The sequence below is a fragment of the Streptomyces sp. NPDC090077 genome, from assembly GCF_044747545.1.
GTDB lineage: Bacteria > Actinomycetota > Actinomycetes > Streptomycetales > Streptomycetaceae > Streptomyces.
The window spans coordinates 1-57,671 of the sequence record NZ_JBIVEG010000027.1 but is presented as its reverse complement, the minus strand read 5'-3'; the positions used below and the strand labels follow the sequence as shown (position 1 = coordinate 57,671).

Genomic DNA, 57,671 nt, shown 5'->3' with positions numbered 1-57,671 from the left:
GTGAAGCGGAAGCCCCCGCGCGGGCCGGGCGGCGCCTAGGAGGCGGGTGGTTCGTCGTGCAGGACGCGCTGGAAGAGGCGGTGGTCGCGCCAGGCTCCGTCGATGTGGAGGTAGCGGGGCGCGAGGCCGATCTCGGTGAAGCCGTTCTTGGCGAGGACGCGCATGGAGGCCCGGTTGTCGACGAGGGTCTGGGCCTCCACCCGGTGCAGCCCGTGGTCCTCGCGTGCGGCGCGGACGACTTCGGCCAGCCCGGCGGTGGCCAGTCCCCGGCCGTGCCAGGCCCGGTCGATCCAGTAGCCGACGCCGCCGCTGCACAGGGGGCCGTGCGCGATGCTCCCGAGGTTCATCGCCCCGACGACGGCACCGCTGCCCGCCTCCACGAACACGTACGGCACGAGCCGTCCCCCGTCGCGCTCCTCCAGCATCGCCTCGATGCGTGCGCGCTGCCCGGCCTCGGTGTAGAAGGCCTCGGTCCGCGAGGGCTCGTACGGTGCCATGGCGGCCCGGTTGCGCGTGAGCACGTCGGCCAGTGCGGCGGCGTGCCCGACCGCCAGGCCCTTCATCTCCACCCCGTCGATGATCATGCGGGCACGCTAGCGGACGCCCGTTCCCGTGCTCCAGCCCTCGCCCTCCCCCGGGTCCAGCGAGAGCCGGTACCCCCGCTTGACCACCGTCTGGATCAGCCGCGGGGCCCCCAGGGCCGCCCGCAGCCGGGCCATCGCGGTCTCGACGGCGTGTTCGTCGGTGCCCGACCCGGGCAGCGCCCGCAGCAGGTCGGCCCGGGACACCACCCAGCCGGGGCGCCGGGCGAGCGCGGCGAGCAGGGCCATCCCGGCGGGCGGGACCGGGCGCAGCGCGTCGTCGACGAGCACCGCGTGGCCCCGGATCTCCAGCCGGTGTCCGGCGACGGGCAGGACCCGGGCCCGGCCGGGGAGTTCGCGGCACAACACCTGGACCAGGGGCCCGAGCCGGAACCGCTCCGGCTGGACGGTGTCGACGCCTTCTGCCTGGAGCGGCAGGGCGGTGACGGGCCCGACGCAGGCGGCTGCCACGGGCCCGCGGAGCGCGTCGAGCACGGCTTCGCGCAGGCCGCGTTCGGCGGCGCGGGAGAGCAGGGAGGCGGCGGCGGGTGCCGAGGTGAAGCTGACGGCGTCGACGGCTCCGACGGCGACGGCGTCCAGCAGCCGGTCCAGCGGTGCGAGGTCCTCGGGCGGCATCCACCGGTAGACGGGTACGGGGACTACTTCGGCCCCGCCGTCGCGCAGGGCCTCCACGAATCCGGGGAGCGGCTCCCCGTGGAGCTGGAGCGCGATGCGCCGGCCGGCGACGCCGCCGGCCAGCAGCCGGTCCAGTACCTCGGCCAGCGATTCCGACTGCGGGGACCAGGCTTCGACCAGTCCGGCGGCGCGTACGGCGCCCTTGACCTTGGGGCCGCGCGCCAGCAGTTCGGTGGTGCGCAGCCGTTCGAGGAGGTGTTCGCCGGTGCCCCAGCCGTCGGCGGCTTCGATCCAGCCGCGGAATCCGATGGCGGTGGTGGCGACGACGGCGTCGGGCGGGTTGTCGACGAGGTCCTTGGTGGCGGCCATCAGCTCGCTGTCGTCGGCGAGGGGCACGATCCGCAGGGCGGGGGCGTGGACGACGGCGGCTCCGCGCCTGCGCAGCAGGGCGATGAGGTCGTCCGCCCGTCGGGCGGCGGTGACTCCGACGGTGAATCCGGCCAGGGGGCCGTGCGTAGCGTCGTCCATCGTGGTGACCTGCCTTGCGCTGGGGGGTCCTGCGTCGGGGGCCGCCGCCGGGTCCGTCCGGGGTGTTCCGGCGGGGTCGGGGACGTGCCTCGCGCCGGGGTGTTCCGAGCCTGCCAACGCGGCGTGTCAGGCTCGGTTCCACGGCATTTCGGGTGGGTTAACCAGCCCGCGAGCAGCCCGGTCTCCGCTCACACCGAGGTGAGCTGGGCTTTCCTCTCCCCCTGTCCGTCGTCGGCGACGGCGGCCGGGGCGGCGGCGGGCCGGCGAAGGTATACCGCCCAGGTGACCGCGCAGCACACCGCGTAGAAGCCGAGGAAGGTGGTGAAGGCGGCCGTTCCGGAGCCGGACTGCTGGAAGGCCGCGCGGAACACCAGGTTGATGCCGAGTCCGCCGAGCGCGCCGACGGCTCCGATGAGGCCCATGGCGGCACCGGACAGCCGCCGTCCGTGGGCGGCGGCGGCTTCGCCGTCGAGGCCGCGGGCGAGGGCCTTGGCCTGGAAGATGCCGGGGACCATCTTGTAGGTGGAGCCGTTGCCGAGGCCGCTGAGGGCGAAGAGCGCCGTGAATCCGACGAGGAACACCGGCAGGGAGGCGCGTACGGAGGCCAGCAGGACCACTCCGGTCGCGGCGGCCATGGCCACGAAGGTGGCGAGGGTGATCCGGGCGCCGCCGTAGCGGTCGGCGAGTGCCCCGCCGACGGGCCGGACGAGGGATCCGAGGAGCGGGCCGATGAAGGTGAGGGAGGCGGCCTGGAGGGGGGTCCGGCCGAACTGGGTCTGGAGGACGAGCCCGAAGGCGAAGCCGTAGCCGATGAAGGAGCCGAAGGTGCCGACGTAGAGGAAGGCCATGATCCAGGTGTGGGCGTCCCGGGCGGCCTCGCGGACGGCTCCGCCGTCGTTGCTGACCGGCGCCAGGTTGTCCATGCGTACGAGGGCCAGGGCGGCGGCGAGCACGATCAGCGGGAGGTAGGTCCACAGCAGCAGCCGGGGGTGTCCGGCTCCGGCGGTGCCGATGACGAGCAGGGCGGCGAGCTGGACGACGGGGACGCCGATGTTGCCGCCGCCGGCGTTGAGGCCGAGGGCCCAGCCCTTCTTGCGCAGCGGGAAGAAGGCGTTGATGTTCGTCATGGAGGAGGCGAAGTTGCCGCCGCCGACGCCGGTGAGGGCGGCCACGGCGAGGAAGGTGCCGTAGGAGGTTCCGGGTTCCATGACGACGAGGGCGGCGATGGTCGGCGCGAGCAGCAGGAGGGCGCTGACGACGGTCCAGTTGCGTCCGCCGAAGCGGGCGACGGCGAAGGTGTAGGGGATGCGGACGAGGGCGCCGACGAGGGTGGCGGTGGCGATGAGGAAGAACTTGCCGGCCGGGTCGATGCCGTACTGCGGGCCCATGAAGAGCACCATCACGGACCACAGCGACCAGATCGAGAAGCCGATGTGTTCGGAGACCACGGAGTAGAGGAGGTTGCGGCGGGCGATCCGCTCCCCGCCCTCCCGCCAGAACGTCTCGTCCTCGGGGTCCCACCGCTCGATCCAGCGGCCTCCCCTGCGCGGTGCGGTCGTCGTACCGGTCATCACACGCCTCCACCCTCCACAGCTGTCGTGCTCCGTGGTGAGGAGGCTAGGGAGGTCGCGTTTCGGCCCCGGTTCCCGCCGGATGACCGGGGGGAAACCTTGCACTCACCCGCCGCCCCGGCCGGGTGTGAGCGCTGCCGGGAGCCAGCTGTCCGGGGGGACTTCCAGCCAGCCGCCGGCGTTCTGGAGTTCGGTGGCGGCGCGGTGGAGGGCGTCGAGGCCGGGGTGGTCGAGGCCCTTGCGCCACACCATCGACAGCGGGGACAGCGGTACGGGGTCCACGAGGGGGCGTTTGACGCTGCCGGGCATGTCGAGGAAGCCGACGGCCGCCAGGACGGGGGTGCGGGTCTTGGCCATGACCCGGACGAACTCCTCCTTGCCCATCGCCACGGGGGCGGGCGGGGCGACGGCGATGCCGCGCCCGGCGAAGAGCTCGCGGGCCAGCCCGGTCCACTCCAGGGTCCGCGGGTTCCCGGCTCCGGCGTACACGCTCTCGCCGGCGAGGGCGGCGAGCGGTACGCGGTCCAGGGCGGCCAGCGGGTGGTCCTCGGGCAGCAGCACGGCGAGGGGTTCGTGGCGTACGGGGCGGTGGTCGAGCCGGGCGCGGAGGGCGGGTGCGAGGCCGTGGGCGTATCCGAAGGCGACGTCGAGGCGGCCGGCGGCGATCTCGCCGGCGGCGTGGGTGAGGCCGCTCTCGAAGCGGGCCATCAGTTCGCAGCCGGGGGCGAGTTCGCGGGCGCGTTCCAGGATGCGGCGGCCGGTGCTGGGGCCGTCGGTGTTCATGTCGACGAGGAGGGCGCGGGGCGATCCGGCGAAGGCGGCGGCGAGGGCTTCGTGGGCGTGGAGGACCTCGCGGGCGTGGGGCAGCAGCCGTTCGCCGTCGGCGGTGAGCTCGACGGCGCGGGTGGTGCGCAGGAACAGCGGGGTGCCGAGGGTCTGTTCGAGGCGGCGGACGTCGCGGCTGAGGGCCTGCTGGGCGACGTAGAGGCGGGCGGCGGCGCGGGAGAAGTGCAGTTCCTCGGCGACCGCGAGGAAGCCGCGCAGCAGGCGGGGGTCGACGTCACGGGCGGTCATCCCCGGAGATTAACAACGCGGGCGCGTGAATGGCCCCGGAACAGGTGTTGGACCGGCGCCGGGGGCGGGCCGCAGGCTCGGGGCATGCCGCAGGAATCCCCGCTCATGACCGTGACCGGCAGCACCCTCGTCCTGGCCGCGCCGCCCTCCGCACCCGCCCCGCCGTCTTCCCCTCAGCCTTCCCCGCCGTCGCGCCCGGCGGCCCGTGTCCGGGGCCCGTACGCCCGGCTGTTCACCCGCCCCGGCGCGCGCGGGTTCACCGCCGGGAACCTGCTGGCCCGGCTGCCCATGGGCATGTTCGGGGTCAGCGCCGTGATGATGATCGCCGGGCAGCGCGGCTCGTACGCCCTGGCGGGTGCGGTCACCGCCACCGGGCTGGCGGCCACCGCCCTCGTCGCCCCGTGGACGGCCCGGCTGGTCGACCGCCACGGGCAGGCCCGGGTCGCCGTACCGGCCACCGTGATCGCCGTGCTCGGCTCGCTCTCGCTGGTGCTGTGCGTCCGTACGCAGGCCCCGGCGTGGACCCTGTTCGCCTCGTACGCGGCCACGGCGACGACCCCCAACATCGGGGGCATGTCCCGGGCCCGCTGGACCCACCTGCTGCCCCCGTCCGAGCACCACACGGCGATGTCGTTCGAGCAGGCCGCGGACGAGCTGTGCTTCATGCTGGGCCCGGTCCTCGCGGCGTTCCTGTGCACCGCCGCCTTCCCGGAGGCGGGCACCCTCGCCGGGGCGGCCCTGCTGCTCAACGGGATGCTGGTGTTCACCGCGCACCGGGCCACCGAGCCCCCGGCGACCGGGGTGCCCGCCGCCGGGCCGGGCCCGTCGCCGCTGCGCGCCCTGCTCCCGCTGCTGGGCCCGCTCCTCGCCGCCGGGGCGGTGTTCGGCTCGATGGAGGTGGCCTCGATCGCCCACCTCGCCGCCCTGGGGCTCGGCGGCGCTTCGGGCCCGGTGCTGGCGCTCCAGGCGGCGGGCTCCTGCGCCGCCGGGCTGTTCTACGGCACCCGCCGCCCGCGGAGCCTGCGGACCTGCCTGGTCGCGCTGGCCGCGGCGATGGCCCTGCCCTGGGCGGCGGCGGCCACCGGCTCCCTCGCGCTGCTGGCGGGGGCCCTGCTGCTGGCCGGGGTGGCGACGGCGCCGGTGATGGTGGGCGCGATGGCCCTGGTGCAGCGGGCCACGCCGCGCGGCCGCCTCAACGAGGGGATGAGCCTCGCCGTCACCGCGATCATGGCGGGCATCTCCGTCGGCGCCGCCGGCGCGGGCCAGGCCGTCGACCGGCTGGGCTCCACGGCGGCCTACGCCCTCCCGGCCGCCGCGGCCCTGCTCGCCCTGGCCTTCTCGGTAGCAACATCCCGATTTATCCGTATTGTTCCGGCGGGCGAGTGACGCGCCCGCGTGGTACGCACCACTCCTCCGCGCGATCCCGCATAACTGGGGGTGCTTTCCCCCAGCGCCCTTCCCTTCGCGGAGGAACTCCCCTTGCCTGCTTCACGCTCCGTCTCCTCGGCCCTCGTCGTCGCAGCCGTCACCGCGTCCTGCCTGGTGCCGGCCGTACCGGCCCTGGCCGACACCTCCCAGATCCGGTTCTTCCAGCCGTACGTCCCCTCCATCGCCCCCGGCCAGACGGGCCGCGTGGTCATCGCGGCCGTGAACGGCCAGGAACCGGCGCGCAGCAGCACCTTCCGCATCACCGCCCCGGAGCGGACCACCTTCCCGGAGGCCCGCTTCTACTGGAACGGGCAGCGGGCGGCCGCCTCGTGCTCCCGCTCGGCGGACGCGCGCCAGCTGACCTGTGACGCGGGCACCCGCGCGGGCTTCGCCTTCCCGGCGGACACCCAGACGCGGCTGGCGGTGACCGTGAAGGTGGACCCGAAGGCCCCGCAGGGCACGACGCTGGACGGCGGCGAGTGGTCCAACGACACGGACGCCCCTGCCCTGTTCGCCGTGTCCACCCCGGTGACGGGCCCGAAGGGCGACGACGGCCGCCCGGGCCACGACGGCCACGACGGAAAGCCCGGCCACCACGGCAAGCCGGGCCGCCCGGGCCCGCAGGGCGAGAAGGGCGACAAGGGGGACAAGGGCGAGCCCGGCAAGGACGGCAAGCCCGGACAGCCCGGCAAGAACGGCAAGGACGGAAAGCCCGGCCCCCAGGGCCCCCAGGGCCCCGAGGGCAAGCCCGGCCCGGGCGGCGGCCCCAAGGGCGACAAGGGCGACAAGGGCGAACCCGGCAAGGACGGCAAGAACGGCAAGGACGGCAGGCCCGGACAGCCCGGCAAGGACGGAAAGCCCGGACGGGACGGCAAGCCCGGACAGCCCGGCAAGGACGGCAGGCCCGGACGGGACGGCCACGACGGCAAGGACGGCGCTCCCGGCCCCCAGGGCCCCAAGGGCGAGCCCGGCAAGGACGGAAAGCCCGGGAAGCCCGGCAAGGACGGCACCTGCAAGAAGTGCGGCGGCCACCACGGCAAGGACGACCACCACGGCAAGGGCGGGAAGGGCGACAAGGGCGACCACAAGGACGGCCCGAAGGCCCGCATCGTCACCTCCGGCCACGGCCTCGGCATCCGCTCCGGCCCCGGCACGGGCTACAAGCAGACCGGCAAGATCCCGGCCAACACCGTCGTGAAGCTCCAGTGCAAGGTCAACGGCCAGACCGTCGGCGACAACGCGATCTGGTACAAGCTCGCCGACGGCCGCGGCTGGATCGCCGCCCGCTACGCCCTGAACCTCAACAAGGTCCCGTACTGCTGAGCCCCCGGCCCGGCACCCCGGCATGACGAAGGCCCCGCAGCCGGTCGGCTGCGGGGCCTTCGCCGTCACCGCACTCGGGCCCGGATATGGACCCGTACCGGAATCGGGTACATAATCGGTACCGGGTTCCGGTACCAGTGCGAGGGAGTGTGGCCCATGCCCATCAGCGCCAGCGAGGCACGCAAGACGCTGTTCCCCCTGATCGAGCGCGTCAACAACGACCACACCCCGGTGCGCATCAGCTCGAAGAACGGTGACGCCGTCCTCATGTCGGCGGAGGACTACGACTCCTGGCAGGAGACCGTGTACCTGCTGCGCTCGCCGGCGAACGCCCGCCGCCTCATGGAGGCGGTCGCGCGCGACCGGCAGGGCACGGCCGCCGTCGCCAAGAGCATGGAGGAGCTACGCGCCCTGGCCGGTGAGGAGTGAGGAGCGTCCACTTCGACCCCGACGCCTGGGAGGACTTCCTCTACTGGCTCGCCGCGGACCGGAGGATGGCCAAGCGCATCACCCGCCTGATCGGCGAGATCCAGCGGACGCCCTTCGACGGCATCGGGAAGCCGGAACCGCTCAAGGGCGACCTCTCCGGCTACTGGTCCCGCCGGATCGACGACGAGCACCGCCTCGTCTACCGGGCCGATGACAAGGAAGTGAAGGTCCTCAAGGCCCGCTACCACTACGCGGACTGAAACCGGGCATGACGAAGGCCCCGCAGCCAAGCGGCTGCGGGGCCTTCGCCCACATGGGATGAGTGGAGATGGCGGGAATCGAACCCGCGTCCAACGGTGCAGAAGCAGGGCTTCTCCGAGCGCAGTCCGCTGCGATTTTCTCGGCCCCGGAGATCACACGGACAAGTCTCCGACGGGCTCAGTCACTGTTTGATTTCCCTCCAACCCCCGTGACCGGGGCTAGAGGTTTAGATCCCTAGTTGACGCCAGGATCCGGACCGGGACCACTTCCGGGCTGACGCTCCTCACAGAGGCTTCAGCTCACTGTTATTAGGCAGCGAGGGTGAAGCGGGAGTTATCGCTCTTGGAGTTGGCGATTATTTTTTGCGACATGTGGTTAGCGAGATCATTGCCGCTTCCTCGGCTCGCTTCCCCTGCATCGACAGCCGCTGTCGAAACCGATCATCCCCATGTTGTGTTATCAAACAGCGCCGACCCCGGAGGGGCGGTGCTGAACCCCATGGTACGCGAAGTGGACCACCGGGTGCCAGGAGATTAAACCGTGCCCCGCTGCTTGCGCCGGACCGCCGAGATCGCCCGCTGCGTCTCGCGCGTGTCCTGCTTCTCGCGCAGGGTCTGGCGCTTGTCGTACTCCTTCTTGCCCTTCGCCAGCGCGATCTCGACCTTCGCCCGGCCGTCCTTGAAGTACAGGGACAGCGGGACGACCGTGTGGCCCGACTCCTCCGACTTGCGCTCCAGCTTGTCGATCTCCTCGCGGTGCATGAGGAGCTTGCGCTTGCGGCGGGCGCTGTGGTTGGTCCAGGTGCCCTGGCTGTACTCCGGCACGTGCACGTTGTACATCCAGACCTCGCGGCCCTCCACCGACACGAAGCCGTCCACCAGCGAGGCCCGGCCCTGGCGCAGGGACTTGACCTCGGTGCCGGTCAGGACGATCCCGCACTCGTAGGTGTCGATGATCGCGTAGTCGTGCCGGGCCTTCTTGTTCTGGGCGATCAGCTTGCGCCCTTTTTCCTTAGCCATAGTGCGGTCATTTTCGCACTACGACCCCACCCCGAGGCCACCCAATACCGTGCGGGCCCGCTCCTCCGCCCCGTCGCCGGCCGCCAGGTCCGGGGTGATGCCCCCGCCGTCGAGGCTGCGGCCCGCCGGAGTGCGGTACGTGCCCACCGTCAGCTCCGCGACCGCGCCGCCCGGGAGCTCGGTCGGCATCTGCACCGAGCCCTTGCCGAAGGTGCGGGTGCCCACCGTCACCGCCCGGCCGCGGTCCTGGAGGGCGCCGGTGACCAGCTCGGCCGCGCTCATCGTGCCGCCGTCGACCAGCGCCACCAGGGGGCGGGCGGTGTCCCCGCCCGGGTCCGCGTACAGGGCGCGCTCGGAGCCGCGTACGTCGTACGTGGCCACGAGCCCGCCGTCCAGGAACGCGGAGGCCGCGGCCACCGCCTCGGTGACCAGCCCGCCCGGGTTGCCGCGCAGGTCCAGCATCACCCCGCCGCCGGGCGGTGCCTCGCGGACGGCCGTCCTGACGCGCTCCCCCGAACCCCGGGTGAAGGAGGACACCTTGATCACGGTGATGCCGCCCGCGAGGCGGCGTACGGTCACCGCTTCGGTACGCAGCTGCGCGCGCCGGACGCCGACGGTGAGGTCGGCGCCGTCCCGGCTGAGGCCGAGCACCACCGGAGTGCCGGCTTCCCCGCGCAGCAGCGCCACCACGTCGGGCACCGCCAGCCCGGTCACGCTGCGGGCGTCCACGCTCAGCAGCCGGTCCCCGGCGCGCAGGCCGGCCCGGTCGGCGGGGCTGTCCGGCTGGACCCGGTCGACCTCGATCCGGCCGTCGCCGCGACGTCCGGCCCAGAGCCCGACCCCGGTCCAGCGGCCGTCGAGTTCCTCCGCGAAGGCGGCGTACTCGCCCCGGTCGTAGACGGTGCCCCAGCGGTCGCCACTGCGGCTGACGACCTCCTGGGCGGCCTTCTTGCCCGACTTGCCCTCGGCGACGGCCTCGGCGGCGGCGCGGGCGACGGCCTCCCGGTCGGCGGTGCCGGTACCGGTGCCCGGGCCGGGCACGGGGGTCGGGTCGGGTTCGCCGACGCCCGCCAGGAAGGCCGTGTGCGGCTCGTCCGCCTCGTGCGGGGACCAGCATCCGGTGGCCGCGGCGGTCCCCACGCAGACGGCGAAGACCAGCGTCAGGACGGCCCCGCGACGCAGGTCGCGGGGCCGGAGACAGAAGGCGGGCAGACCCGGCATGTCGCCGAGTCTAGGACAAGCCCCGCTGCGGCAGGCCCGGTTGCCGGGAGACCGCAGGAGGCGCTCGTCATACCTTCAGGTACTTGCGCAGCGCGACGAACGCTGCGAGCGAGGGCATCAGCAGCCCGATGACGAGCACCAGCGGCAGCTTGGCGAGGACCGCGTCCCAGCCGATGAAGTTGATCAGCTGGAGCTTGTCGCGGAGCCCGATGCCGTGGTCGATCACGAAGTACTGGCCCGTGCCGAGCATCCCGCAGGCGAAGACGGCGCCGATGAGGCCGGCCACGGCCGCCTCCATGATGAACGGCACCTGGATGTAGAAGCCGGAGGCCCCCACCAGCCGCATGATGCCGGTCTCCCGCCGACGGCTGAACGCCGAGACGCGCACCGTGTTGACGATCAGCAGCAGCGCCACGATCAGCATGACCAGCATGATGCCGAGCGCCGCCCAGTTCAGGGTGCCGAGCAGGGCGAAGAGGTTGTCGAGCTCGGTGGACTGGTCGGCGACCGACTGGACGCCGTCGCGCCCGGCGAAGGCGGAGGTGATGACCTCGTACTTCTCCGGGTTCTTCAGCTTGACCCGGAAGGAGTCGGGCATCTGGTCGGGGGTGACGACGGAGGCCAGGGCCGTGTGGCCGAAGCGCTCCTTGTAGTGCTTGTAGGCCTCGTCCGAGGACTCGTACATGACGGTCTGGACGAGGTCCATCTTCTTCAGCTCGGCTTCGATGCCCTGCTTCTGCTCGGGGGTGACCGCCCCCTTGGAGCAGGGCCGGCCGCTGACCGCGGTGGTGCCGGAGGAGGCCGGTGCCCCGGCGGCGGCCGGGGCGGCGGCGCCTGCCGCGTCCAGGGCGTCGTTCTTCGTGCAGAGGTAGACGGTGACGTTGACCTTGTCGTACCAGTACCCCTTCATGGCGCTGACCTGGTCGCGCATGAGCAGGGAGCCGCCGAACAGGGCCAGGGACAGGGCCACGGAGATGATGACCGCGAAGGTCATGGTGAGATTGCGGCGGAGGCCGACGCCGATCTCCGACATGACGAACTGGGCGCGCATGACGTCTCAGGGGCCTTTCAGTGCTGGTAGCCGTAGACGCCGCGCGACTGGTCGCGCACGAGCCGGCCCTGTTCGAGTTCGATGACGCGCTTGCGCATCTGGTCCACGATCTGCTGGTCGTGCGTGGCCATGATGACGGTGGTGCCGGTCCGGTTGATCCGGTCCAGGAGCTTCATGATGCCGACGGAGGTCTGCGGGTCGAGGTTGCCCGTCGGCTCGTCGGCGATCAGCAGGGCCGGGCGGTTGACGAAGGCGCGGGCGATGGCGACGCGCTGCTGCTCGCCGCCGGACAGCTCGCCCGGCATGCGCCCCTCCTTGCCGCCCAGGCCGACCAGTTCCAGGACCTGCGGGACGGCCTTGCGGATCTCGCCGCGCGGTTTGCCGATGACCTCCTGGGCGAAGGCGACGTTCTCGGCGACCGTCTTGTTGGGCAGCAGGCGGAAGTCCTGGAAGACGGTCCCCAGCTGGCGCCGCATGTGCGGGACCTTCCAGTTGGAGAGCTTCGCGAGGTCCTTGCCGAGGACGTGCACCTGGCCGTGGGTCGCCCGTTCCTCGCGCAGGACCAGCCGCAGGAAGGTGGACTTGCCGGAGCCGGAGGAGCCGACCAGGAAGACGAACTCGCCCTTGGCGATGTCGAGGGAGACATCTCTGAGTGCGGGCCGGTTCTGCTTCGGGTAGGACTTGGAGACGTTGTCGAATCGGATCACGGGAGCACCACGGTCGCCGGGAGTAGGTGACCGTGACCATACGCGACCGGACGCCGGGTGGGGACCCGGCCATCGGTAGTTGCCCGATAAATCCCCGGGTGTGGGAGGAGCCGGACCGTGATTGCCCGGACGGGCCGCGCCGAATGTCGGCGGAGCTGGCACAGTGGTAGGGGGAACGGACCGCGTCCCCGTGCCGTTGACCATGACGAGGGGACGAGAGGAGGAGCGCATGACATATGACCGGCTCGTGTGCGCGAACTGCGCCGCACCCGTCAGCCAGGGCCGCTGTCCGGTGTGCCGGGCGAACCGGGAGCGCCTCCAGCAGGAGGGCCCCTTCGCCGGGCTGAACCCGGCGACGCTCATCGCGCTTCTGGTGGTGCTGGTGGCCGCGCTGGCTCTGGTGGCACGGACCGCGTAGCCCGCGGCACGTTCCGATCAGCAGGCATCACCGTGTGACCGCGTGGGTCACACGTAATGGGGAAGGGCCCGGACACCACCTGGTGTCCGGGCCCTTCCTCGTGCTCACGCGTCGCGCGGGTTACGCGGTCTGCTCCTGCTGCTTGCGCCAGCGGATGCCGGCCTCCAGGAAGCCGTCGATCTCGCCGTCGAGGACCGCCTGCGGGTTGCCGACCTCGAACTCCGTCCGCAGGTCCTTGACCATCTGGTACGGGTGCAGGACGTAGGACCGCATCTGGTTGCCCCAGGAGCTGCCGCCGTCCTTGAGGGCGTCCATCCTGGCCTGCTCCTCCTGGCGGCGCCGCTCCAGCAGCTTGGCCTGGAGCACGTTCATCGCGCTGGCCTTGTTCTGGATCTGCGAGCGCTCGTTCTGGCAGGAGACGACGATGCCGGTCGGGATGTGCGTGATGCGCACGGCCGAGTCGGTGGTGTTGACGCCCTGGCCGCCGGGGCCGGAGGCGCGGTACACGTCGATGCGCAGCTCGGACTCGTCGATCTCGACGTGGTCGCTGGTCTCGACGACCGGCAGGACCTCGACACCGGCGAAGGAGGTCTGGCGGCGGCCCTGGTTGTCGAAGGGCGAGATGCGCACGAGGCGGTGGGTGCCCTGTTCGACGGAGAGGGTGCCGTAGGCGTAGGGGGCCTTGACGACGAAGGTGGTCGACTTGATGCCGGCCTCTTCCGCGTACGAGGTCTCGTAGATCTCCGTCGGGTAGCCGTGGCGCTCCGCCCAGCGCAGGTACATGCGCTGGAGGCGCTCGGCGAAGTCGGAGGCGTCGACGCCGCCGGCCTCGGCACGGATGTTGACCAGGGCCTCGCGCTCGGCGTACTCGCCGGAGAGCAGGGTCCGGACCTCCATCTCGTCCAGTGCCTTGCGGACGGACACCAGCTCGGCCTCCGCCTCGGCGAGGGTGTCGGCGTCGTCCATCTCCTGGGCGAGCTCGAACAGCACCGCGAGGTCGTCGATGCGGCCGCGCAGGGTCTCGGTCTTGCGGACCTCGGCCTGGAGGTGCGAAAGCTTGCTCGTGATCTTCTGGGCGGCTTCCGGGTCGTCCCACAGGGACGGCGCGGCGGCCTGCTCCTCGAGCACGGCGATATCTGCCCTCAGCTTGTCGAGGTCCAGGACGGCCTCGATCGACCCCATGGTCGAGGAGAGGGACTTCAGCTCTTCGGAAACATCGACGACTGCCACAGGGTCAAGCCTAGCCGGTCCTCGGACGGCACTGTCCGGCCAGGCCGGATCGGGGCGTACGGAGGAGCGTCGATACGGGCGTACGCTCCTCGTATGACCGTTCTACTCGTGAAGCGCCGCCATGTGGACCACATGCGTGTCACCACGACGAGCTGTCTGCCGCCGGACCAAGCACAAGCCTGATCAACCCCGATCCGACTTCGGTCCTGCACGCGGTTCCGCGGCTCCGGCGCCATCCCTGCCGGCGGTCCGTCCCGCCCGCCCCGCCATCTCTGGGGCACAGGACCCTGTGACATCCGAAACGGAGCCGTCATGCCGTCCGCGCACCCCTCTTCCCCTTCCTCCGCCTCCGCCGCCGCGACCGCGCCCGCCCTCGCCGTCATCGACCTCTCGCGGGCCGACGACCCCGCCGAGCGCCCCGACTTCCTGGAGCAGCTGCACGCCGCGGCCCGGGACACCGGCTTCCTGTACCTGACCGGGCACGGCATAACCGAGGCGGAGACCACCCGCATCCTGGAGCTGACCAGGGCTTTCTTCGCGCTCCCGGAGGCGGACCGGCTGGCCGTGAGCAACCTGAACTCGCCGCACTTCCGGGGCTACACCCGCATCGGCCACGAGCTGACCGGCGGAGCCTCCGACTGGCGGGACCAGCTGGACGTGGGCGCGGAGCGGCCGGCGCCGGTGCTGGGGCCGCAGGACCCCGCGTACCTGTGGCTGGAGGGCCCGAACCAGTGGCCGGCGGCGCTGCCGGAGCTGAGGGAGGCGGTCTTGGGCTGGCAGGAGCGGCTGGCGGGGGTGGCGCACCGGCTGCTCCGGGAGCTGCTGGCCTCGATCGGTGCTCCCCCGGACTTCTTCGACGCGGCCTTCGCGGACCGCCCCCACCTGCACACGAAGCTGATCCGCTACCCCGGGTCCGCCCCGTCCGGCGCCGACCAGGGCGTCGGCGCGCACAAGGACTACGGCTTCCTGACCCTGCTGCTCCAGGACTCCGTGGGCGGGCTCCAGGTGGTCCGCGACGGCGGCTACGTCGACATCGAGCCGCGGCCGGGGGCGTTCGTGGTGAACCTGGGCGAGCTGCTGGAGATCGCCACCGAGGGGTACCTGCGGGCCACCGACCACCGGGTGGTCAGCCCGCCGGGGGCGGTGGAGCGGTTCTCGGTGCCGTTCTTCTACAACCCGCGACTGGACGCGGTGGTGGAGACCGTCCCCGGGGACTACCTGCACGCGGCGCCGGGCGTGGCGCACGACGCCTCGAACCCGCTGCACGCCGAGTACGGCCGCAACGAGCTGAAGGGCTGGGTCCGCGCCCACCCGGAGGTCGCCCGCCGCTGGCACCCGGACCTCACCGCGGTGTAGTCCGGGCGCCCGCCCCTGCCGGTCCTACCTGGGCTGGGACGGGGCCGACCGGCCGCCCTTGCCGTCGCGCGGCGGGGGCGTCGGCTCGTCGCCGGAGACGGCGATCCAGCTGCCCAGGCCCACCGCCGCCACCAGGGCCAGCGCGGACGCGGAGAGCACGAGGCGCCGCTTGCGGACGGCCTCGGCCCGGTGCCGGGCGGAGCCGGGCCGGTGCCCTCCGGCCGGGCGGGGGACGCGGGCGGTGCCCAGCGCCCCGCCCGCCAGCTCGTCCGGGCACGGGACCCGCATGGAGGTGTGGGTGTCCCGGTTGGAGTCGGTGGCGGAGCCGGGCACCAGCGGGACCACGCCCCGCCTGCGCACCGGGTCGGCGGCGGTGTCGGGCTCCCGCTCGGGCTCGGGCTCCGGGTCGGCGTCGTCCGGCTCGTCCACGTCGAGGGGCGGCATCCCGGCCAGCAGCGGCAGCAGGTCCCGCAGCCGGGCCGACAGCTCGGAGGCGCGCAGCCGCGAGGCGGGGGCCTTGGCCAGGCACTGGACCATCAGCTGCCACAGTTCGTCGGGGATGCCCGGCAGCGGGACCACGGTCTCGGTGACGTGCCGGCGCAGCACCGCGCCCGGGTGGCCGCCGCCGAAGGGGGTGAAGCCGGCCAGCAGCTCGTACAGCACCGTGGCCAGGGCGTATATGTCGACGGCCGCCCGCGGGGGCAGGCCCTCCACTATCTCCGGGGCCAGGTAGTCGGGCGTCCCGATGATCCGGGTGGTGGGGGCGGTGGTGCGGCCTCCGGCGGCCCGGCGCGGGGAGTCGATGAGCTTGGCGACGCCGAAGTCGGTGAGCAGCGCGGGGTGCGCGCCGCCGGGGCCGAGCGGTCCCTGCATGTCGAGCAGGACGTTCTCCGGTTTGACGTCGCGGTGGACGACGCCGGCCGCGTGGGCGGCGGCGAGCGCGTCGGCGACGTCGGCGACGATGGCCACGGCCGCCTCGGGGGCGAGCCTGCGCTCGCGGTCGAGGCGCGTGCGGAGGTCCGTACCGCGGACGAGGTCCATCACGAGGGCGAGGTCGTTGCCGTCGACGACGAGGTCGCGCACGGAGACGACGTGCGGGTGCTCCAGGCCGAGGAGCGCGCTGCGTTCCTGGACGAAGCGTCCGACGAGTTCCTGGTCGGACGCGAGGTCCTCGCGCAGGAGTTTGACGGCGACGGGGCCGTCCGGGCCTTCACCGAGCCACACCGTGCCCGCGCTGCCGCGCCCCAGGATCTGGTGGGCGGTGTACCGGCTGCCGATCTTCCGTGCCACGACTGCTCCCTCAGCGGCTGGCGTAACGGACCAAAACTACGCGGCCGAGTGGGGGTTGAGGTCGCCGGATCGCGGCGACCTTCACTTCTGCGGGCGAAATCACGTCCTGGATGTCGACAAATCCACAAGGTCGGCGCTACGGGGGCCCGTCAGGGGGTGCCTCAGGGAGTCCCGCCGCTTCCGCCGCCCTCCGACGAGCTGCCGAAGGAGCTCACGAAGTCGACGGCGTCGGAGCCCCAGCTCCAGACCTGGTCCCACCAGCCCTTGCCGGTGCCGATCCACTCCTGGAGCGGGGTGAGCTCCCAGACCAGCCAGCCGCCGACGAAGAGCAGCAGGATCAGCACCAGGCAGCCCTTGAGGCAGCCCAGGCCCGGGATCCGGACCGGGTTGGCGCTGCGGCGGCGCGGCTCGCGCGGCGGCCGGGGCTCGCGCGGGGCCTGCTGCGGCGGGCGCTGCTGCGGCGGAGGCTGCGGGGGCTGCTGCTGGGGCGGCGGCTGGGGCTGGCGGTACTGCGGCTGCTGCTGGGGCGGCTGCGGCTGCTGGTACTGCTGGGGCTGGTAGTGCTGCGGCGGCTGCTGCGCGTACTGCTGCGGCGGGGGCTGCGGCTGGTACTGCTGCTGCGGCGGCGGAGCCGGGCGGTACTGCGGCTGCCGGGGCGGCTGCTGCGGGGGCGGCGGCATCTGCGGGGCCGGGCGCTGGGGGCGGCGGCGCAGGGGGTCCTCGGCGGGGTCGAGGTAGCGCATCTGCGTCTGCTCGTTGCGGTCGCGGGCGGCCCGCATCTGCGACTGCCACGGGTGCGGAGCGTCGGGCTGCTGCACCGGGGGCATGACGGAGGTCGGGTCGGGCGCACCCCCGGGGGCGCCGGCGGTGGCCGGCAGCACGGTGGTGGCGTCGGCCCCGCCGACCGGCGGGAGCACGCTCGTCATGGCGTTCGGGTCGTACGCCTCGGCCTGCGCGGTGGCGGCGGAGCCGGGGGCCACCGGGGCACCGGGGACCGGGGCCGGCGAGGGGTCGGGCGCGAGCAGGGCGGCGACGCCGAGGGCGGCCTCGACCTCGTCGGGCGAGGAGTGCACGCGGATGCCGGAGGCGACCACGCGCAGGCCGCGGGCCAGGGACTCGGCACTGGGGCGCTCGTCGGGCTCCTTGCGCAGGCAGTGCTCGATGACGATCCACAGCGCCTCGGGGACGGAGGGCGGCCGCTGCGGCTCCTCGCTGAGGTGGCGGTGGAGGACTTCGAGCGCGGTGCCGCCGGCGAACGGCGGGCGGCCGGTGACCAGCTCGTAGAGGAGGATGCCGGCGCCGTAGATGTCGACGGCGGAGGTCTGCGGGCGGCCCTCGGCGGACTCGGGGGCCACGTAGGCGGGGGTGCCGACGAACTCGTGGGTGCGGGTCAGGCCCGGGGAGTCGGCCAGGCGCGCGATGCCGAAGTCGGTGAGCATCGGCTTCATCTGGCCGTTGCTCTCGTCGAGCAGCACGTTGGCGGGCTTGAGGTCGCGGTGGACCACGCCGTCGGCGTGGCTGGCGGCGAGCGCGTCCGCGATCTGGGCGGTCAGCAGGCTCGCGGCGACCGGGCTGAAGGGGCCGTTCTGCCGGATGTACTTGTGCAGGTCCGGGCCGTCGACGAGGTCCATGACCAGGGCGAGCAGGTCGCCCTCGACGACGAGGTCGCGGGTGCGCACGATGTTGGGGTGGGTCAGCCGCAGCAGGACCGAGCGCTCGCGCAGGAAGCGCATGACGATGTCGGCGTCCTGGGCCAGCTCCTCCTTGAGGACCTTGATGGCCACGGTCTCGCCGGGCTGGCCGGCGACGGCGGCCTCCGCGCCGGCGGTCTCCCGCTGGCGGGCGCGCCAGACGGTGCCCGTGGCGCCGCGTCCGAGCGGCTCCTCGAGCAGGTACTTGCTGCCGACTGGCCGCACGTCTCGCGCTCCCTGCTGTCGTCTTTCCGGCTGATTCCGCCGAGTGGGTTTCCGGCCCAACTCTAGGGGGTGTCCCCGTGGAAGACGCGGGCCGACGGAGGTTGGTTGCCGTACATATGTGCGAAGGGTGAGTTTTGCGGGGTATGCCGGGGGCTCATTTACCGGATTTCCCCCCGCCCGAGTGGCCGCGTTCGCACCGGTGGGCGAACCGCGCCACTCAGATCCAAGATCATTTATTGGCGGGCGCCGGGCGTGTTGCGGGTGACAGGTGCGAGGATGCACCCGTACGGAACGGCCGGGACGGGAGCCCTGCCTTCCGGCAGACCTGAACGGACGAGGCGTCCGTGCCGGGCGGGGGTCGATCGGGCGGGGCAGCTACCGCCGTTCCCCTGCCGGGCGCACGCACGCACCGCGCACTGCGCTCCGCGCAGAAGGGACCGCTGACGGCGATGCAGATCCGGCTGACCGTCCTCGGGTCGCGCAGCGGCCACCAGGCCGCCACCGCGCCCGCCGGCTGTGACGTACTCGTCACCGCGCCCGCCGGGACCGCGCTGGCCGCGGTGGCCTCCGGACTCGCGGCGGCCGCGGGCGGCCCCGACACCGGCGGCACCACCGTGCTGTACGCCGGTTCGCGCCGCCTCGACCCGCAGCGCGCCGTGCTGGGCGAACCGCCCCTGGTGGACGGCGCGGTGCTGCACCTGCACGTCCCCGGACCGGACACCGCCACCGTCCCGGCCGCGGACGGCCCCGGCACCCCGCAGCTGCACGTGGTGTCCGGCCCCGACGCGGGCGGGGTCCACCTGCTGCACGCCGGGTCCGTGCGGATCGGGCGCTCGGCCGACGCCGACGTGCCGCTCGACGACCCGGACGTGTCCCGGCTGCACTGCGCGGTGACCGTGCTGGCCGACGGCCGGGTCACGGTCGCCGACCTCGGCTCGACCAACGGCACCACCCTCGACGGCGCCGACGTCGGCGCCTCCTCGGTCCCGCTGGCGCCCGGCGCGCTGCTGCGGATCGGCGAGTCCACGCTCCGCCTCGCCCCCGCGGGCGGCGAACGGCCGCTGGCGGTGGTCCCGGACCTGGAGGGCCACCTCGGCCTGCCGGACGCCCCCGGCGGGGGTACGGGAACCCGCGCGGCCGGGGACACCGGCCCCGACGGCACCCCGGAACTCCGCCCCGGCACCCACCGCCCGCCCGTCCTCGGAACACCGGCCGGCCCGGGCGCGCCCGGCCGCGCCACCGGCTCCGTCCCCCCGGCCCCGCCCGCAGCGGGCCCGGCACGAACCGGCCGCACCGGCGCCCCCGAAGGCACCGGCACCGGCCGCCCGGCCGGCCCGGACCAGGCGTACCCCGGCGCACCCCTGGACGGCGGGGCCAAGCCGCGCCGCCGCGGCGGGATCGGCGCCTGGGCCCGCAAGTGGGTGCGCGGCGACGAGGACGACCCCGGGCAGCCCGCCGGGCCCGAGGCGCCCGCGGCCGCGGCCCCGGACGAGGACGACCCCGCGGCGCTGCTGCTGGCGGCGCTCGGGCCCACCGGACGGCTGTGGTCGCGCGGACCCGGACACCCCCGGTTCCTGGAGGCGGGCCTCGGCGCGGGCAGCCGGGTCGCGTTCCCCGACTGCGGCTCGCTCGGCCTCGCCGGGCCCCGGGCCCGGCTGACGGGCGTGGCCCGGTCGGTGGTCGCCCAGCTCGCGGGACTGCACGCGCCGACCCGGCTGGAGATCGTCCTGCTGGCCGCCGACCGCGCCCGGCCCGTGGCGGAGCGCCGCCGCGACTGGGGCTGGCTCGGCTGGCTGCCCCACGTCCGGCCGGCGCACGGCCAGGACTGCCGGCTGCTGCTCGCCTACGACCGCGACCAGGCGGCCGCCCGCACCGCCGAGCTGACCCGGCGGCTGGAGGACGGCCCGCTCGGCACCGGCTGGGCGTCCGCCGACCCCGCGGCGCTGCGGCAGGCCGCCGCCGCGTACGAGGGCCCGCGCACGCTCGTGGTCCTGGACGGCGACCCGGGCACGGCCGCGCTGCGCGACCTCACCGGACGGCTCGCCTCGCACGGCGCCGCCGCCGGCATCCACCTCCTCGTGCTCGCCGAGACCCCGGCCGCCACCGCCGCCTCCCCGGTCGCCGCGACGTACGAGACGGCCTGCTCCGCCACCGCCGCGTTCCGCGACTGCGGCCGGGCCGCCCTGCTCAGCGGTGACGTCGCCACGGCCGTGCGCAGCTTCGCGGTCAGCGGCGGCCGCCCGGTCGCCTCCGGCCGCACGGCGGTGGCCGACGGGGTCTCGGCGGCCTGGGCGGAGCGGTTCGCCCGGGCCCTGGCCCCGCTGCGCACGGACGGCGCCCAGCCCGGCGGCGGTGCGTCCCGCCCGGCCGCGGCGACCCTCCCGGCGGCGTCCCGGCTGCTGGACGAGCTGGGGCTGGCCCGTGCCACCCCTGCCTCCCTGATGGCCCGCTGGGCGGAGTCCACCGAGCAGGGCCAGGACGTCGGCGGCCTCGCGGAGGTCGTCCTCGGCTCCGGGCGGCGCGGGCCGGTCGGCGCCGAGCTGGTCCACGACGGCCCGCACCTGCTCGTGGAGGGTCCCGCCGGGAGCGGCCGGACGGAGCTGCTGCGTTCCGTCGCCGCCTCCCTGGCCGCCGCGGCCCGCCCCGACCGCCTCGGCCTGCTGCTCCTGGACGGCGCCGGCGGGGAGCGCGGCGAGGGCCTCCTGCCGTGCACGGAGCTCCCGCACGTGTCGGGCCACCTCGTGGCCTCGGACCCGCTGCGCATGCGGGAGTTCGCGCAGGCCCTCGCCTCCGAGCTGAAGCGCCGCCACGAGCTGCTGGACGGCGTCCCCTTCGCCGAGTGGCACGCCCGCCGCGAGCTCTCCGACCGGATGGTCTCGCCCCGCCGGCCGGCCCCCGGCGAGCTGAACGGCGACCTCGACTCCCCGCGCACCGGCACCCTGCGGCTGCGCGCGGCCGCCACCCGCACGGAGCCGGCCGCCGGGCCGACCCCGCTGCCCCGGCTGGTGGTGCTGGTGGACGACTTCGACGCGCTGGTGGCCCCGGCGCTGGGCAGTCCGGGACGGCCGGCCGCCGGTTCGGTGGTGCGGATCCTGGAGGGGATCGCCCGGGAGGGCAGCCGGCTGGGCGTGCACCTGGTGGTGACCAGCGCCCGCCCGGAGCGGACCGCCGGGACGGAGCCGGCCCGGCTGGCGACGCTGCGGGTCGAGCTGGAGGCGCCCGACCGGCCGGGGCCCGGCCGGGGGCGGCTGCTGTACGCCGACGGCCGTGCGGTGCCGTTCCAGGCGGGCCGGGTCACCGGCCGGATCCCGCGCACGGCGACCCTGAGGCCGACCGTGGTGCCGGTGGAGTGGGAGCGGATGGGCGACCCGCCGGCCCGCCGGCCGGTGCGCGAGCTGGGCAACGGCCCGACGGACCTCGCGCTGCTGGCCAGCGCCCTCGACCGGGCCTCCCACCTAGTGTCGGCGATACCCGTGGAGTTCCCCGGGACCCCCTGACCCGCGGTGGCGGCCCGCCGCGCGGTATTGCGGGGGTGCGCGGGTCGGCGTAGACCTTGTGGCACGCGGCACACCACGGGCACGACGGCATCGGGGGCGAGACCATGCGGACACGGCACGGAACCGGCCACACGAAACGTACGGCGGCAAGGGGCTGGGCGGCGCTGGCCGCGGCGGGCGCGCTCGCGCTCACCGCGTGCGGCGGCGGGGACGGGGACGGCGGCACGGGCGGGTCCACGCCGTCCGGACAGCAGGACGGGCAGGGCGTCGCGTTACCGAGGCTGGACGGCGAGAAGCTGGAGGTCGCGGCGGTCTGGACGGGCCCGGAGCAGGCGAACTTCACGAAGGTGCTGAAGGAGTTCGAGAAGCGGACGGGCGCGCGCGTCACCTTCGTCCCGGCGCAGGACCCCATCGTCACCTTCCTCGGCACCAAGATCGCGGGCGGTCAGCCGCCGGACGTGGCGCTGCTCCCGCAGGTCGGGGCGCTGACGGCGGCGGTGCAGAACAAGTGGGCGCAGCCGGCGGGCCCGGAGGTCCGGGCGCAGCTGGAGAAGAACTACTCCTCGCGCTGGCGGGACCTGGGCGCGGTGGACGGCACCCCGTACGGCGTCTACTACAAGGCGGCCAACAAGTCGCTGGTCTGGTACAACGCGAAGGCTTTCGAGGCGGCGGGGGTGAAGCCCCCGGCGACCTGGAAGGAGTTCCTGTCGGTCGCGGACACGCTCTCGGCGTCCGGCACCGCGCCGGTGTCGGTGGCGGGCGCGGACGGCTGGACCCTCACGGACTGGTTCGAGAACGTCTACCTGTCGCAGGCGGGTCCGGAGAACTACGACCGGCTGGCCCGGCACGAGATCAAGTGGACGGACGACACGGTCGGGCAGGCGCTGACCACCCTGGGGCAGCTGTTCTCCCGGAAGGACTTCCTGGCGGGCGGTCCGAGCGGGGCGCTGGCGACGGAGTTCCCGAAGTCGGTCACGCAGACCTTCACGGGCGGGGACCGGCCGGCGGCGGCGATGGTCTTCGAGGGCGACTTCGTGGCCGTGAACATCGCGCAGACCAAGGCGAAGGTGGGCGAGGACGCGCTGGTGTTCCCCTTCCCGGCGGTGGGCGGGAAGGCGCCGGTGGTGTCGGGCGGCGACGTGGCGGTGGCGCTGAAGCCGGGCAAGGGCGCGCAGGCCCTGCTGACGTTCCTGGCGTCGGCGGACGCGGCGGCGGTCCAGGCCCGTGAGGGCGGGTTCGTCTCGCCGAACAAGGCGGTGCCCGCCTCGGCGTATCCGAACGACATCCAGCGGGCCATCGCCAAGGCGCTGGTGTACGCGGGCGACGACTTCCGCTTCGACATGTCGGACCAGGCCCCGGCGGCCTTCGGCGGGACGCCGGGCGCCGGCGAGTGGAAGGCGCTCCAGGACTTCCTGGCGAACCCGTCGGACGTGGCGGGGACCCAGGAGAGGCTGGAGGCGGAAGCAGCCAAGGCGTACGGGCGGTAGTGCGGTGACGGCCAAAGGACCGGCCGGGCCCCGCCGTACGGACGCCTCGCGGCGGCGGCTGGTCGCGGCGGTGTTCCTGCTGCCCGCCCTGGTGCTGCTGGGCGCGCTCGTGGTGCAGCCCATCGGCTACTCGCTCTACCGCAGCCTCTTCGACCGTTCCGGCGACGCCTTCGTCGGGGCGGGCAACTACCGGCGGATCCTGAGCGACCCGGTGATCCGCACGGCCCTGCGGAACACGGCGGTGTGGGTGGTGTTCGCCCCGGCCGTGGCGACCGCGCTGGGGCTGGTGTTCGCGGTGCTGACGGAGCGGGTGCGCTGGGGGACGGCGTTCAAGCTGGTGGTGTTCATGCCGATGGCGATCTCGATGCTGGCGGCGGGGATCATCTTCCGGCTCGTGTACGACCACGATCCTCAGCGGGGCGTGGCCAACGCGGTGTGGGTCGGGGTGCACGACACGTTCGCGGAGTCCTCGGCGTTCCCGGGGGCCCGTCCGGGCCGGGACTCCCCGCTGGAGCCTGCCGCCGGGGGTGCCCTGGTGACGCGGGGCACGGTACGGGCGGGCGAGCCGGTGCTGCTGCCGCTGGTCGGGGTGGCGCCCGAGGCCCTGCCCGCGGGGACCCGTACGGCGGGCAGCGCCCGGGTGGTGCCGGGGAAGGTGACGGGCACCGTCTGGCAGGACTTCACCCGGGGCGGCGGCGGACGGCCGAACGCGGTCGACCCGGCGGAGTCGGGCCTGTCCGGGATCCGGGTGGAGGCGGTGAAGGACGGCCGGGTGGTGGCCTCGGCGACGGCCGGCCCCGACGGCACGTTCACGCTGCCCGCGGCGGCGGACGGGGCCCGGCTGCGGCTGCCGGAGTCGAACTTCCGGGCGGCGTACGCGGGGGTGGAGTGGCTCGGCCCGGTGCTGGTGACCCCGGCGGTGATCGGGGCGTACGTGTGGATGTGGGCCGGGTTCGCGATGGTGCTGATCGGGGCGGGGCTGGCGGCGGTGCCGCGCGAGCTGCTGGAGGCGGCGCGGGTGGACGGGGCCGGGGAGTGGCAGGTGTTCCGCCGGATCACGGTGCCGCTGCTGGCGCCGGTGCTGGTGGTGGTCCTGGTGACGCTGGTCATCAACGTGATGAAGGTCTTCGACCTGGTCTTCGTGATCGCGCCGGGCGCGGTGCAGGACGACGCGAACGTGCTCGCGCTCCAGCTGTACCGGACCTCGTTCGGGACGGACGCCGATCCGGGGCTCGGCAGCGCCATCGCCGTGCTGCTGCTGGTGCTGGTGGTGCCGGTGATGCTGATCAACATCCGGCGGATGCGGAAGGAGGCCTCCCGGTGAGCGTCCTGCGGCGTGTCGCGGGAAGCGCGGCGGTGCGCGCCTTCCTGGTCCTGACCGGGCTGTTCTGGCTGCTGCCCACGCTCGGGCTGCTGGTGTCCTCCCTCCTGTCCCCGGAGGACCTGGACCGCGGTGGCTGGTGGCGGGCGCTGACCGAGCCCTCGCGGCTGACCGCGTCCAACTACGCGCGCCTGCTGGAGAACGACACCATCACCGGCTCGCTGCTGAACACGGTGGCGATCGCCGTCCCGGCGACGCTGCTCGTCCTCGCGCTGGGCTCGTTCGCCGGATACGCCTTCGCCTGGCTGGAGTTCCCGGGCCGGGACTGGCTGTTCCTGGTCGTGGTGGGGCTGCTGGTGGTCCCGGTGCAGGTGGCGCTGATCCCGGTGTCGGAACTCTTCGGCTCCGTCGGCCTGTTCGAGACCACGGCGGGGGTGGTGCTGTTCCATACCGCGTTCGGGCTGCCGTTCGCGGTGTTCCTGCTGCGGAACTTCTTCGCGGAGATCCCGCGCGAGCTGCTGGAGGCGGCCCGGCTCGACGGGGCGGGCGAACTGCGGCTGTTCGCGCGGGTGGTGCTGCCGCTGGGCGGTCCGGCGATCGTCTCGCTGGGCATCTTCCAGTTCCTGTGGGTGTGGAACGACATGCTGGTGGCGCTGGTCTTCGCCGACGCGGCGCACCCGCCGGTGACGGTGGCGCTCCAGCAGCAGGTGCGGCAGTTCGGGAACAACATCGACGTGCTGGCGCCGGGCGCCTTCCTGTCGATGGTGGTGCCGCTGCTGGTCTTCTTCGCCTTCCAGCGGCAGTTCACGACGGGGGTGATGGCCGGTGCCGTGAAGTAACCCACCGCCACCGGAACGACGGGGTCCGACATGGGAAGTTGACGCTGCGTAACCCGAATGCCACACGCTGCGTAACCCGATCGCCGCGCGGGCGGTTCCTGGGCAATATGCCCGCGCCGACCCCTGGATGTGCCGTGCCCCGGTTCAGCGTCATCGTGCCCGCGTACAAGGTTCAGGCGTACCTCCAGGAGAGCCTGGACTCGGTCCTGTCCCAGTCGTACCCGGATCTGGAACTGATCGCGGTCGACGACGCCTCCCCGGACGCCTGCGGCTCGATCATCGACGAGTACGCGGCCCGCGACCCCCGGGTCACCGCGGTGCACCTGGCGCACAACCTGGGACTGGGGCCGGCCCGCAACGCGGGTCTGGCCCGGGCCACCGGCGACTACCTGGTCTTCCTCGACGGGGACGACACCCTCACCCCGGGCGCCCTCCAGGCGATCACCGACCGGCTGAAGGCCACCGGCTCGCCCGACGTCCTGGTCTACGACTACGCGCGCACCTTCTGGACCGGGGAGACGGTCCGCAACCGCCTCGCGCACCGGCTGTCCGAGGAGGGCCCGGCCAGCTTCCGGCTCGCGGACCGCCCGGCGCTGCTGGGCATGCTGATGGTGGTGTGGAACAAGGCGTACCGCCGCGAGTACGTGGAGCGCGAGGGCCTGGAGTTCCCGCCCGGCTTCTACGAGGACACCCCCTGGACCTACCCGGCGCTGCTGGCCGCCGAGTCCGTGGCCGTCCTGGACCGGGTGTGCGTCCACTACCGCCAGCGCCGCACCGGCTCGATCCTGACCACCACCAGCCGGCACCACCTCGACGTCTTCGACCAGTACGAGCGGGTCTTCGGCCAGCTCGCCGCCCGCCCCGAGCTGGACCGCTGGCGGCCCGCGGTGCACCGGCGGATGGCCGAGCACTTCTGCGCCGTGTACGCGAACCCGCGCCGCCTCCCGCGCGCCGCCCGCGCCGAGTTCTTCGCGCGGGCCTCGGCCCTGCTGCGCCGCCACCGCGTCCCGGGCACCGCCGGGTCCCTGCCGCTGTCGCTGTCCCGCACCGACCGGCTCCGGCACGCGCTGATGCGGCTGGGCGCCCGCCGCGCCTACGGGCTGGCCTCGGCCGCCCGCGCGGGGGCCCTGGCCACGGCCCGCGCCGGCTCGGCGCTGTGGCGGGGGCTGCGCGAGAGCGCCCTGCGGCTGCACTACCGGGTCCAGCGGCTGCTCCCGCTGCGGCCCGAGCTGGCGGTGTTCTCCGCGTACTGGCACGGCGGCTACGCCTGCAACCCGGCGGCCATCGAGGCGAAGCTGCGGGAGCTGGCCCCGCGGATGCGCACGGCGTGGATCTGCGACCCCCGGCACGCCCCCACCCTGCCGCCCGGGACCACCCCGCTGCGGCCCGGCTCGGCCGCGTACTGGAGCGCCCTGGCGCGGGCCGGGTACCTGACCACGAACGTCAACTTCGACCGCGCCCTCGTCAAGCGGCCCGGCCAGATCCTGCTCCAGACGCAGCACGGCACCCCGCTCAAGCGGGTCGGCCTCGACCTCCAGGACCGTCCGGCGGCCACCCCGACCACGGACTTCGAGGGGCTGCTGCGGGGCGCCGACCAGTGGGACTACCTGCTCTCCTCGAACCGCCACTCCACCCTGGTGTGGGAGCGGGCCGTGCCCGCCTCCTACACCACCCTGGAGTACGGCTACCCGCGCAACGACCCCTTCCACCGGGCCGGCCAGGCCGAGGTCCTCGCGCTGCGCGAGCGCCTCGGCATCGCCCCGGGGACCACCGTGATCCTGTACGCCCCGACCCACCGCGACTACCGGCGCAGCCGGCCCGAGCACCTGGACTTCGAGCGGGTCCTGCGGGACCTGGGCCCGCGCTTCACGATCCTCGCCCGCACGCACCTGACGTACGCGGGCACCGAGCACGCCCGCGACCCGCACCCGAGGCTGCTGGACGTCTCCGCGCACCCGTCGGTGGAGGAGCTGTGCCTCGCCTCGGACGCGCTGGTCACGGACTACTCGTCCCTGATGTTCGACTACGCCTCGCTGGACCGGCCGATCGTGATCCACGCGGACGACTGGGAGGCGTACGAGGCCGCCCGCGGCACCTACTTCGACCTGCGCTCCTGTCCCCCGGGCGCGATCGCCCGCACCGAGGACGAGCTGGTGGACATCTTCGCCACCGGCCACTGGCAGGGCTCCCGCTCGGCCCAGCTGCGCGCCGCGTTCCGCTCGCGGTTCTGCTCGTACGACGACGGCCACGCGGCCGAGCGGGTGGTGCGCCGCGTCTTCCTGGGCCAGTCCGCCCCGGTCCCGGCGATCACCCCCCTGGAGGACCGCCGCCCGGCCCCGCCGGCCTCGGCCCCGGACCTGACCCCCCTGTCGGCGGGCCTCTGGCCGTAGGCCGGACCCACCCGACCCGCGACCTCGTCCAGCCCGCCGGCGGGTCAGGCTCGGGGTCCGGGGCAGAGCCCCGGGGAACGGTGGAAAGGCCGGAAGGGGACCAGCCCCGCGCAGCGGCCCCGGCGGCTAGCCGGCCCGCAGCCCGGCCACCGCCGAGCGGGCCAGCCCGTCCAGGTACGCCCCGGGCACGGAGTCCCGTACCACCACCTGCCGCCAGTACAGCGGCCCGATCACCAGGTCGAGCGCGCGCTCGGCGGACGCCGACTCCGGCAGCTCGCCGCGCTCGACGGCCTCCGCGACGATGCCCTCGGCGAGCCTCCGCTGCCCCTCCACCAGCGCCCCGCGCACGGCGTCGGCGATCTCCGGGTTCCGGGCGGCCTCGACCAGCAGGTCGGGGATGACCGCCGAGGCCACCGGGTGCCGCAGCACGTGTGACATGACCTCCAGCAGGGCGCGTACGTCGCCGTAGAGGGACCCGGTCGCCGGCACCGGGATCCCGTCGGCCGCGACGGCGCCGATCAGGTCCAGCACCAGGTGCAGCTTCGACTTCCAGCGCCGGTACACGGCGGTCTTGCCGACCCCGGCGCGGCGCGCGATGCCCTCGATGGACATCCGGGCGAAGCCCACCGCCGCCAGTTCCTCCACCACGGCCGCGCGGATCGCCTCGGTCACGTCCTCGCGCAGGACGGCGGCACCGGCCGGAGCACGGCGGGCGGCGGCGGGGGCGGGGTGCGCGGGGGCGGCGGGGTCGCTGGTCATGCACAGAGCATAGCGGCGACGACGCCACCCACCCGTCACGACGATACGGTTGCGTTCCGACGCGTCACGCCCTACTGTCGCCGTTACGACGATACGGACCCGTCCTGTCGTCCTGCGACGCCCCGACCCCCGTCGAAAGCGATCCCGTGACCAGCGTGACCACCGCGAACCCCGCGCATGCCGCGCCCCGCTCCCCCGCGGAGCTGGCGGCAGCCCACGGCCTGACCGTCAGCGGCGCCCGCCCCTCCCTCCCCCGCTACGTCGCGCAGCTCTGGAACCGGCGCCACTTCGTGACCGCGTACGCGACCGCACGGATGCACGCCACGTACAGCACGGCCAAGCTCGGCCAGGTCTGGCACCTGATGACCCCGCTGCTCAACGCGGCCGTCTACTACTTCGTCTTCGGCATCGTCATGAAGGCCAGCCACGGCGTCCCCGACTACGTGCCGTTCCTGATCACCGGCGTCTTCGTCTGGGACTTCATCGGCAGCTCGATCAACGCCGGCACCCGCGCCGTCCACGGCAACCTCGGCCTGGTCCGCGCCCTGCACTTCCCCCGCGCCAGCCTGCCCATCTCCTCGGTGGTCCAGCTCTTCCAGCAGCTGCTCGTCACCATGGCGGCCCTGGTCGTCCTGCTCCTGGCCTTCGGCCAGACGCCGGCCCCCTCCTGGCTGATCGCGATCCCGGCGCTCTTCCTGATGGCCGTCTTCTGCGCCGGCTGCGCCATGGTCATGGCCCGGATCGGCAGCAAGAACCCGGACGTCAGCCAGCTGATGCCGTTCGTGCTCCGCACCTGGATGTACTCGTCCGGCGTGATGTGGTCCATCGACACCATGCTCAAGACGGACCACCTGCCGCACTGGGTCTCGCTGATGCTGAAGACCAACCCGGCGGCCGTCTACATCGACCTGATGCGCTTCGCGCTGATCGACAGCTTCAAGGCGGGCTCGCTCCCGCACCACGTGTGGCCGATCGCCATCGGCTGGGCGCTGCTCGCCGGGATCGGCGGCTTCGTCTACTTCTGGAAGGCAGAGGAGGAGTACGGCCGTGGCTGACACCGACACCCGCGTCCCGACCGTCATCGCGGACGAGGTCCACGTCGTCTACAAGGTGCACGGCGGCGGCCGCAAGGGCGGCGCCACCGCCGCGCTCAGCCGGATCTTCTCCCGCAAGCCCGCCCCCGGCGTCCGCGAGGTCCACGCCGTCAAGGGCGTCAGCTTCACCGCCTACAAGGGCGAGGCGATCGGCCTGATCGGCTCCAACGGATCGGGCAAGTCCACCCTCCTCAAGGCCATCGCCGGCCTCCAGCCGGTGGCCCGCGGCGCGGTGTACTCGCACGGCCAGCCGTCCCTCCTCGGCGTGAACGCCGCCCTGATGAACGACCTCACCGGCGAACGCAACGTGGTCCTCGGCGGCCTCGCGATGGGCATGACCAAGCAGCAGATCCACGAGCGCTACCAGGGCATCGTCGACTTCTCCGGCATCAACGAGAAGGGCGACTTCATCTCCCTGCCCATGCGCACGTACTCCTCCGGCATGGGCGCCCGGCTGCGGTTCTCCATCGCCGCCGCCAAGGACCACGACGTCCTGATGATCGACGAGGCCCTCGCCACCGGCGACGCCGCCTTCCAGCGCCGCAGCCAGGCCCGCATCGAGGAACTCCGCGCCAAGGCCGGCACCGTCTTCCTCGTCAGCCACGCCATCGGCACGGTCCGCGAGACCTGCGACCGGGCGATCTGGCTGGAGTCGGGCGTCCTGCGCATGGACGGCCCCTCGAAGGACGTCTGCGACGCCTACGAAGCCCACACCTCGGGCAAGGGCTAGCCCCGCCGGCGTTCGAGGCGCGGGGGCCCGGGAGCAGAGCCCCGGCAACGGCGCCGCACCCGAAGACCCGAACGGGCCGGGCCCGGAACCCCGAAGGGGGTCCCGGGCCCGGCCCGTTCCGCTACCGCCGGCGCGAGCGACTACGCGTGGGCCCGCAACAGCGACCGCATCGTCCGCATGGCCACCGACAGGTTCGCCAGGTCGAAGTCGTCCGAGCCCCGGATCTCGTCCAGGGTCGTCCGCGCCCGGCCGATGATCGCCGCGTTCTTCTCCTCCCACGCCTTGAAGCGCTCCTCGGGAGTGGAAGAGCCGTTGCCCACCGCCAGCACGTCGGCCGTCAGCGCCGCGTGCGCCGCGAACAGGTCCTCGCGGATCGACGCGCGGGCCATCGACTGCCAGCGGTCGGACCGCGGCAGCTCGATGATGCGGTCCATCAGCTGGGTGATGTCCAGGCGGTCCGCCAGGTCGTAGTACACCTCGGCGACGGACAGCGGGTCCACGCCCGTACGGTCCGCGATGGCGACGATGTCCAGCGTCGGGAACGCCGACGAGAAGCCGGCCACCTTCGCCGCGAGCTCCTCCGGCACGCCCTCACCGGTCAGCTCGTCCAGGATCGACTGGTACCACTCCAGGTCCGCGCCGCGCACCAGCTTCGGCAGCTCCGACCAGACCTCCGCCACCCGGGCCCCGAAGAGCTCGATGGTCTCGGTGATCTGGAGCGGCTGCGGCCGGTTGTTCAGCAGCCAGCGCGTACCGCGCTCCACCAGGCGCCGCGAGTGCAGCCGCACCCGGGTCTGGACGTCGGCCGGGACCTTGTTGTCCAGCGCCTCGACCGCGTCCCACACCTCGGCCAGGCCGAAGATCTCGCGGGCCGCGAGCTGCGCCCGGACGATCTCCTCCATGGAGGCGCCGGTCTCCTCCCGCAGACGGTGCAGGAAGGTCGAACCACCGGTGTTGACGGTGTCGTTGACCAGCAGGGTGGTGATGATCTCCCGGCGCAGCGCGTGCCCGTCGATCTGCTCCGGGAACTTCGCGCGCAGGGCGGCCGGGAAGTACGCGTGCAGCAGGCGGCGCAGGTACGGGTCGTCCGGCAGCTCGGTGTGGACGAGCTCGTCCGCCACCGTGATCTTGGTGTAGGCGAAGAGCACGGCCAGCTCCGGCTGGGTCAGGCCCTTGCCGGTGTTGAGCAGCTCGCGGATCTGCCGGTCGTTGGGCAGGAACTCCAGCTGGCGGTCCAGCAGCCCGTCCCGGCCCAGGCGGCGCATGAAGCGCTGCTGGGCGTGGAGCAGGCTCGGGGCCTGGGAGGAGCCGTTGGCCAGGGCCGTGTTCTGCGCGTAATTGTTGCGCAGCACCAGCGAGCCGACCTCGTCGGTCATCTCGGCGAGCAGCTTGTTGCGCTGCTTGACGGTCATGTCGCCGTCCGCGACCACCGCGTTCAGCAGGATCTTGATGTTCACCTCGTGGTCGGAGGTGTCCACGCCCGCGCTGTTGTCGATGGCGTCGGTGTTGACCTTGCCGCCCTCGCCGCCCGCGCCGGTACGGGCGAACTCGATGCGGCCGAGCTGGGTCAGACCCAGGTTGCCGCCCTCGCCGATGACCTGGGCGCGGACGTCGGAGCCGTTGACGCGGATCGCGTCGTTGGCCTTGTCGCCGACGTCGGCGTGCGTCTCGGCGGTCGCCTTGACGTACGTGCCGATGCCGCCGTTCCAGAGCAGGTCCACCGGGGACTGCAGGATGGCCTGCATCAGTTCCGCCGGGGTCATCTTGGTGACGCCCGCGTCGATGCCGAGGGCGGCGCGCATCTGCGCGTTCACCGGGATGGCCTTGGCGCTGCGCGGGTGGACCCCGCCGCCCGCCGACAGCAGCGCGGTGTCGTAGTCCGCCCACGAGGAGCGCGGCAGCTCGAACAGGCGCCGGCGCTCGGCGTACGAGGTCGCCGCGTCCGGGGCCGGGTCGATGAAGATGTGCCGGTGGTCGAAGGCGGCGACCAGGCGGATGTGCTCCGAGAGCAGCATGCCGTTGCCGAAGACGTCGCCGGACATGTCGCCGACGCCGACGACCGTGAAGTCCTGGGTCTGGGTGTCGTGGCCCAGCTCGCGGAAGTGCCGCTTGACGGACTCCCACGCGCCGCGGGCGGTGATGCCCATGCCCTTGTGGTCGTAGCCGGCCGAACCGCCCGACGCGAAGGCGTCGCCCAGCCAGAAGCCGTACGACTCCGCGACGCCGTTGGCGATGTCGGAGAAGGTCGCGGTGCCCTTGTCGGCGGCGACGACGAGGTAGGTGTCGTCCTCGTCGTGGCGGACCACGCCCTTCGGCGGCACGACCTCGCCGCCGACCATGTTGTCGGTGATGTCGAGCAGCGCCGAGATGAAGATCTTGTACGAGGCGATGCCCTCGGCGAGCCACGCGTCGCGGTCCACCGACGGGTCCGGCAGGTTCTTCGCGACGAAGCCGCCCTTGGCGCCGACCGGCACGATCACCGTGTTCTTGACCATCTGCGCCTTGACCAGGCCGAGCACCTCCGTACGGAAGTCCTCGCGCCGGTCCGACCAGCGCAGACCACCGCGCGCGACCTTGCCGAAGCGCAGGTGGACGCCCTCGACGCGCGGGGAGTACACCCAGATCTCGAACGCGGGACGCGGGGCCGGCAGGTCCGGGATGGCCTGCGGGTCGAACTTCATCGACACGTACGAGTGCTGCTCGCCCGCCCCGTTGAGCTGGAAGAAGTTCGTCCGCAGCGTCGCCTTGATCAGCGTCAGGAAGGAGCGCAGGATGCGGTCCTCGTCGAGCGAGGCGACCTGGTCCAGGGCCCCGTCCAGCTCCTCCAGCATGGCGTCGATCAGCTCGGTGCCGGCGGCCTGGCGGCCCGGCGACATCCGCGCCTCGAAGAGGGAGACCAGCAGCCGCGTGGTGTGGACGTTGTTGCGGAGGGTGTCCTCCATGTAGTCCTGGCTGAAGGTGGAGCCGGCCTGGCGCATGTACTTGGCGTACGCGCGCAGCACGACGGCCTGGCGCCAGGTGAGGCCGGCGCCCAGGACCAGGGTGTTGAAGTTGTCGTTCTCGGCCTCGCCGGTCCACACGGCCGCGAAGGCCTCCTGGAACCGCTCGCGTGCGTCGTCGCCGAGGTACGCGTCCCCGTTGCCCGTGGACAGCGGCATCCGCAGACCGAAGTCGTAGATCCAGGCGCTGACCCGGTCGCTGCGGCGCAGCTCGTACGGCCGCTCGTCGGTGACCTCGACGCCCAGGCGCTGGAGGACCGGCAGGACCGCGGACAGCGAGACCTGCTCGCCCTCACGGTAGATCTTGAAGCGGCGCTCGCCGGGGCCCGCGCCGACGGGCTCGTACAGCGACAGCGCGAAGGGGCGCTCGCTGGCCGAGAGCTTCTCCAGGTGGCACAGGTCGGCCACGGCCGCGCGCGGCGAGTGGTCGGCCTTGTAGCCCTCGGGGAAGGAGGTGCCGTACTTGCGGCTCAGCTCGGCGGCGCGCTCCTCGCCCAGCTCGGCCGTCAGCGCCTCGCCGAAGCCGTCGGCCCAGGAGCGGGCCGCCTCGACCAGGCGGGCCTCGACGCGCTCGACGTCGGCGTCGGTCAGCAGGGGCAGGTCGGTGCCCTGCGGGACGCGGACGACGAAGTGGATGCGGGAGAGGATCGACTCGGTGTTCCAGGCGGTGAAGTCGACGCTGGTGCCGCCGAGCTCCTCCCGCAGGATGTCCATCAGGCGCAGCCGGACACCGGTGGTGAAGCGGTCGCGCGGCAGGTAGACGAGCGCCGAGTAGTAGCGGCCGTACTCGTCCTGGCGCAGGTACAGCCGCAGCCGGCGGCGCTCCTGGAGGTACAGCACGGACGTGGCGATCTCGCGGAGCTTGTCGACCGGGGTCTGGAACAGCTCGTCGCGCGGGTAGGTCTCCAGGATCTGGAGCAGGTCGCGGCCGTCGTGGCTGGACGGCGAGAAGCCCGCGCCCTCCAGGACCTCGGACACCTTGCGGCGGATCACCGGGACGCGGCGCACCGACTCGGTGTAGGCGGCGGAGGAGAACAGGCCGAGGAAGCGGCGCTCGCCCACGACGTTGCCGTCGGCGTCGAACTTCTTCACGCCCACGTAGTCGAGGTACGAGGGGCGGTGCACGGTGGCGCGGCTGTTGGCCTTGGTCAGCACCAGCAGGCGGTGCTCGCGGGCCTTGGCGCGGGCGTCGGCGGGCAGCCGGTTGAAGGACGGCGAGACGGGGTGCGCGTCCTCCTGGCCCTTGTGGACCGGGTCGGAACGCAGGATGCCCAGGCCGGTGCCGGGGACGGCCGCGAGGGCGTCGCCGTCGACGAGGTTGTACTCGCGGTAGCCGATGAAGGTGAAGTGGTCGTCGGCCAGCCAGCGCAGCAGCTCACGGGCCTCTTCGAGCTCGTACTCGCGCAGGTCCGGCGCGGTCGGCTCGTTCGGCAGCTCGTCGGCGATGCGCAGCGCGGCGTCGCGCATCTTCTCCCAGTCCTCGACGGACTCGCGGACGTCGGACAGGACGCGCAGCAGGTCACCGGTGATCTGCTTGAGGTCGGCCTTGTCGGTCTCGCGGTCGATCTCGACGTGGATCCAGGACTCGACGAGGGAGTCGTGGGGGCGCGCGGTCTTGGGACCGTGGGCGTCGCAGTCGGGGCCCAGGATCTCGATGAGCCTGCCGGTGACGTCACGGCGCACGACGACCTGCGGGTGGATCACGACGTGGATGCCGCGGCCCTGGCGGGACAGCTCGTTCGTCACGGAGTCCACGAGGAACGGCATGTCGTCCGTCACGACCTCGACGACCGAGTGGCTGGAGGTCCAGCCGTTCTCCTCGACCGTCGGGGTGTGGACCCGGACGTTCGCGGTGCCCTGCGGCCGGGTCTCGGCGAGCCGGTAGTGGGAGAGCGCCGCGCCGAACACGTCGACCGGGTCCCGGTCGGCGAGGTCCTCGGGGGCGGTGTGCAGGTAGTAGCGCTGGAGGTAGGAGAGCGTCGTGCCCTGGTCGGGGCGCTCACCGTGCTCGGACCCAGTCGGAAGTAGCCCCCCGGCCGGGCTGTTCTCAGCTACCCGTGCCGCCCGCGCGAGCAGCTCGGCCTTTGCTTCGTCCAGCTTGGTCTGCATGTCCTCTGGCTCCTGTCGCGCGCCATTGCGTGACGTAGGTGGTGAAGGAAGGAATGACAAAGCGCCGCGATGAGGCGGGATGTCCGTCCGGATCGGTTTTCGGCGCCGCGGCGCCGCAAGAGCCGCCGGGGAGGGCTTCGACCGTGATCGACAGGTCCCGGCGGCGGGGATCAGCGAAGGCCCGGCCGCGGAGGCGCGCCGGGCGCGGGTCGGGGGCGTCAGTGCCCCCGATGACTATCGCGCTGATCACGGGTCCAGGCTATCTCGCCCCACCCCCCGGTCGTCATTCACTGCATCTGTACAAAACCGGGGGCAAAACCTGGACAGTCTGGCCAGAGGGTTGGCCGGAACGGTCCGTTACCGGGCTATCCGGCCAGCTCACGGGCCATGGCGACGGCCTCGGCCAGGCTGTCCACGACGGGTACCCCGGCGGACTCCAGGCTGGTGCGGCTGTGCGACCCGCCCGTGTACAGAACGGCCTGCGCACCTACGTGCAGCGCGGCCGTCGCATCGTCCACGGCGTCCCCCACCAGGACCGTACGGCGGGCGGTCACACCGGCTGACTCCAGTGCGGCCATATGGCGTACGAGGTGCCCCGCCTTGGAGGTGTGCGAGGGCCCGGTGCGCCCGTCGACGCGCAGGAAGTGCCCGTCGATGCCGTGCGCCCGGACCAGGGGCACGAGCTTCTCGTGGGGCGCGAGGGACAGCAGGGACTGCGTGAGCCCGTCCGCCTGCCAGCCCCGCAGCAGTTCCCGCGCGCCTTCGGCGAGCCCGGCGTCCTCGGCGGCCGCCCAGTAGTGCCGGTGGAACGCCTCGTCCATGACGACCCATTCGGCGTCCGTGGGCAGGCGGCCCATCAGCCGCTCGTAGAACAGCGGCACCGGTACGACGTACAGCTCGCGGTAGCGCTCCAGCGTGATCGGTTCGAAGCCCAGCTCGGCGAAGGAGGCGTTCGTCGCGGCTATGACGGCGTCGATGTCGTGCAGCAGGGTGCCGTTCCAGTCCCACACGAGGTGGGGTCCGGCGGCCTTCGTCCCGTTGTCCGTCGCGGCGCCCGTGCCACCGCTCATCCCGCTGTTCATCCCGCTGTTCATCCCAGCAGGCCCGGGATCTCCTGGACCCCGAACCACAGCAGCTCGTGGTCCTCGGCGCCGTCCACGGTGAACTGCGCGTCGTCGTCACCGGCGTCGGCGGCCGCGAGGGCCCCGGCGGCGGCCGCGACGTCCTCCACGGCGTCATCGGCGTCGGCGTGCACGGCGGCGGCCACCTTCAGCTGCACGGCCGCGCCGAGGGTGACCTGCCCGAGGGTGGCCTCGTCCAGTCCGGGCACTGCGGTGGCCGCCTTGTCGTCCACGTCGACCGCCACGACGACCCGCTTGCGCGGGGCGGCCGCGTCGGCGGCCAGCAGCCGCAGCGAGGCGAGGGCGGCCCGGCTGAGTGCCGCGTACTCCAGCTCCTCGATGTCGTCCGACACGTACCACTCGCGCAGCCCGGGCGTGACGGCGTACGCACGGAGCGGGGCGGGCCCCAACTCCCCCGCCTTGTGCACCTCGGCGAGCCCGGGGAGGGTCAGGGGGACGTACACGCGCATGGCCGGCTGCTTTCGGTAGTCGGAAACGCCCTCAGGATACGACTGCGGCCCTCCGCCCCGGATGCGGGAGCGGGGCCGGCCCCGCCCGGCCCGCCTCCGGGGCCCTCGCACGAGGCCCCGGGCCGGCCTGGAGGCGGGCAGCGCCGCCGCTACGACCGCGGGCCCTGGACCTCCACCGCCGCGCACCGCCAGCGGCGATCGGGGCCCTGCTCCAGCCGGAACGCCATCGCCGAGACCCGGTCCCCCGTCGCGATGCGGGCGAAGGCCTCGATCACCCCGGGCCCGGGGTGGAAACGGCCGCAGTGGCGCAGCACCGGCCGCAGCCGCTCCCGCGAGGGCCCGGCGGGGGCCAGGGTCACCAGCTGCTCGTACGCCTCGCCCACCGTGAGGCCGAGCAGCGAGTGGACGGGGCGCTGGCCGCTCAGCACCGCCAGCAGGCGTTCGGCGAACCAGTCGTGCGGGGCCAGCCGGCGCACCTGCCGCGGCACCCCCGCCGGACGGCGCTGGTCCCGCCGCCCGGCGGGCCGCGTCCGCCCCGCCCCGCCGGGCCGGCTGCGCCTGCCCTCGCCGCCGATCGTGCCGCGCGTGGTGGTGTCCATGGCGATTCCCCCGATCACACCGAGCCCGGCGGTACCGGGCGGTAACTTGATGCGGGTTTTCTACGACCGCCGAACACGCTCCGCAACCACCGGACGCCCCCACCGGAGAACCCCCCGAGGTTCACCTATCCGTGTGGCGGCCTCCCGCCCCGAAGCCCCCGAACACCCCCGCAACACCCCTCAGGTGGACGCCGCAGCCCCCGCCGCGAGGGGCTCGATGGAGTTGCCCCACATCACCCTCCCGGCCCCACGAACGCCACCCACCACCCGACGGGGACACGCACCCTCCGCACACGGTGCGGGGCGGGGGCAGGGGGGCGGGAGCCCCCCGGACGGCCTCAGAGAAGGCTGGGGGCTTCCCGTCAGTCCCATCGTCCTTCCGGTTCGGGCCGGTCCCTCAAGGGCGCTCCTTCGTCGCGTCGCTACGCGATGTCGCTTCGCTCCACCCTTGACCGACCGGCCCGAACCGGAAAGCCGAAAGACTGCCGGGAAACCCCCAAAGAAACGGCACGGTCCAGAGGAGCAGGGACGGGTCTCTCAGCGATGAGGCGAGGGGCCGGGCGCCGGCCCGCCGGACATCCGAGCCCTCAGCAGCCTCATCCCGCACCAGGGGCGCGACTACCTGCACGAAAAGTCGCTCAGAGCACGCTGACGTGCACCCCAAGCGCGACAGATCGCTACGCGCTCCTCCCGGCTTGGCGTCCGGCGACCGCCTGGGGCTGATACCTGCACCAAAAGTCGACCAGAGCAGTGCAAGGAGCCGTCAGGCGCAGCAGATCGCTACGCGCTCCTCTGATCTCGGCGACCGGCGGCCGCCTGGGGCTGATGGCGGATGCTGGGGATCCGAGGGCCGTCGCACGCCCTGAGCGTCAATCGGTGCGGCTGTCGGCCCAAGACGGCAGTCGGACGCCGAGACCGGAGGAGCGCGTAGCGATCTGTCGCGCCCACCGGCTCCCTGGCTGCTCTGTTCGTCCTCTGGTGCGGGTACCAGCCACAGGCGGTCCTCGGACGCTGAGAAATGAGGAGCGCGTAGCGATCTGTCGCGCTTGGGTGGTCCGCAGGCCGCTCTGGTCGACTTTTCGTGCAGGTAGCCGCGCCCCTGGCCCGGAATCATGGATCTGGGGCTCGGATGCCCGGCGGGCTGGCGCCCGGCCCGTCGCCTCATCGCTGACGGGCCCGTCCCTCCAGCCTCTGCCCGGTGACCGTTTCTTTGGGGGTTTCCCGGCAGTCTTTCGGCTTTCCGGTTCGTGCCGGTCGGTCAAGGGTCGCCGAAGGCCATCGCGTAGCGACGCGACGAAGGAGCGCCCTTGAGGGACCGGTGCGAACCGGAAGGACGATGGACTGACGGGAAGCCCCCAACCCTCCCTGAGACCGCCCAAGGGGCTACCGCCCCCAGCCGACCCACCCGCACCCGGGAGGCGGGTGGGCAGCCACCGCCCCGCGGCCGGGGGTCGCGGGGGAGATAGCGGGCCCGCGCGCAGCGACGGCCGGGGCCGGACACCCTTCGGTGTCCGGCCCCGGCCGTCGTGTCGCGTCGTGTCGCGTCGTGCCGCGTTACTTCTTGCGGCGCCGCCCGCCCGAGGCCTTCTGGGCCCGGCGGCGTTCGGCGCGGGTCAGGCCGTCGCCGGCGGAGTCGGAGTCGAAGTCGCCCTCGACGACGCCGCCCTCACCGTCGACCGACGGGGCGGAGAAGTGCAGGCGGTCCGGGCGCTGCGGGGCGTCCAGGCCCTTGGCGCGGATCTCGGGGCGGGCCGACGGGACCGGCTCCTTGACCATGGAGGGGGCCGCGTCCTGCACCGGGAGCTCCTCGACCTGCTGCTCGACCTGGACCTCCAGGTTGAACAGGTAGCCGACGGACTCCTCCTTGATGCCCTCCATCATGGCGTTGAACATGTCGAAGCCCTCGCGCTGGTACTCGACCAGCGGGTCCTTCTGGGCCATCGCCCGCAGGCCGATGCCCTCCTGGAGGTAGTCCATCTCGTAGAGGTGCTCGCGCCACTTGCGGTCCAGGACCGACAGGACCACGCGGCGCTCCAGCTCGCGCATGACCTCGGAGCCGAGGGCCTTCTCGCGGGCGCCGTACTGCTCGTGGATGTCGTCCTTGACGGACTCCGCGATGAACTCGGCGGTGATGCCCGCGCGGTCGCCGGCGGCGTCCTCCAGCTCCTCCACCGTGACCTTGAGCGGGTAGAGCTGCCGGAAGGCGCCCCACAGCCGTTCCAGGTCCCACTCCTCGGCGAAGCCCTCGACCGTCTCGGCCGAGATGTAGGCGTCGATGGTGTCGTCCATGAAGAAGCGCACCTGCTCGTGCAGGTCCTCGCCCTCCAGGACGCGGCGGCGCTCGCCGTAGATGACCTCGCGCTGGCTGTTGAGGACCTCGTCGTACTTCAGGACGTTCTTGCGGGTCTCGAAGTTCTGGGTCTCGACCTGCGACTGCGCGGAGGCGATGGCGCGGGTCACCATCTTGTTCTCGATCGGGACGTCGTCCGGCACGTTGGCCATGGCCATGACGCGCTCGACCATCTGGGCCTTGAACAGGCGCATCAGGTCGTCGCCGAGCGACAGGTAGAAGCGGGACTCGCCCGGGTCGCCCTGACGGCCGGAGCGGCCGCGGAGCTGGTTGTCGATGCGGCGCGACTCGTGGCGCTCGGTGCCCAGGACGTACAGGCCGCCGAGCTCCTTGACCTCTTCGAACTCGGCCTTGACGGCCGCCTCGGCCCTGGCGAGGGCCTCGGGCAGGGCGTGCGCCCACTCCTCGATGTGCTCTTCCGGGTCGAGGCCGCGCTGGCGCAGCTCCGCCTCGGCGAGGTCGTCCGGGTTGCCGCCGAGCTTGATGTCGGTACCGCGGCCGGCCATGTTCGTGGCGACGGTGACCGCGCCGCGGCGGCCGGCCTGGGCGACGATCGTGGCCTCGCGCTCGTGCTGCTTGGCGTTGAGCACCTCGTGCGGGATGCCGCGCTTGGAGAGCTGCTGCGAGAGGTACTCGGACTTCTCGACCGAGGTGGTGCCGACGAGGATCGGCTGGCCCTTCTCGTGCTTCTCCGCGATGTCGTCGACGACGGCGGCGAACTTGGCGACCTCGGTCCGGTAGATGAGGTCGGCCTGGTCCTTGCGCTGCATGCCCCGGTTGGTGGGGATGGGCACGACGCCGAGCTTGTAGATCTGGTGGAACTCGGCGGCCTCGGTCATGGCCGTACCGGTCATGCCGGAGAGCTTGGAGTAGAGGCGGAAGAAGTTCTGCAGGGTGATCGTGGCGAGGGTCTGGTTCTCGTCCTTGATGTCCACCCCTTCCTTCGCCTCGATCGCCTGGTGCATGCCCTCGTTGTAGCGGCGGCCGGCGAGGATGCGGCCGGTGTGCTCGTCGACGATCATGACTTCGCCGTCGATGACGACGTAGTCCTTGTCGGCCTTGAAGAGCTCCTTGGCCTTGATCGCGTTGTTGAGGTAGCCGACGAGCGGGGTGTTGACCGACTCGTAGAGGTTGTCGATGCCGAGCCAGTCCTCGACCTTGGCGACACCGGCCTCGTGGATGCCGACGGTGCGCTTCTTCTCGTCGACCTCGTAGTCGCCGGTCTCCTCGATGCCCTTCAGCGGCTGGCCGGCCTCGCCCTTGGTCAGGCGGGTGACCAGCTTGGCGAAGTCGGCGTACCACTTGGTGGCCTGGTCGGCCGGGCCGGAGATGATCAGCGGGGTGCGGGCCTCGTCGACGAGGATCGAGTCGACCTCGTCGACCACGGCGAAGTTGTGGCCGCGCTGCACCAGCTCGTCCTGCGACCACGCCATGTTGTCGCGCAGGTAGTCGAAGCCGAACTCGTTGTTCGTGCCGTACGTGATGTCGCAGTCGTACTGCTCGCGGCGCTGGGCCGGCGACATGTTGGCCAGGATGCAGCCGATGGACAGGCCCAGGAACTTGTGGACGCGGCCCATCATCTCGGAGTCGCGCTCGGCCAGGTAGTCGTTCACCGTGATCAGGTGGACGCCCTTGCCGGACAGCGCGTTCAGGTACGCGGGGAGCGTGCCGACGAGGGTCTTGCCCTCACCGGTCTTCATCTCGGCGACGTAGCCGAGGTGCAGCGCCGCGCCGCCCATGATCTGCACGTCGTAGTGGCGCTGGCCGAGGACGCGCTTGGCGGCCTCGCGGACGGTGGCGAAGGCCTCCGGGAGCAGGTCGTCCAGGCTCTCGCCGTCCTGGAAGCGCTGCTTGTACTCCTCCGTGAGGGCCCGCAACTCGGCGTCGGAGAGGTTGACGAAGTCCTCTTCGATGGAGTTGACCTGGTCCGCGATGCGGTGCAGTTTGCGCAGGATCTTGCCTTCGCCTGCACGCATGAGCTTGTTGAAGACGGACACTGAGGCTGGTCTCCTTGCCGGTCGGGCCTGGGCACTTTACGTAGCCGGGCACGGCAGGTGGGCCCCACCGCAACGGCCATCGTAAGCGAGGACGTGGTCGCGTCGGGAGGTCCGCCGTGTCCGCAGGGCACGGGCGCCCGGAATGAGAACGTACGGGGGACGGATTCGGTGCCGGTGTGGACGAAAACCCCTCGCCCGGGTTACCCGGGGTCGCGACAATCCGTTCATGGAACCCGTCACGCTGGCCACCGAGCGCCTCCTGCTGCGCCCTTTCGCCCCCTCGGACGCCGAGGAGGTGTACGCGGCCTGCCAGGACCCGGACATCCAGCGGTGGACGCTGGTGCCCTCCCCGTACGAGCGGGTGCACGCCGAGGCCTGGGTCACGCACGTCTCCCGGAGCGCCTGGCTGGAGGACCGCGAGTACGGGTTCGCGGTGCGGCTGGGTTCCGAGGGCGCCGAGGGGCCGCTGGTGGCCGCCGTGGGGGTGCACGTGCGCGGCGCCCAGGGGTACGAGATCGGCTACTGGGCCGCGAAGGAGCACCGGGGCAGGGGTTACGTGTCCGAGGCGGTGGCCGGGGTCGCCCGGTGGCTGTTCACCGAGGTCGGCGCCGGCCGGCTGGAGTGGCGCGCCGCCGTGGGCAACGCCGCTTCCCGGGCCGCCGCGGAGAAGGCCGGTTTCCGCTTCGAGGGCACCCTGCGGGGTGCGCTCGACCACCGCGGCACCCTGCGCGACTGCTGGGTCGCCGGCCTGCTGCCCTCGGACCTCGGTCTGCCCTCGCGGCTGCCGTACCTGCCCGCTGTCAGTGCCACCCCCTAGGGTCGCGGCATGACGACGCTCTCGCTGTCCGCCGACGAGGCCCGCCGGATCGCCCTGCGCGCGCAGGGGTTCCTCGGGGCGCCCGACCGCCGCGGCGGGGTCCGGGGGGTGCTGCGCCACCTCGGCGCCGTGCAGCTGGACACCATCTCGGTGCTGGCGCGCTCGCACGAGCTGATCCCGTACGCGCGCCTCGGCGCGGTGGGCCGGGAGGCGGTGGAGCGGGCGTACTGGTCGGACAGTCACGCCTTCGAGTACTGGTCGCACGCGGCGTGCATCCTGCCGATCGAGGAGTGGCCGCACTTCGCGTTCCGCCGCCGGGCCAACCGGGCGCGCGGCCACCGCTGGCACCTCCTGGAGGACAAGGCGCGTTCGACGGGGGCGGTGCTGGACCGGCTGAAGGCCGACGGCCCGCTGACCTCGTCCGAGCTGGGCGGCACGAAGAACGGCGGCGAGTGGTTCGACTGGTCCGAGACCAAGATCGCGGTGGAGTGGCTGCTCGACACCGGTGAGGTGGTCTGCTCCGAACGGCGCGGCTGGAAGCGGGTCTACGACCTGGCCGAGCGGGCCGTCCCGGACGCGCTGTTCCACGACGACCTGGAGGACCGCGAGTGCCTGCGCCGCCTGGTGGCGCTGGCCGGGCGGTCGCTGGGGGTCGGTACCCGCGCGGACATCGCGGACTACCACCGCCTCAAGGGCGACCAGGTGGACGCGGTGATCGCGGACTCCGGGCTGGTGCCGGTGGAGGTCGAGGGCTGGGGGAAGCCCGCCTGGGCGGATCCGCAGGCGCTGGCCTCGGTGCCGCGCGGCCGCCACCGCACGACCCTGCTGTCGCCGTTCGACTCGCTGGTCTGGGACCGGCCGCGGACGGAGCGGATCTTCGGGTTCACGCACCGCCTGGAGGCGTACGTGCCCAAGCCGCAGCGGATGCACGGGTACTTCGCGATGCCGCTGCTGGCCGGCGGACGGCTGCAGGGCCGGGTGGACCCGGCCCGCGAGGGGCGGACGCTGGTGGCCCGGCAGGTGTCCCTGACGACGCCGAAGGCGGCGCCCGCGATGGCGCAGGCCCTGCGGGAGGCGGCACTGTGGGTGGGCTGCGACGCGGTGCGCGTCGAGCGGGCGCAGTCGCCGGCGGAGGCGGCCGCGATCACTGCGGAGCTGGCGGCACTGGGAGCCTGACGGCGGCCCGCCGGCCGGGGCCCGCCCGCGGGCGACCGGACCGGCCGCCCGGGGGGCGGATCAGCGGATCTCCAGGATCTTCTCCCGCATCGCGTACACGACGGCTTCCATCCGGGAGTGCAACTGGAGCTTCTCCAGGATGTTCCGGACGTGGTTCTTCACGGTGTTCTCGGAGATGAACAGCTGCTTGGCGATGTCCCGGTTGTTCATGCCCGTGGCCACCAGCTTGAGGACCTCCAGCTCCCGGTCCGTCAGCCGCGGCGCCGGGACGAGCCGCCGCTCGTCGGTGCGCTGGATCATCGACTTGAACTCGGTGAGCAGCTTGGACGCCATCGAGGGGCTGATCTGCGACTGGCCGTCCGCGACCGCGCGGATCGCCGTGGCGACCTCGTCCGTCGAGATCTCCTTGAGGAGGTACCCGGTGGCGCCCGCCTTGATCGCGTCGTAGAGGTCCGCCTCCTCGTCGCTGATCGTCAGCATGATGATCTTCGCGGAGGGGGCGACCTCCTTGATCGAGGTGCACGCCTCGATCCCGCCGCGCCGGGGCATCCGTACGTCCATCAGCACGATGTCGGGCAGCAGGTCGGCGGCCTTGTCCACGGCCTCCGCCCCGTCCCCGGCCTCGCCGACGACCTGGATGTCCTCCTCCTGGGCGAGGACGATCTCCAGTCCGCGCCGGAAGAGGGCGTGGTCGTCGACCACGAGCACCCGGATCGGCTCCCCGGCCGGGTCCTGCGCACCATGACAGTCGGCGCCGTCGTCGTCGCGCGCCGGCCCGAAGCTGTCCGCCATCGTTCCTCCCCCTGCATGTGCTGAGCTGCTGGGCCAACCCGGCGGGGTCGGCCGCCGGTTGACTGCCCGACATGATTCCATGCCCGCGCCACGGGACGGGGTTCTGGCGGAATCCATATGGCTCATACGAGTCATACAGGTGCCCCTGTGGAACGCCGTGCGTTCCACAGGGGCAAGGGGTGAATTTCAGCCTCCGAGCGCGCCGCCCGCGCCCGCTCCCGAGGGCTCCGAGCTGGACGCCCCGTCGGGGTCCACGTGGATGACGCCGTAGTCGTAGGCGTGGCGCCGGTAGACGACGCTGGGCATCTTGGTCTCGGAGTCGACGAACAGATAGAAGTCGTGGCCGACCAGTTCCATTTCGTACAGGGCCTGGTCGAGCGACATCGGCCGCGCCGAGTGGGTCTTCTCGCGGACGATGAGCGGGCCTTCGCCCTGCACCTCCAGGGAACCGATCCGCGTGACCGGGACCCCTTCCTCCATGTCCTCGTAGACCGGCTCGCCGTTGCTGTTGAGGGTGGCGACGCCCGGGACGTGGTCGGCGACCTCGGCCGCCGAGAGCCGTCCGGTGCCACGGCGGGTGAAGCGCTTGTCGTGCTGCTTGCGCAGCCGGGCCTCCAGCTTGTCCTGTGCCAGGTCGAGTGCCGCGTACGGGTCGGCGGCGGCGGCCTCGGCCCGGATCACCGGGCCCCGCGAGTGCAGGGTGATCTCCACGCGGTCGGAACGGTCGGCCTGGCGCGGGTTGTGCTCCTTGGACACCTCGACGTCCAAGCTGATCACCTTGGCGTCGAGCTTCTGGATCCGCTCCGGATTCAGCTTCTCGGCCACGTGCTTGCGGAACCGCTCGGGCACCTCGGTCTTGCGGCCCTTGACGACGATGTCCACGCAGAACTCCGTTCCCGGAGACCCCCGCCCCAGTCGGCGGAGCATCTCCCTTTCGCACCAGGCTCCGGTGAACACCGGAGCCTCGGACTTGGCGACTTTCACCTCCTCCTCCCCCATCGGCAAGATCTACATCCCACCGACTTCGGAGTAGAGAGAGCCCCCCTCACAGGTACTGCACACGAAGATTCCAATAAACGGACGGACTGCTGCTCCGATACCCGGGGCCGAAGGTTCGCCAGTTCCTCACAACCGAACATATCTCTCAAAGCCGGTTGTCGGCACCCGCTACCGAAACGTACCTCCGATCAGGTGGGTCTTCCCTCTTACTACCTGCAACGATGCGCATTCCCCGGTGGTTCCAAATCTATTCACAAGATTTTTGCCCTGTCCGGGTTGCCGCCGTTCGCCGCGAAGCGAAGGAGTCCGCCGGAGCGGCCACCACGGCAGCAGCTTCCGCCCTCAGGCCCGCCGCGCGCAATGCCCTCGCCGCCTCCGCGAGCGTGGCTCCGGTCGTGATCACGTCGTCCACCAGCACGATCCGAGCGCCCGCCGCCAGCACGGCCGCGCCCGGCAGCACCTCCAGGGCCCCCGCGAGGTTCTCCCACCGCTCCCGGGCCCCCAGCCCCGCCTGGTCCGCGACGGCTCGCCGCAGCCGCAGCACGGGCGCCACGCGCGCGGCCGCGCCGCACCCGCGCAGCCGCCCGGACGCGGCCAGGGCGATCCGGCGCGCCGGGTCGTGCCCGCGCGCCCGTACGGCCCGCCGCGCGGAGGGCACCGGGACCAGCACCAGCTCCGCCCCGCCCGCGGCCCCGCCGCCGCCCGCGCGGGCCACCGCCGCCGCCAGGGCCGTCCCGAGCGGGCCGGCCAGGGGCAGCGCCCCGCGCTCCTTGTGCGCCAGCACGACCGCCCGTACGGCGTCCTCGTACCGGGCTCCCGCGTACACCGCGGGCAGCCCCGACGGACCCGCCCGGCGCGCCGCCGGACGCACCCGGCCCGCACCCGCACCGCTCAGGGCGCCCCGGCACGCCCCGCACAGCAGCACGCGGGCGGCCCCGCAGCCGGCGCAGTCGGCCGGCAGGACCAGCCCGGCCAGCTCGCGCCACCACTCCCGCACAGGTCCACCCTGCCGCGCCGCGCGGGAACCCGCGACCCCTGTGGAGAACCGCTCAGCCCGGGTACACCGGAGCGCGGCCGCCCGGCGCCACCGTGCGCCACTGAGCGCCCGGCGGCAGCCACACGATGCCGATGCCGTCGTCGCCGGAGTACGCCACCACGGGCTTCGCCTCGTCCTCCGAGGCCGCGATCGCGCTCAGCCCCGTCGCGCCGGGCAGGCTCGCGGCGACCATCGAACCGTCGGCCAGCATGTAGCGGGCCTGGTCCACCCCGCCGCTCTCCCGGCCCACCACCAGCAGCCGGCCGCGCGGCGCCCAGCTCATCGCCGACACGTCCGCCATCTGCGGGGCCGCCGGGCGCAGCTCGCGCACCGACAGCCGGGAGGAGTCGCCCTTGCCCTCGGGCCGCTCGATCCGCCCCATGTACAGGTTCTTGCGGCCGCCCTCCTTCTCGACGAGCAGCGCGATGCGCACCCCGTCCGAGGAGGCCTTCAGCCCTCGGATCTTCCCGCCGTCGAGCCCGGCGACGTCCACCTTCTGCGCGGTGCCGGTACCACCGGGCACCCGCCACAGGCCCTGGGTCTGCGGGTCGAGGTCGGCGATCCACAGGTCGCCCTGCGCGTCCCAGCTGGGCGCGGTGAGCTTGCCGGACTTGCTCGTCAGCAGCGGCTGCTGCGGCATGGGGCCCGCCGTCGTCAGCGTCACCACGAAGAGGTTGTGCCCGTCCTCGGAGACGACCGCGGCACGCTTCTCGTCGTACGTCACGGCCGCCGAACCCACCTTGAAGCCGGCGGCGGTGGCCAGCGGGCCGGGGGCCGGCTCCGGCTTGCCCTGCTGCTGCTCCTCACTGTTGGCGTCGAGGGTCATCCGGACCAGCTTGAAGTCCTTGTCCACGTAGTACTGGTGCTCCGGCGACGGCGGCCGGTTGGCGATGGCCGCGGCGGCCGAGCCGCTGATCCAGCACAGCGAGGACTTCCCGTCGGGGCGCAGCAGTTCGACCCGGTCCAGCTTGGAGGTCGTCAGGTCCCGCACGGTGTAGAGGAGTTGGGTGGCCATCTTCTGGCACTGCGGCTGCGCGACCTCCGCGGCGCTCTTGTTGAGCGGGACGCGCAGGGTGTTCTGGCCGTCGTACGAGAGGGACTTGGTGCCCTCGCGCAGTTCGCTGCCGGTGGGGAACGCGGTGGAGGCGACCGGGCCGAGCCACTTGGAGGGGCCGGCCAGCAGGGACTGCACGGTCTGCGTGGTCGGGTCCATGCGGGAGTCGGGGTCGGTGCGCTGGCGCACGTACACGGGGTCGGCGACGAGGGTGTTGCCCGCGAAGTAGTACTTGTTGACCGGCTTGTAGATGCGCTGGAAGTCGGACTCGCTCAGCACGAGGGTGCTGGGCGGCGTGGAGATCCGCCACTGCTTGTTGACCTGGACCAGCTGGAGGTACTCCTCGTAGCGTCCGCCGCCGGTCTCCGGCTGGTAGGCGCTGCGCTCGTCCACGGTCGCGAGCTTCTTGCCGTAGATCTTCCAGCGGGGTTCCTGGGGTTCCTTGTCGCCGCTGGAGACGGGGACGCGGTCGAGGCCGGCGGAGAGGACGGTGACGGCCGAGCCGGGCCGCCAGTTCTCCGCGGCGCTCTCGGTGAGGTACTTGCGGGCCGTCGCCAGCTGGGGGTCGTCGCTGGTCATGGCCTCCAGGAAGCCGTCGACGATGTCGGCCGGGCTGGCCTTGTCGGCCGGTGGCACGCCGAAGACGCGGACCTGCGAGTCGACGCCCTGCGAGGCCTCCACCCGGCGGATCTCGCCGCGGTCGGGCATGGAGGCGCAGCCGCCGACCAGCAGCCCGACGGCGCCCAGGGCCAGGCCCACCAGGGTGCCCCGGTGCCGCCCGGCCGCCCGGGTGCGTGCGCTCCGTGCGCCCCGGCCGTCGGCCGAAGCGCGCTCAGCGTCCTCCACCGGATCCATCCTCCTGTGCTGCGCTCTGATCGGCGGGCCGGGCCACGACCCGGGAGCCGCTGCCGGGCAGCGCCGTGGGGTCGGCGGGTACCGGCAGGGCGGTGGTGACCGCCGGCCTGGGCGGTATCGGGTCGCGGTCGGGCCGCTCGGTGCGCCCGTCGGGGTGCGTGCCGGGCCCGCCGGCGGTGCCGTTGCCGCGGCCGGCCGCCTCGGCGGCGGCCTCGGCGGCGGCGCGGGCCCGGTTGGCCCGGGAGTCCTCGGGCTCCAGCGGGATCGGGGATCCGCGCAGGGGCTCGTCGGCGGTGCGGGGCAGGGTGAGGCGGAACTGGGAGCCGCCGCCGGGCTCGCCCCAGGCCTGGAGCCAGCCGCCGTGCAGGCGGGCGTCCTCGACGGCGATGGACAGGCCGAGGCCGGTGCCGCCGGTGGTGCGCGCCCGGGCGGGGTCGGCCCGCCAGAAGCGGTTGAAGACGCGGGTGGCCTCGCCGGGCTTGAGCCCGACCCCGTAGTCGCGCACGGCGACGGCGACGGCCCCGCCTGCGGAGGCGAGCCGGACCACCACGTCACGGCCCTCGCCGTGCTCGACGGCGTTGACCACGAGGTTGCGCAGCACCCGCTCCACGCGGCGGGCGTCGGCCTCGGCTATGACGGGCTGGGCGTCGCCGAGGACCCGGATCCGGGTGCCCTTGTGCTCGGCGAGCGGTTCGGCGCCGTCGATGACGCGGCGTACGACGTCCCGCAGGTCGATGGGCTCGGCCTGGAGGTCGGCGGCGCCCGCGTCGAAGCGGCTGATCTCCAGCAGGTCGGAGAGGAGCGACTCGAAGCGGTCGAGCTGTCCGGCGAGGAGCTCGGCGGAGCGGGCGGTGATCGGGTCGAAGTCGACGCGGGCGTCGTGGATGACGTCGGCGGCCATGCGCACGGTCGTCAGCGGGGTGCGCAGCTCGTGCGAGACGTCCGAGACGAACCGGCGCTGCATCCGGGACAGGTCCTCCAGCTGCTGGATCTTGTTCTGGAGGTTCTGGGCCATCTTGTTGAAGGCTTCGCCCAGGCGGGCGATGTCGTCCTCGCCGGTGACCTTCATCCGCTCCTGGAGCCGGCCGGCCGAGAGCCGCTCGGCGATGCCGGCGGCCATCCGGACGGGGGTGACGATCTGGCGCACGACGAGCCAGGCGATGGCGCTGAGCAGGACGACGACGAACAGCCCTGCGGTGGCGATGGTGCTCTTGACCAGGTTGAGGGACTCCTCCTCCTGGGTGAGCGGGAAGAGGTAGTACAGGTCGTACGGGTCGCCGTTGATGTCGGTGAGCCGCTTGCCGATGACCAGTGCGGGCTCGGGGTGCTTCTCCCCGGAGCCGGCGGTGTACCGGATCTGCCAGAAGGTCTTGAAGGTGCCGGTGGCGTGGTTGACGGAGCGGCGCAGCGTGAGCGGGACGCTCGCGGTCGGGTCGACGTTGCCGGAGGCGCGGGCGCCCTTGACGCCCTGGGTGCCGGGGGCGGCCTGTTCGCCGGTGCCGGTGCCGGCGCCGAGGGCGACCACCTCGAAGGCGGTCTGGCCGCCGCTGGCGAGCTGCTTGACGAGCGAGTTCATCCAGGTGCTGGCGTCCCGGCCGACCTTGTTGTCGGTGGCGTCGGGCCCGTCGACGGCGAAGGGGGTGTTGGCCTTCTCCTGTGCGACCGCGAACCCTCCGGCGGCCTGGCTCTGGGCGGCCTCCTCCTTGGCGTCGAGGAGCCCCTTGGAGACCTGGGCGATGACCACGAAGCCGAGCGCGAGGACCACGGCGAGCGACATCAGCAGGGTGGCGGCGACCACCCGGAGCTGGATGTTGCGCCGCCAGATCCGGACAGCCGGAAGCAGCGGCCGGCGCACGAGGCGTGCGAACAGCCGCAGGAGGGGGCCGCCGGGGGCTCCGTCAGCCATGTGACGGAGCTGCCGGCCGCCCCGCAGGACTCCCCGCCGGGAGCCGCCCCGGGCCTTGCCGGGCTCCACGTCAGCTGGGTCCGGCCTTGTAGCCGACACCGCGCACCGTCACTACGATCTCGGGGCGCTCCGGGTCCTTCTCGACCTTCGAGCGCAGCCGCTGCACGTGCACGTTGACCAGGCGGGTGTCCGCCGCGTGCCGGTAGCCCCAGACCTGCTCCAGCAGCACCTCGCGGGTGAAGACCTGCCAGGGCTTGCGGGCGAGCGCGACCAGCAGGTCGAACTCCAGCGGGGTGAGTGCGATGGAGGCGCCGTCGCGCTTGACCGAGTGCCCGGCGACGTCGATGACCAGGTCACCGATGACGAGCTGCTCGGGTGCGGGCTCCTCCGACCGGCGCAGGCGGGCCCGGATGCGGGCCACCAGCTCCTTCGGCTTGAACGGCTTCACGATGTAGTCGTCGGCGCCGGACTCCAGGCCGACCACGACGTCAACGGTGTCGCTCTTGGCGGTGAGCATGACAATCGGCACCCCGGACTCGGCGCGGATCAGCCTGCACACCTCTATGCCGTCCCGACCGGGCAGCATGAGGTCGAGCAGCACGAGGTCCGGCTTCGCCTCCCGGAAGGCAGCCAGTGCCTTGTCACCGTCCGCTACGAACGACGGCTCAAAACCTTCTCCACGCAGCACAATGCCGAGCATCTCGGCCAGCGCGGTGTCGTCGTCGACGACGAGGACGCGTCCCTTCATGGTTGACATCATCCCATTAGCTAATCGTTACCCGGCGGTGAGCTGCCCCACAGCCAAAAGGGCTGGAAATCGCCCCTCGGACCTGCGTGGAGATCAGGACGACCAGTCTGCCCCGGATCCGCGCGACAATTGAAGGGCGAGCGGCGCGGGATCCGGGGGACGGCCCATGATCCGGGGACGGCCCGTCCCATCGGAGCGCCCCCATGGCACGATGGCAGCCGACCAGCGCGCCCGCCACGGCAGGTGCACGTGAAGGAGCGACGATGACTGACTCTCCGGGCTGGGCCGCGCCCGGATCCCCGTCCGACGGCCAGGGCTCCGACGCCGACCGGCCGGCCGCCCAGCCGTCCGGCACCGCACCCGACGGGGGCACCGCACCCGCCCAGGGCACCGGAGCGGGCTCCGCGCCCGGGTCCGCCGACGGCAAGTGGTCCGCCACCCAGCCCCCGCCCGGCCACTGGTCCAGCCCCGCACCCGGCCAGACCCCGCCGCCCGCCGCACCGCCCGCGCCCCAGCCGCAGGCCCCCGGCTGGGGCACCGGCACCGGCACCGGCAGCCCGTACCAGTACCCCGGCGGCTGGGGCAGCACCCCGCCCGCCGCCAAGCCCGGCGTGATCCCGCTCAGCCCCCTGGGCCTCGGCGAGATCCTCGACGGCTCCGTCGGCATCCTGCGCGGCCACTGGCGCTCCGTGCTCACCGTCAGCCTCGTCGTCGCCGCCCTCTCCCAGATCGCCCTGCTCCTCGTCCAGCGCGCCTGGCTCGGCAGCCTCCCCGTCGCCGACGACACCCTCACCCCGTCCCAGGCCCTCGACGTCATGGGCAACGCCGCCCTCTTCTACGGCTTCCAGTACTTCCTGGAGATCCTCGGGCTGGTCCTCGTCACCGCCCTCCTCGCACCCGTCGTCAGCCGCGCCGTCCTCGGCCAGGCCTCCACCGTCTCCGGCACCCTCAAGGCCGCCGGCCCCCTCGCCCCGCGCCTGACCGCCCTCATCGGCATGCTGCTCCTGGGCGCCGTCGGCGCCGTCGTGCTCCCGCTGCTCCCCGGCATCCTCACGGGCAGCCCCGTCCTCACCGCCCTCGGCATCCCCTTCGGCATCGTGCTCCTGGCCTGGTTCTACGTGACCTTCGCGCTGGCCCCGCCCGCACTGATGCTGGAACGCGGCTCGGCCGTCGCCGCCCTCAAGCGCTCCGCCAAGCTGGTCAAGGGCGCCTGGTGGCGGATCTTCGGCATCAGCCTGCTCACCTGGGTGATCCGCGTGATCACCGCCATGGTGATCACGGCACCCTTCGCCGGCCTCGCCCTGCTCCTGTCCCCCGAGGGCCTCTCCGGGCTGCTGGACGGCACCGCCGCCCTCAGCTGGACCTTCCTCGTCATCAGCGCCATCGGCGGCATCGTCGGCTCCACCGTCACCGTCCCGATGCAGACGGGCGTCACCACCCTCCTCTACATCGACCAGCGCATCCGCCGCGAGGCCCTCGACCTGGAGCTCGCCCGCGCCGCCGGCCTCGACGGCTACGGCACCACCACCGCCGAACGGCCCGGAGGCTGACACGCCGATGAGCACGGGGGGACTCATCACCATCGCCGCAGGCGACACACCGCCACTGACCACCCCGCGCGACGCCGCCCGCGAGGCGGCCGAACGCGAGCTGGCCAAGCCCGTCTACCACCAGGACGAGCCCGGGCTCCTCCAGCGCGCCCTGGACCGCTTCTGGGAGTGGCTCGGGGACTTCTTCGACCGCGCCTCCGGAGCCACCCCCGGCGGCTGGCCCGGCCTCCTCACCATCGCCGTACTGGTCCTCCTCGTCATCGCCGCCCTCTGGTGGCGGCTCGGCACCCCCCGCCGCACCGCCACCGGCACCGGCACCCTCTTCGACACCGGCCCGCGCAGCGCCGCCGACCACCGCGCCGCCGCCGACGCCCACGCCGCGGCCGGCCACTGGAACGAAGCCGTCCAGGAACGCATGCGCGCCGTCGTCCGCTCCCTGGAGGAACGCACCCTCCTCGACCCCCGCCCCGGCCGCACCGCCGACGAGGCCGCCGCCGAAGCCGCGCTCTCCCTCCCCGCACACGCCGCCGACCTCCACGCCGCCGCCCGCACCTTCGACGACGTCACCTACGGCGGCCGCACCGCCGACCCCGACACCTACGCCCGCCTGCGCACCCTCGACCTCACCCTGGAACGCGCCAAGCCGATCCTGACGGGACCCACCGCATGACCGGCCCCACCCCGCCCGCCCAGGCCCCCGTGCGCACCTCCACCGCCCCCGGCCCGGCCCGGCGCTGGGCCCGCGCCCGCGGACTCGTCCTCGGACTCGGCATCCTCCTCGCCGCCGCCGTCACCCTCGCCGCACTCCAGGCCGGCGACCACCACGGCCGCCTCGACCCCCGCTCCGCCGACCGCGACGGCAGCCGCGCCCTCGCCCAGCTCCTCCGCGAGCGCGGCGTCACCACCCGCGTGGTCACCAGCGCCGAGGAAGCCGCCGCCGCGGCCGGCCCCCGCACCACCCTCCTCGTCACCGACCCCGACCTGCTCGGCGAGCCCCAGCGACGCGCCGTCCGGTCCGCCATCGACCTCTCCGGCGGCCGCACCGTCCTCATCGCCCCCAGCAGCCTCAGCCTCCCCGACCTGGCCCCCACCACCCACACGAAGTCCTTCGCCCACCGCAACGACCTCGACCCCGACTGCACCCTGCCCGCCGCCACCACCGCCGGCCGCGCCGGCACCGGCGACGGCCTCCGCTACACCACCACCCACCCCGGAGCCACCGCCTGCTACCCCAGCGACGGCCACCCCACCCTCCTCGTGCTCCCCGGCACCACCAAGGGCGGCGACACCGTCCTCCTCGGCTCCGAACGGCCCCTGCTCAACGAACACCTCGCCGAACAGGGCAACGCCTCCCTCGCCCTCCAGCTCCTCGGCTCCCGCCCCGACCTCGTCTGGTACCTGCCCACCCTCGCGGACATGCCCGCCGACGCCCCCGCCGAGGAGAAGGGCCTCCTCGACCTCGTCCCCTCCGGCTGGCTCTGGGCCCTGCTCCAGCTGTTCGCCGCCGCCGCCCTCGCCGCCCTCTGGCGCGCCCGCCGCCTCGGCCCCCTCGTCACCGAGAACCTGCCCGTCGCCATCCGCGCCTCCGAGACCACCGAGGGCCGCGCCCGCCTCTACCGCAAGGCCTCCGCCCGCGACCGCGCCGCCACCGTGCTGCGCGCCGCCGCCCGCGAACGCCTCGCCGCCCTGGTCGGCGTACCGCCCGCCCAGGCCCACGACCCCGACACCCTGGTCCCCGCCGTCACCGCCCGCCTGCCGCAGGCCGCCGGCCCCGACACGGCCACCACCCTCTTCGGAACCACCCCCGGCGACGACGCGGCACTCGTCGCGCTCGCCGACCACCTCGACGCCCTCGAAAGAGAGGTCCGCACCTCATGACGGCCACCACGGACAGCGCCCGCTCCTCCCTGGAAGCGCTCCGCACCGAAATCGCCAAGGCCGTGGTCGGCCAGGACTCCGCCGTCACCGGACTCGTCGTCGCACTCCTGTGCCGCGGCCACGTCCTCCTCGAAGGCGTCCCCGGCGTCGCCAAGACCCTCCTCGTCCGCGCCCTCGCGGCCTCCCTCGCACTCGACACCAAGCGCGTCCAGTTCACCCCCGACCTGATGCCGAGCGACGTCACCGGCTCCCTCGTCTACGACGCCCGCACCGCCGAGTTCTCCTTCCAGGACGGCCCCGTCTTCACCAACCTCCTCCTCGCCGACGAGATCAACCGCACGCCCCCCAAGACCCAGTCCTCCCTCCTGGAGGCCATGGAGGAGCGCCAGGTCACCGTCGACGGCACCCCGCGCCGGCTCCCGGACCCCTTCCTCGTCGCCGCCACCATGAACCCGGTCGAGTACGAGGGCACCTACCCCCTGCCCGAAGCCCAGCTGGACCGCTTCCTCCTCAAACTGACCGTCCCCCTGCCCTCCCGCGAGGACGAGATCGGCGTCCTGACCCGGCACGCCTCCGGCTTCGACCCCCGCGACCTGCACGCCGCCGGCGTCCGCCCCGTCGCCGGCGCCCAGGAACTCGAAGCCGCCCGCAAGGCCGTCGAAGCCACCACCGTCTCCCCCGAGATCGCCGCCTACGTCGTCGACCTCTGCCGCGCCACCCGCGAATCGCCCTCCCTCACCCTCGGCGTCTCCCCGCGCGGCGCGACCGCCCTCCTCGCCACCTCCCGCGCCTGGGCCTGGCTCACCGGCCGCGACTACGTCACCCCCGACGACGTCAAGGCCCTCGCCCTGCCCACCCTGCGCCACCGCGTGCAGCTGCGCCCCGAAGCCGAGATGGAAGGCGTCACCGCCGACTCCGTCATCTCCGCGATCCTCACCCACGTCCCCGTCCCCCGCTGATGGCCCTCACCGGACGCGCCGCCCTGCTCGCGGCCCTCGGCAGCCTCCCCGTCGGCCTTCTCGAACCCAGCTGGACGGGCCTCCTCGCGGTCAACGGCACCATCGGTCTGGCCTGCGCCGTCGACTACGCCCTCGCCGCTCCCGTACGCAGCCTGCGACTCACCCGAACGGGTGATACCACCGTCCGCCTCGGCGAGACCGCCGACGTCCACCTCACCCTCACCAACCCCGGCACCCGCACCCTGCGCGCCCGCCTCCGCGACGCCTGGCCCCCCAGCAGCTGGCACCCCGGCACCGAAACCGACGCCTCCCGGCACGCGCTCACCGTCCCGCCCGGCGAACGCCGCCGCCTCACGACCCGCCTGCGCCCCACCCGGCGCGGCGACCGCAAGGCCGCCCTCGTCACCATCCGCTCCTACGGCCCGCTCGGCCTGTACGCCCGCCAGGGCAGCCACGACGTCCCCTGGACGGTCCGCGTCCTGCCGCCCTTCGCCAGCCGCAAGCACCTCCCGTCCCGCCTCGCGCGCCTGCGCGAACTCGACGGCCGCACCAGCCTGCTGACCCGCGGCGAGGGCACCGAGTTCGACAGCCTCCGCGACTACGTCCCCGGCGACGACACCCGCTCCATCGACTGGCGCGCCACCGCCCGCCAGCAGAAGGTCGCCGTCCGCACCTGGCGCCCCGAACGCGACCGCCACATCCTGATCTGCCTCGACACCGGCCGCACCTCGGCGGGACGCGTCGGCGACGCCCCCCGCCTCGACTCCTCCATGGACGCGGCCCTGCTCCTCACCGCCCTGGCCACCCGGGCCGGCGACCGCGTGGACCTCCTGGCCCACGACCGCCGCCCCCGCGCCCAGGTCCAGGCCCGCTCGGCCGCCGACACCCTCCCGGCCTTCGTCAACGCCATGGCCGGCCTCGAACCCGAACTCGTCGAGACGGACTCCCGCACCCTGGTCTCCACCATCCTCCGCAGCGCCCCGCGCCGCTCCCTGGTGGTCCTCCTGACGAGCCTGGACGCGGCCCCGGTGGAAGAGGGCCTCCTCCAGGTCCTCCCCCGGCTCACCCAGCGGCACACGGTCATCCTGGCCTCCGTGGCCGACCCCCACATCGCCGCGATGGCCACGGCCCGCGGCACCCTCGACTCCGTCTACGAGGCCGCCGCGGCCACCCAGACCCAGTCCCAGCGCCGCCGCACGGCCGAACAGCTCACCCGCCACGGCGTCCACGTCGTCGACGCCACCCCCGACACCCTGGCCCCAGCCCTGGCGGACACCTACCTCGCCCTGAAGGCCGCCGGCCGCCTGTAGCTCCGCGGTGCCCGGTGATGTACCAACACCCCGTACCCGGCTGGATACGCTGGACGGGCACCCACCAGGAGGACACCATGGCCGACCTCACCCCGGAACAGCTGCGCCGCCTGCACGACTTCGCGGAGCAGCTCTCGGAGCTGGCCGAGCACCAGGAAGACCAGTGGAAAGTGCAGACGACCGACGGCCAGATCTTCCTCACGATGATGAGCCCCACCGCTCCCCACGGCCTGAACGTGGTGAGGATGCGCCGCCAGATCGAGGCCCAGACCCCCGAGGTGATGGCCCTCAACGACACGAACATGGGCGACCCGGTGACCGGCCTGACGAAGGTCCCGGACCTCATGGTCATCGCGGAGGAGGACACCGACGACACCGCGAAGGTCGTCAACTCGCGCGATGTCCTGATGGTGGTGGAGGTCGTCTCCCGCACGAACTCCCTGACCGACATCCGCGACAAGCTCCACGACTACCCCAGGATGGGCGTCCCGCTGTACGTCGTGGTGGATCCCCGCAAGGACAAGAAGACCGTGACGGTGCACAGCGACCCTTCGGAAGGACCCGACGGCACCCGCTACCGCAAGAAGGTCCCGCACGCCTTCGGAGACACCGTCACCGCCGGCCGCTGGACGCTGGACACGAGCAGCCTGAAGTCCTACCCCGCCGACTGGTGAAGCGTTCAGGGTCCCTTCGGACCCGAACGGGCCCTGAACGCAGAAAAGCCCCGCACCAGAAGGTGCGGGGCTTTCCCACAATGATTGTTCGGCGGCGTCCTACTCTCCCACAGGGT

44 protein-coding genes and 1 other RNA gene are annotated in these 57,671 nt (G+C 73.1%); 21 read left to right on the top strand and 24 right to left on the bottom strand.

The window, feature by feature from the left end; genetic code table 11:
- Positions 1-35: 35 nt before the first annotated feature.
- From ACIPW5_RS31775 to ACIPW5_RS31760, 4 genes are all read right to left on the bottom strand, one after another.
- Positions 36-584, bottom strand: a complete 549-nt coding sequence (locus ACIPW5_RS31775; protein ID WP_401252351.1) for a GNAT family N-acetyltransferase — start codon at positions 582-584, stop codon at positions 36-38.
- Between the two features lie 9 nt (positions 585-593).
- A complete protein-coding gene (locus tag ACIPW5_RS31770) occupies positions 594-1,745 on the bottom strand; it encodes a uroporphyrinogen-III synthase (RefSeq protein ID WP_401252348.1) in 1,152 nt (383 codons plus the stop codon).
- Between the two features lie 188 nt (positions 1,746-1,933).
- Positions 1,934-3,316 (bottom strand): nitrate/nitrite transporter, encoded by a 1,383-nt coding sequence (locus ACIPW5_RS31765; RefSeq protein WP_401252345.1) that lies wholly within the window; start codon positions 3,314-3,316, stop codon positions 1,934-1,936.
- A 105-nt stretch (positions 3,317-3,421) separates the two neighbouring features.
- Positions 3,422-4,390: a LysR family transcriptional regulator gene (locus ACIPW5_RS31760; protein WP_401252343.1), complete on the bottom strand. Its 969-nt coding sequence runs from the start codon at positions 4,388-4,390 to the stop codon at positions 3,422-3,424.
- An 84-nt stretch (positions 4,391-4,474) separates the two neighbouring features.
- Between ACIPW5_RS31760 and ACIPW5_RS31755 the strand changes: the two genes are divergently transcribed.
- The 4 genes from ACIPW5_RS31755 to ACIPW5_RS31740 all read left to right on the top strand — a co-directional run bounded on the left by ACIPW5_RS31755 (position 4,475) and on the right by ACIPW5_RS31740 (position 7,830).
- Complete coding sequence (locus ACIPW5_RS31755; protein WP_401252340.1) at positions 4,475-5,776, top strand: MFS transporter; 1,302 nt, start codon at positions 4,475-4,477, stop codon at positions 5,774-5,776.
- Positions 5,777-5,869: 93 nt separating this feature from the next.
- A complete protein-coding gene (locus ACIPW5_RS31750) occupies positions 5,870-7,141 on the top strand; it encodes an SH3 domain-containing protein (RefSeq protein ID WP_401252337.1) in 1,272 nt (423 codons plus the stop codon).
- A gap of 156 nt (positions 7,142-7,297) precedes the next feature.
- Positions 7,298-7,570 (top strand): type II toxin-antitoxin system Phd/YefM family antitoxin, encoded by a 273-nt coding sequence (locus ACIPW5_RS31745; RefSeq protein WP_401252334.1) that lies wholly within the window; start codon positions 7,298-7,300, stop codon positions 7,568-7,570.
- Positions 7,567-7,830 carry a Txe/YoeB family addiction module toxin gene (locus ACIPW5_RS31740; protein ID WP_401252331.1) on the top strand — a complete coding sequence of 88 codons (264 nt, stop codon included), beginning with the start codon at positions 7,567-7,569 and terminating at the stop codon, positions 7,828-7,830. The genes ACIPW5_RS31745 and ACIPW5_RS31740 overlap by 4 nt, the downstream gene beginning before the upstream one ends.
- Positions 7,831-7,890: 60 nt before the next feature.
- Here ACIPW5_RS31740 and ssrA read toward each other — a convergent pair.
- From ssrA to ftsE, 5 genes are all read right to left on the bottom strand, one after another.
- Positions 7,891-8,279: a transfer-messenger RNA gene (gene ssrA / locus ACIPW5_RS31735) on the bottom strand.
- Between the two features lie 85 nt (positions 8,280-8,364).
- Positions 8,365-8,850 carry an SsrA-binding protein SmpB gene (smpB, locus tag ACIPW5_RS31730; protein WP_362468308.1) on the bottom strand — a complete coding sequence of 162 codons (486 nt, stop codon included), beginning with the start codon at positions 8,848-8,850 and terminating at the stop codon, positions 8,365-8,367.
- An 18-nt stretch (positions 8,851-8,868) separates the two neighbouring features.
- The gene (locus ACIPW5_RS31725) at positions 8,869-10,071 is read right to left on the bottom strand and encodes a S41 family peptidase (protein ID WP_401252327.1); all 1,203 of its coding nucleotides are present in this window, start codon (positions 10,069-10,071) and stop codon (positions 8,869-8,871) included.
- 67 nt (positions 10,072-10,138) lie between these two features.
- On the bottom strand, positions 10,139-11,122 hold the full coding sequence (ftsX, locus tag ACIPW5_RS31720) for a permease-like cell division protein FtsX (protein ID WP_401252324.1): 984 nt from the start codon (positions 11,120-11,122) through the stop codon (positions 10,139-10,141).
- Between the two features lie 17 nt (positions 11,123-11,139).
- Complete coding sequence (ftsE, locus tag ACIPW5_RS31715) at positions 11,140-11,829, bottom strand: cell division ATP-binding protein FtsE (protein ID WP_007264414.1); 690 nt, start codon at positions 11,827-11,829, stop codon at positions 11,140-11,142.
- Positions 11,830-12,058: 229 nt separating this feature from the next.
- On the opposite strand from ftsE, the gene ACIPW5_RS31710 reads away from it, so the two are divergent.
- Positions 12,059-12,247, top strand: a complete 189-nt coding sequence (locus ACIPW5_RS31710) for a hypothetical protein (RefSeq protein ID WP_007264415.1) — start codon at positions 12,059-12,061, stop codon at positions 12,245-12,247.
- 120 nt (positions 12,248-12,367) lie between these two features.
- Here the strand turns inward: ACIPW5_RS31710 and prfB are convergent, their stop codons facing one another.
- Positions 12,368-13,477, bottom strand: coding sequence for a peptide chain release factor 2 (prfB, locus tag ACIPW5_RS31705; protein ID WP_401252320.1), 1,110 nt, complete (start codon positions 13,475-13,477; stop codon positions 12,368-12,370).
- Positions 13,478-13,789: 312 nt separating this feature from the next.
- Here prfB and ACIPW5_RS31700 point away from each other — a divergent pair, with 312 nt between their 5' ends.
- On the top strand, positions 13,790-14,833 hold the full coding sequence (locus ACIPW5_RS31700) for an isopenicillin N synthase family dioxygenase (RefSeq protein ID WP_401252318.1): 1,044 nt from the start codon (positions 13,790-13,792) through the stop codon (positions 14,831-14,833).
- A gap of 24 nt (positions 14,834-14,857) precedes the next feature.
- On the opposite strand, the gene ACIPW5_RS31695 is transcribed toward ACIPW5_RS31700, so the two are convergent.
- Together ACIPW5_RS31695 and ACIPW5_RS31690 are read right to left on the bottom strand one after the other, a co-directional pair.
- Positions 14,858-16,123, bottom strand: coding sequence for a serine/threonine-protein kinase (locus tag ACIPW5_RS31695; protein WP_401252315.1), 1,266 nt, complete (start codon positions 16,121-16,123; stop codon positions 14,858-14,860).
- 161 nt (positions 16,124-16,284) lie between these two features.
- Positions 16,285-18,039 (bottom strand): protein kinase, encoded by a 1,755-nt coding sequence (locus ACIPW5_RS31690; RefSeq protein ID WP_401252313.1) that lies wholly within the window; start codon positions 18,037-18,039, stop codon positions 16,285-16,287.
- Between the two features lie 449 nt (positions 18,040-18,488).
- Here ACIPW5_RS31690 and ACIPW5_RS31685 point away from each other — a divergent pair, with 449 nt between their 5' ends.
- From ACIPW5_RS31685 to ACIPW5_RS31665, 5 genes are all read left to right on the top strand, one after another.
- Positions 18,489-21,536, top strand: a complete 3,048-nt coding sequence (locus ACIPW5_RS31685; protein ID WP_401252310.1) for an FtsK/SpoIIIE domain-containing protein — start codon at positions 18,489-18,491, stop codon at positions 21,534-21,536.
- Between the two features lie 104 nt (positions 21,537-21,640).
- A complete protein-coding gene (locus ACIPW5_RS31680) occupies positions 21,641-23,023 on the top strand; it encodes an ABC transporter substrate-binding protein (RefSeq protein ID WP_401252308.1) in 1,383 nt (460 codons plus the stop codon).
- Positions 23,024-23,027: 4 nt separating this feature from the next.
- Positions 23,028-24,347 carry a carbohydrate ABC transporter permease gene (locus ACIPW5_RS31675; RefSeq protein ID WP_401252305.1) on the top strand — a complete coding sequence of 440 codons (1,320 nt, stop codon included), beginning with the start codon at positions 23,028-23,030 and terminating at the stop codon, positions 24,345-24,347.
- Complete coding sequence (locus tag ACIPW5_RS31670; RefSeq protein WP_401252302.1) at positions 24,344-25,183, top strand: carbohydrate ABC transporter permease; 840 nt, start codon at positions 24,344-24,346, stop codon at positions 25,181-25,183. The genes ACIPW5_RS31675 and ACIPW5_RS31670 overlap by 4 nt, the downstream gene beginning before the upstream one ends.
- 134 nt (positions 25,184-25,317) lie before the next feature.
- Positions 25,318-27,573 (top strand): CDP-glycerol glycerophosphotransferase family protein, encoded by a 2,256-nt coding sequence (locus ACIPW5_RS31665; protein WP_401252299.1) that lies wholly within the window; start codon positions 25,318-25,320, stop codon positions 27,571-27,573.
- Positions 27,574-27,699: 126 nt separating this feature from the next.
- Here the strand turns inward: ACIPW5_RS31665 and ACIPW5_RS31660 are convergent, their stop codons facing one another.
- Complete coding sequence (locus ACIPW5_RS31660; RefSeq protein WP_401252296.1) at positions 27,700-28,332, bottom strand: TetR/AcrR family transcriptional regulator; 633 nt, start codon at positions 28,330-28,332, stop codon at positions 27,700-27,702.
- A 146-nt stretch (positions 28,333-28,478) separates the two neighbouring features.
- Here ACIPW5_RS31660 and ACIPW5_RS31655 point away from each other — a divergent pair, with 146 nt between their 5' ends.
- Both ACIPW5_RS31655 and ACIPW5_RS31650 read left to right on the top strand, forming a co-directional pair.
- Positions 28,479-29,387 (top strand): ABC transporter permease, encoded by a 909-nt coding sequence (locus ACIPW5_RS31655; protein ID WP_401252293.1) that lies wholly within the window; start codon positions 28,479-28,481, stop codon positions 29,385-29,387.
- Entirely contained in the window at positions 29,380-30,156 is a 777-nt protein-coding gene (locus ACIPW5_RS31650) for an ABC transporter ATP-binding protein (RefSeq protein WP_401252290.1), read from the top strand. Before ACIPW5_RS31655 ends, ACIPW5_RS31650 begins: the two co-directional genes overlap by 8 nt.
- 140 nt (positions 30,157-30,296) lie before the next feature.
- Here the strand turns inward: ACIPW5_RS31650 and ACIPW5_RS31645 are convergent, their stop codons facing one another.
- The 5 genes from ACIPW5_RS31645 to secA all read right to left on the bottom strand — a co-directional run bounded on the left by ACIPW5_RS31645 (position 30,297) and on the right by secA (position 41,801).
- Entirely contained in the window at positions 30,297-35,264 is a 4,968-nt protein-coding gene (locus ACIPW5_RS31645; RefSeq protein WP_401252287.1) for an NAD-glutamate dehydrogenase, read from the bottom strand.
- A 365-nt stretch (positions 35,265-35,629) separates the two neighbouring features.
- Positions 35,630-36,334: an HAD family hydrolase gene (locus ACIPW5_RS31640; protein WP_401252285.1), complete on the bottom strand. Its 705-nt coding sequence runs from the start codon at positions 36,332-36,334 to the stop codon at positions 35,630-35,632.
- A 20-nt stretch (positions 36,335-36,354) separates the two neighbouring features.
- Positions 36,355-36,855, bottom strand: a complete 501-nt coding sequence (locus ACIPW5_RS31635; protein ID WP_401252282.1) for a DUF6912 family protein — start codon at positions 36,853-36,855, stop codon at positions 36,355-36,357.
- 149 nt (positions 36,856-37,004) lie between these two features.
- Complete coding sequence (locus ACIPW5_RS31630) at positions 37,005-37,454, bottom strand: Rv3235 family protein (RefSeq protein ID WP_401252279.1); 450 nt, start codon at positions 37,452-37,454, stop codon at positions 37,005-37,007.
- 1,554 nt (positions 37,455-39,008) lie between these two features.
- On the bottom strand, positions 39,009-41,801 hold the full coding sequence (gene secA / locus ACIPW5_RS31625) for a preprotein translocase subunit SecA (RefSeq protein WP_401252276.1): 2,793 nt from the start codon (positions 41,799-41,801) through the stop codon (positions 39,009-39,011).
- 226 nt (positions 41,802-42,027) lie between these two features.
- Here secA and ACIPW5_RS31620 point away from each other — a divergent pair, with 226 nt between their 5' ends.
- Complete coding sequence (locus ACIPW5_RS31620; protein ID WP_401252273.1) at positions 42,028-42,618, top strand: GNAT family N-acetyltransferase; 591 nt, start codon at positions 42,028-42,030, stop codon at positions 42,616-42,618.
- Positions 42,619-42,627: 9 nt separating this feature from the next.
- Positions 42,628-43,794 (top strand): winged helix-turn-helix domain-containing protein, encoded by a 1,167-nt coding sequence (locus ACIPW5_RS31615; protein WP_401252270.1) that lies wholly within the window; start codon positions 42,628-42,630, stop codon positions 43,792-43,794.
- Between the two features lie 60 nt (positions 43,795-43,854).
- On the opposite strand, the gene ACIPW5_RS31610 is transcribed toward ACIPW5_RS31615, so the two are convergent.
- The 6 genes from ACIPW5_RS31610 to mtrA form a co-directional block, all read right to left on the bottom strand.
- Positions 43,855-44,586: a response regulator gene (locus ACIPW5_RS31610; RefSeq protein ID WP_401252267.1), complete on the bottom strand. Its 732-nt coding sequence runs from the start codon at positions 44,584-44,586 to the stop codon at positions 43,855-43,857.
- Between the two features lie 186 nt (positions 44,587-44,772).
- A complete protein-coding gene (gene hpf, locus ACIPW5_RS31605; RefSeq protein ID WP_401252264.1) occupies positions 44,773-45,468 on the bottom strand; it encodes a ribosome hibernation-promoting factor, HPF/YfiA family in 696 nt (231 codons plus the stop codon).
- Between the two features lie 364 nt (positions 45,469-45,832).
- Entirely contained in the window at positions 45,833-46,582 is a 750-nt protein-coding gene (locus ACIPW5_RS31600) for a ComF family protein (protein ID WP_401252261.1), read from the bottom strand.
- A 52-nt stretch (positions 46,583-46,634) separates the two neighbouring features.
- Entirely contained in the window at positions 46,635-48,521 is a 1,887-nt protein-coding gene (locus tag ACIPW5_RS31595) for an LpqB family beta-propeller domain-containing protein (protein WP_401252258.1), read from the bottom strand.
- The gene (gene mtrB, locus ACIPW5_RS31590; RefSeq protein ID WP_401252255.1) at positions 48,508-50,436 is read right to left on the bottom strand and encodes an MtrAB system histidine kinase MtrB; all 1,929 of its coding nucleotides are present in this window, start codon (positions 50,434-50,436) and stop codon (positions 48,508-48,510) included. Before mtrB ends, ACIPW5_RS31595 begins: the two co-directional genes overlap by 14 nt.
- Positions 50,437-50,506: 70 nt before the next feature.
- Positions 50,507-51,196 carry a two-component system response regulator MtrA gene (mtrA, locus tag ACIPW5_RS31585; protein WP_007264442.1) on the bottom strand — a complete coding sequence of 230 codons (690 nt, stop codon included), beginning with the start codon at positions 51,194-51,196 and terminating at the stop codon, positions 50,507-50,509.
- A gap of 251 nt (positions 51,197-51,447) precedes the next feature.
- Between mtrA and ACIPW5_RS31580 the strand changes: the two genes are divergently transcribed.
- The 6 genes from ACIPW5_RS31580 to ACIPW5_RS31555 are packed head-to-tail and all read left to right on the top strand — an operon-like array spanning position 51,448 to position 57,555.
- Positions 51,448-52,734, top strand: a complete 1,287-nt coding sequence (locus tag ACIPW5_RS31580) for a hypothetical protein (RefSeq protein ID WP_401252251.1) — start codon at positions 51,448-51,450, stop codon at positions 52,732-52,734.
- 7 nt (positions 52,735-52,741) lie between these two features.
- Positions 52,742-53,404: a DUF4129 domain-containing protein gene (locus ACIPW5_RS31575; protein ID WP_401252248.1), complete on the top strand. Its 663-nt coding sequence runs from the start codon at positions 52,742-52,744 to the stop codon at positions 53,402-53,404.
- Positions 53,401-54,612 (top strand): DUF4350 domain-containing protein, encoded by a 1,212-nt coding sequence (locus tag ACIPW5_RS31570; RefSeq protein ID WP_401252245.1) that lies wholly within the window; start codon positions 53,401-53,403, stop codon positions 54,610-54,612. The genes ACIPW5_RS31575 and ACIPW5_RS31570 overlap by 4 nt, the downstream gene beginning before the upstream one ends.
- Positions 54,609-55,571 carry an AAA family ATPase gene (locus ACIPW5_RS31565; RefSeq protein ID WP_401252243.1) on the top strand — a complete coding sequence of 321 codons (963 nt, stop codon included), beginning with the start codon at positions 54,609-54,611 and terminating at the stop codon, positions 55,569-55,571. The genes ACIPW5_RS31570 and ACIPW5_RS31565 overlap by 4 nt, the downstream gene beginning before the upstream one ends.
- Entirely contained in the window at positions 55,571-56,881 is a 1,311-nt protein-coding gene (locus tag ACIPW5_RS31560; RefSeq protein ID WP_401252241.1) for a DUF58 domain-containing protein, read from the top strand. Before ACIPW5_RS31565 ends, ACIPW5_RS31560 begins: the two co-directional genes overlap by 1 nt.
- Positions 56,882-56,898: 17 nt before the next feature.
- Complete coding sequence (locus ACIPW5_RS31555; RefSeq protein ID WP_401252238.1) at positions 56,899-57,555, top strand: Uma2 family endonuclease; 657 nt, start codon at positions 56,899-56,901, stop codon at positions 57,553-57,555.
- The last annotated feature ends 116 nt before the right edge of the window (positions 57,556-57,671 follow it).

Coding starts and splice junctions, on each gene's coding strand:
- ACIPW5_RS31775 (WP_401252351.1), bottom strand. CDS start 584: ATGATCATCGACGGGGTGGAGATGAAGGGCCTGGCGGTCGGGCACGCC.
- ACIPW5_RS31770 (WP_401252348.1), bottom strand. CDS start 1,745: ATGGACGACGCTACGCACGGCCCCCTGGCCGGATTCACCGTCGGAGTC.
- ACIPW5_RS31765 (WP_401252345.1), bottom strand. CDS start 3,316: ATGACCGGTACGACGACCGCACCGCGCAGGGGAGGCCGCTGGATCGAG.
- ACIPW5_RS31760 (WP_401252343.1), bottom strand. CDS start 4,390: ATGACCGCCCGTGACGTCGACCCCCGCCTGCTGCGCGGCTTCCTCGCG.
- ACIPW5_RS31755 (WP_401252340.1), top strand. CDS start 4,475: ATGCCGCAGGAATCCCCGCTCATGACCGTGACCGGCAGCACCCTCGTC.
- ACIPW5_RS31745 (WP_401252334.1), top strand. CDS start 7,298: ATGCCCATCAGCGCCAGCGAGGCACGCAAGACGCTGTTCCCCCTGATC.
- smpB (WP_362468308.1), bottom strand. CDS start 8,850: ATGGCTAAGGAAAAAGGGCGCAAGCTGATCGCCCAGAACAAGAAGGCC.
- ACIPW5_RS31725 (WP_401252327.1), bottom strand. CDS start 10,071: ATGCCGGGTCTGCCCGCCTTCTGTCTCCGGCCCCGCGACCTGCGTCGC.
- ftsX (WP_401252324.1), bottom strand. CDS start 11,122: ATGCGCGCCCAGTTCGTCATGTCGGAGATCGGCGTCGGCCTCCGCCGC.
- ACIPW5_RS31710 (WP_007264415.1), top strand. CDS start 12,059: ATGACATATGACCGGCTCGTGTGCGCGAACTGCGCCGCACCCGTCAGC.
- ACIPW5_RS31700 (WP_401252318.1), top strand. CDS start 13,790: ATGCCGTCCGCGCACCCCTCTTCCCCTTCCTCCGCCTCCGCCGCCGCG.
- ACIPW5_RS31685 (WP_401252310.1), top strand. CDS start 18,489: ATGCAGATCCGGCTGACCGTCCTCGGGTCGCGCAGCGGCCACCAGGCC.
- ACIPW5_RS31680 (WP_401252308.1), top strand. CDS start 21,641: ATGCGGACACGGCACGGAACCGGCCACACGAAACGTACGGCGGCAAGG.
- ACIPW5_RS31660 (WP_401252296.1), bottom strand. CDS start 28,332: ATGACCAGCGACCCCGCCGCCCCCGCGCACCCCGCCCCCGCCGCCGCC.
- ACIPW5_RS31645 (WP_401252287.1), bottom strand. CDS start 35,264: ATGCAGACCAAGCTGGACGAAGCAAAGGCCGAGCTGCTCGCGCGGGCG.
- ACIPW5_RS31640 (WP_401252285.1), bottom strand. CDS start 36,334: ATGAGCGGTGGCACGGGCGCCGCGACGGACAACGGGACGAAGGCCGCC.
- ACIPW5_RS31635 (WP_401252282.1), bottom strand. CDS start 36,855: ATGCGCGTGTACGTCCCCCTGACCCTCCCCGGGCTCGCCGAGGTGCAC.
- ACIPW5_RS31630 (WP_401252279.1), bottom strand. CDS start 37,454: ATGGACACCACCACGCGCGGCACGATCGGCGGCGAGGGCAGGCGCAGC.
- ACIPW5_RS31620 (WP_401252273.1), top strand. CDS start 42,028: ATGGAACCCGTCACGCTGGCCACCGAGCGCCTCCTGCTGCGCCCTTTC.
- ACIPW5_RS31615 (WP_401252270.1), top strand. CDS start 42,628: ATGACGACGCTCTCGCTGTCCGCCGACGAGGCCCGCCGGATCGCCCTG.
- ACIPW5_RS31610 (WP_401252267.1), bottom strand. CDS start 44,586: ATGGCGGACAGCTTCGGGCCGGCGCGCGACGACGACGGCGCCGACTGT.
- mtrB (WP_401252255.1), bottom strand. CDS start 50,436: ATGGCTGACGGAGCCCCCGGCGGCCCCCTCCTGCGGCTGTTCGCACGC.
- mtrA (WP_007264442.1), bottom strand. CDS start 51,196: ATGATGTCAACCATGAAGGGACGCGTCCTCGTCGTCGACGACGACACC.
- ACIPW5_RS31580 (WP_401252251.1), top strand. CDS start 51,448: ATGACTGACTCTCCGGGCTGGGCCGCGCCCGGATCCCCGTCCGACGGC.
- ACIPW5_RS31575 (WP_401252248.1), top strand. CDS start 52,742: ATGAGCACGGGGGGACTCATCACCATCGCCGCAGGCGACACACCGCCA.
- ACIPW5_RS31570 (WP_401252245.1), top strand. CDS start 53,401: ATGACCGGCCCCACCCCGCCCGCCCAGGCCCCCGTGCGCACCTCCACC.
- ACIPW5_RS31565 (WP_401252243.1), top strand. CDS start 54,609: ATGACGGCCACCACGGACAGCGCCCGCTCCTCCCTGGAAGCGCTCCGC.
- ACIPW5_RS31560 (WP_401252241.1), top strand. CDS start 55,571: ATGGCCCTCACCGGACGCGCCGCCCTGCTCGCGGCCCTCGGCAGCCTC.
- ACIPW5_RS31555 (WP_401252238.1), top strand. CDS start 56,899: ATGTACCAACACCCCGTACCCGGCTGGATACGCTGGACGGGCACCCAC.